Consider the following 53,109-nt stretch of genomic DNA (forward strand, 5'->3'; position numbering starts at 1 on the left):
CCGAAATATTCCATTTGGTCTGAACTCAGCAGGGGGTTGCGATCGACCCAGAAGGGCACTGGGTTAACGGCAACGCTGCCTTTTTGATAAGTCACCCCAGATATCTTGCCTTCTTGCCAGCCCACCTGGCTGACGGTCACACCGGTCAGCACCTGGCCGCCGTTGGCTTGGATAGCCTCAACCATGGGGTCGACCAGCGATCGCCCCATGTCTTGACGGGTACCGTTGAAGGCCAGCCCCTCAGGGTTGCCAAAGAAGTAGAAGTGAAAGAACTGCATCAGTTCCCCGGCGCTCAACACATCGGGAGAGTTGAGGCTTGACTTGGCGAAGGGCAAAAAGTAGAGGTCGTAGAGTCCGCGCGGGAAGTCGTTGCCCACCCACTCGGTTACCGACATTTGATCGAGGCGCTCGTAGGTTTGAGGATTACGGAAGCCGGTGATCTCGCGAAACACCTGGAGATGCTTGAGGTGGGTGAGGTTGATGCCCCACTCCAGCCGGTTGGAGGAGGAGATCGCCAGATCGACGATATTCCACGGAAACGCCGAATTGCTGGGGCGAAAGACTTCGGGGTCGTAGTGGTTTTTGTAAACCAATGAATAGTAGTCGAGGGACTTGAAATTCTGCTGAATGCTTAGCTCGTCAACCAGGCTAAACAGGTTGTAGTACTGCGGGAAAAAGCCGTGGAAGCCGTGCTCCATCATGAAGGAGTCGTCGCCTACCTGGATCGGCCAGCTGGCGATTTTGCCACCCAGCTGGGGCGATCGCTCTAGCAGCGTCACCGCTACGCCGCGCTGGCTGAGCTCGTAGGCGGCCGCCAGCCCTGCTAGGCCACCGCCAATCACCACCGCTGTAGTAGGCTTGCTGACCTGGGCGGGCAGTTCGAGGCGATCGCGCTGAAACACCGTGGGCTGGGGTTTGCTCAGGCGCGAATAGCTCAGTAGTGCTGCTATCCCCCCAACGCCAAACAGCTTGAGGACGTTGCGACGGGCCAGGGTTTGGGCAAACAGCCCCTCTAAGGATTGACTCATCTGAAGTTGTAGGCGTTGCTTGGGTCAAACTCGCTTGGGGGTGTTCCCCTAGGTGTGTGGAGAGCGACTTGGGCATTAACGGTAACACAGTCTCTCGGCCAGGAGAGGGGCATGTGGCGCTCCCGGTCAGAGGAGGCTGCAACCCGCGTGAAACCTGTTAAAGACTGTAGTATTAAGTTGCCTTTACAGTCTACTCATCCTGATGAAATACGCGCGAGAAACCCTGGCGGTTGCCCAGCGAATCTTAGTCGAGCTGTGGCGGCGACGGCGCAGTCTGGTTTTTTGGGCAATTTTCCCGGTTATTCTGCTAATTCTGAACAGTTTAATTTTGCAAGAGCGGTTGCAGATTACCTTGGCCGAGGCCTACACCCAGGCGGCTCCCTCGACCCTGGTGGGGGCGGCGCTGTTCTTTAGCGGGCTGGGGGGCAGCGTGGCTACGGTAGTCTCAGAGCGGGAGCAGAAGACGCTAAAGCGCCTGTTTTTGTCGCCCCTGAGCGGGGTGTCGTATTTTTTAGGCATTTGCCTAGCCTACGGGGTGATTGGGCTGGCTCAGGCGGCCTTGGTCTATGCGATCGCCCTCTCCCAGGGGGCCACCCTCGACGGCAACCCCTTCGCCAACCTGCTAATTGTGGTGCTTAGCATTGCCGCCTACGTGGGGGTGGGGTTTGTGTTGGGCACCCAGCTGGCCCGCCGCACCGAAGACGTCAACGCCCTAATTGCGGCTTTTGGCATTCCGCTGATGATTTTGGGGGGCACCTTTTTGCCCACGGCGTTTTTTCCGGATTCCCTGGCCCAGCTCACTCGGTACAACCCCATCTACCACATGATCGAAGCCCTCTCGGGGGTGGTAGTCGAGGGCAGTACTCTATCAGAGGTGGGTGAGCATGTGGAGTTTTTGGGGCTGTTTGCGATCGCCATGGTGGTCGCCGGCTGGCTGGCCTACCGTCGTATGGTGCAGGTTGAGCGTCAGCTCTAGGGGTTGCTAGGCGCACTCCGCTTCCCTGGCTGAAACGATACAGTGGTAAATATGCCTGCCCAGTCCTACAGTTGCCAAACGCATTGCGCCCCTTCGTGAGTTCCAATTATCCAGTTTTAGCGGTTACGCACCAGCCCACCTCAAACCCCGGTCGGGTGGGACAGGTGCTACAGGAGCTGGGATTTGATCTTGATATTCGCTGTCCGGCTGCCGGACAGCCATTGCCCACCACCCTAGAACACCACAGCGGTACGGTGGTATTTGGTGGCCCCATGAGCGCCAACGACGAGCATCTAGACTTTATTGGCCAAGAGCTCGACTGGATTGCCCTCGCCCTCGCCGCCGAAAAACCCTACCTGGGCATTTGCCTAGGAGCACAGCTGCTGGCTCGCGCCCTGGGTGCCTCCGTCACGCCCCACCCCACAGGCCAGCGCGAAATCGGCTACTACCCCATTCTGCCGACCCCAGCAGGCCAAGGGGTGTTTCCCGGTCCGCTGATAGTTTATCAGTGGCATCAGGAGGGGTTTACGCTGCCGGTGGGCAGCCAGCTGCTGGCCACTGGCACCACCTTTCCGCACCAGGCTTTTGGCTACGGCAAGCGGGCCTACGGGTTGCAGTTTCATCCCGAAATTACCCCTACTATGGTCAACCATTGGACGACCGAAGGAGCCGACCAGCTGTCTTACCCCGGTGCCCAGGGGCGGGCCTACCACCTGAGCCAGCATCGCCTCTACGGCGCCGCAGTGGAGCACTGGCTGCGGCAGTTTTTGGCGGACTGGTTGGGGATCACCACCCAGTCCGAGATTCCAGGGGGGCAGTACCGTCCTATTCATCGCAGCGCCCAAGGGATTGTCTAACGTTTACGGTTGTGGCCCACAAGCTATGGCCGCAACTGGCTAAATCGTTCCATTTTCAAGCAGGAGGACAGCGCAGGTGAATATTGGGGTAATTGGCACCGGGTTAATGGGGTCGCCCATGGCCCTCAGGCTGCTGTCGGCAGGCCACAAAGTTTGGGTCTACAACCGCACTCCAGAACGGCTCATACCTCTAGAGCTGGCGGGGGCAAAGGTCTGTGCCACGCCCCTAGCGCTAATTCAGAACGTGGAAGCCGTTATCTTTATGGTCACCAATGGGGAGGCAGTGCGATCGCTGCTTGAATCCATGGGTTTGGGCGATCGCGAAGCGTCCTCAGCGGAGAATCGCTCATCGCCCCTCGCCCACAAAGCCATCATTCAAATGGGCACCATTGCCCCTACCGAAAGTCAGCAGCTCGGCCAAATGGTGGCCCAAGCCGGGGGCACCTACCTGGAGGCCCCAGTCCTAGGCAGCATTTCCGAAGCTAAAAACGGCAAGCTGATCATCATGGCCGGAGCTGAAAACGAGGCTTATCAACGCTGGCAGCCTCTGCTGCAATGCCTGGGCACTACCCTCTACCATGTCGGCCCCGTGGGCAGCGCCGCCACCCTCAAGCTGACCATGAACCAGCTGATTGGCTCGCTCACCGCCGCCTTTGCCCAAAGCCTGGGGCTGGTGCAGTCGGCCGGTATCGATGTCGATACTTTCATGGCGGTGTTGCGCCAGAGCGCCCTCTACGCCCCCACCTTCGACAAAAAACTGCACCGCATGCAGACTCGGCAGTTTGCCGACCCCAACTTCCCGACTAAACATCTGCTAAAAGACATGGGGCTGTTTGTGTCCGCCGCTAAGGCTGCTGGACTCTCCCCCTTCCCTGCCGAAAGTGTGCGTCAGCTGGTCGAGCAGGCCGTGCAGGCCGGTTTTGACGACGATGACTACGCTGCCCTATTCAATATCGTCAGCCCCTTACCCAAACCGGAATAGGGTAGGTCTTCGAGGAAAACTCGGCCGTCTCTGTCCGAGGAACCTGGGTTCGAAACCAAGCGGTATGCCGCTGCGCGCTCCGTCGGGATGGTCTGCATCACCTCGAAATGCTATTGCAAATGTTCATTGGATTAGGACAGACTCGACGTAGGGGCATTGCAGCGCAATGCCCCTACCAGGGGATTGCGCCTGTCAAGGTGTCCTGACTAAATCAACTGCTGCAATATGCCTCTAGCCCGTCAAGCCTGAGTAGACAGCTCCAAATGCCAAGATTTAAGCCTAGCGGGCATTTTTTACTCTTCTATTTTCGTTCTTTTGCTAAATGCACCATTGCGCCATCCCGATTTTTGCTAAGGGCAGTGGCTGAGAGCCTAAGCACAGTAGCCATAGCTATGCTTAAAGCCAACTTCAGTAGGCAAACTTCCCTACGACGAGAGTTTGGTCAAAATTGTTCGGAAGTTTGACAAATGTTACAGGTTTCAACATTCCGTAAAGCTACATCCGAGTTTTTATGTTATTTTTGGGCATCTTTTATCACAGCCAACGGTGACAACTACTGAAGCGTTGCCTTGTGAAAATTAAGGATCGAGAGGTAATTATCTCTCAGTAACCCCACAATGGCGGTGAGTCTCTTCCATTGCGAGAGGGAGCACCTATCGGCGGCGATGTGATAAAAGTTCAGTTAATCCATCGTGAAATTGATGTTGCCACGGATGCATCCTTGTGTAAAATCGTGGGCAATATCTGCAAACCCTAGCCCCCCCTTGAGGAGGTGAGACTTATATGACGGTGAGCACTCAACCCAATCTCATTCGGTTTCTACAGGACGAATTAGCCATTTCGACGGCCTCAATTCAAGTCGCTTTAAAGCACAGCGAGCAAGACCCTGGCCCGTTACCCATGATTCTGTGGCAGTACGGCTTGATAACCCTAGAGCAACTAGAGCAGATCTATGACTGGATGGAAGCGGCATAAGCCAAAGGCACCCCTGCCTAAATGTTGAGAGGCGTAGCATTAGCTGCGCCTCTTGCCGTTTTTGGGGGCGCTTCTAGAAATTCACTCGAATACCAGGAGCTACAGGTCAGCTACAGCCACCTCCCATGCCAGCAGCAGGTCGGGCAGTGTCAGGCGATCGCCATCTGTCAAAAGAATTGCCTCATCCCCAGCTCGATACACCTCTACACACCGAGCTTCAGGATTAACGAGAATGCCCACCTACGTACCCAGGGCCAGAAAATCTTGGATTTTGCTCCGCAGATTCGTCAGTTTGTCCGTTGGCGATTTCACTTCGACCATCAAGTCGGGGGTAAGTTCCGCGAAGGACCGAGGGCTATGCTACCGCCGCCCAGCTTTGATGAATGAAACACTGGGACGCGGGTATCAGCGTTAGGCAGCATAGAACCAGTGCCTCGACCGAGTTGATGGGGTTCTAATTCGTGAGCCGTTAGCGTCATGGACTTAACCCTCACAGCACAGGTGTTGTTCGATCATGATCATCAGCCTAATTGCTCTAAAACGTCGCGGATTGCTAGAGCAGTAGCAGGGGCAAGGAGCACGCCATTGCGGTAGTGGCCGGTTGCCAGCCAAATATTGCTGTAGCCCGTCAAAGATTGGATAACTGGAGCAGCCTGGCCCTGGGGCCGGGGACGGAGGCCAGACCAGCGATGGGTAATCTTGCCTGCTGCTAGAGCTGGGCAGTAGGCTACTGCACTGGCTAATACCTCATCTAGCCGCTCGGCCTCAGGCTTGATGGTCAGGACTTCGTCTAATCCGGTATCGGGTGGAAACTCTACCGTGGCTCCAACCCAATAGTCGCCGTTGCCTAGAGGCACTAGGTGGATGTCGTTGCCGTTGACCACGGGCTGAAAGTCGAGATTGCCTAAGGGTTCTTCTAGGTGGAGACGGAGAGCTTGGCCCAGCACGGGACCAATGGAGGTTGGTTGGTGGAGAGTTTGCGTGAGAGGGAGAGTGCCTAAACCCGCTGAGAGAACGATCGCATCCGTTGCAAAGCTCTGACTCGGTGTATGCACAGCGGTACAGCGACGGTCTTCCTGGAGTGAAGCCTCCACCGCAGCCCCATCAAACCCCACCACGGGCTGGCCAAAGTGGAACTCAGCCCCGTTCGCCTGGGCACCGTCTACCAGCGCCAGCGTGAGATCGGTAGGATTGACCTGGAAATCTTGGGGCGAGTAGATGCCAGCGACGACTCCAGTGGTGTTGAGGTGGGGACAGCGATCGCTCACCTGCTCCGGTTCCCACAACTCCAGCTCATACCCCTGTTGGTGGCGAATTGCCTGAAGCGATCCCCACCGAGGCAAGTCCTCCGCCGCAAAACACAGGCTGAGAATGCCCTGGGTATTGTGCTGAATCGTTCGCCCTGTCAACGCTTCCAGTTCTGGAATTAGGGTGTGATAGCGCTTCAAGCTGCGCTCTCGCAGTTGCCAATTGCGGCCTTTCACCTTGTGGCTAATCACCGCCATGCCCACTCCCAGAGCGGCAGCGGTGGAACCCTGGGCTGGGGCCGTCTGATCGATCACCGTGACCTGAACCCCTTGGCAGAGGCTCAGCTCGTAGGCGATCGCGGCCCCTACAACGCCGCAGCCAATGATGGTGATGTGCTTCAAGGGAGGGTGAGCTGAGTCGGTCTATTGAAACGTCGGCACCAGACTCAGGAATGCGTCAAAGTCATCTAGAGCATTGCGATACTCTTGACCGGCAATCACCTGCTGGTTGTTAGCTGCGGCCTCGTCTAGGCGCTCTAGGTGAGTGTAAATCTCTTTGGCAAGAGACTGGGCTTGGGGTTTGTCTTTGGTTAGCAGTGTGCCCGCCAGCCGGTTGACCCGCGTCCGCATTTCGCCCATGGGGCCGTGGATGAAGCTCTGCACGTTTACCCAGTCTTTCTGTTGAATGTAGCCCTGAAGCTCGGGGAAGCGATCGCGCAGCTCGGCCACAGCAGGGGTATACAGCTCCACCTGCTGCAATAGCTCTGGGGTATAGGTCGTCGGTATCTTGGCCGCTGGGCCACCGCAGGCCACCAGACAGGAGGCCACTACCGCTAGCAAAATTCCCAAAAGAGGTCTGAAGCGTCCCATAGTTAACCTTTGCGCTCTCTACATCAGTCGTCTGTATTTTACGCCGCTATGGGCTTCTTACAAACCTATTAAACTCTGCCATGGGTGGGGTTTAATAGGTTCCTCGCCATACCGCGTCAGCCACTCGGCAGACATCATGCATCTCCGCCCCATCGTGGACACGGATGATATCAGCCCCACCAGCGATCGCCGCACAGCAAGCCGCCGCCGTGCCCCACACCCGCTGCTGGGGGTCGGGCTGGTCTAAAATCCAACCAATAAAGCTCTTGCGGGAGGGACCCACCAGCAGCGGCCGCCCCAGATCGCGGAACCGACTGAGCTGCCGCAGCAGTTCTAGGCTTTGGGCAGAGGTTTTGGCAAAGCCTAGACCAGGGTCAACGGCAATTTTGCTGGGTTTAACGCCAACGGCGATCGCCGCTTCGATCTGGTGCTGCAAAAACTCGTGAATCTCGCCCACCAGATCGTGGTAGTCGGTGCGCTGCTGCATGGTTATTGGAGTGCCCCGCAGGTGCATAATCATGATCGGAACACCTAGGTCAGCCACCGTCGAGAGCATGCCATTGTCGTAGGTGCCCGCTGAAATGTCGTTGACAATGTCGGCCCCAGCCTTGACTGCCGCTCGCGCCACCGACGACCGGGTAGTATCCACCGAGATAATCGCTTGGGCTAGGGTGTCGTCGTCATCGCGACGGATGGCCTCAATCACCGGAATCACCCGTTCCAGCTCTTCGGTACGGGAGATCGACTCGGCGCCAGGCCGGGTAGACTGACCGCCAATGTCGAGAATATCGGTGCCATGGTGCACCAGATGGCGCGCCTGAGCCACAGCTCGCTCAACGGTGTTAAACTGGCCGCCGTCGCTAAAACTGTCGGGGGTGACGTTGAGCACCCCCATCAGGTAGGTGCGGCTGCCCCAGGTCAAGGTGCGATCGCGAATTTTCCAGGGAGACGGCACCGTAAGCACAGACATGATAATTACTCAGCTAGACCTCTGCCTAGCTTAGACGAATTAGGGGGTTGGGCGTTGGGTTTTGGGTCAGGGGTATAGGGCTTGGCCTACACCCTATACCGTGCACCCTGAACCCTCTACAACACCTTCTCTAAGAACTGCTGGGCACGATCGCTCTTTGGGGCGCTAAAGAATACATCGGGCGGTGCGTCTTCCACCAGGTAGCCACCGTCGAGAAACAGCACCCGGTTAGCCACCTCGCGGGCAAAGCCCATCTCGTGGGTCACAATCGCCATGGTGATGCCCGTTCTAACCAGTGCCTTCATCACATCCAGCACTTCTTTAACCATTTCGGGGTCAAGGGCGCTGGTGGGCTCGTCAAACAGCATCACATCGGGCTCCATGGCCAGGGCGCGGGCGATCGCCACCCGCTGCTTTTGCCCACCCGACAGCCGCGAGGGATACTGGTCGGCCTTCTCCGAAAGGCCCACTTTGTCTAACAGATCCATGGCAATTTTGCTGGCGTCAGCCTTCGAGAGCCCCCGCACCTTCATCGGTGCGTAGGTGAGGTTGCCCATCACCGTTTTGTGGGGAAACAGGTTGAAGTGCTGAAACACCATGCCCACGTTCTGGCGCACCTTAAGAATGTCGCACTTAGGCGACGTGATGTCGACGCCACCGACAAAGATGTGTCCGGCTGTGGGCACCTCTAGTAGATTGATGCAGCGCAGCAGGGTCGACTTACCCGATCCTGAGGGGCCGATAATGGCTACCACTTCTCCACTGTCTACTTCGGTAGAAATATCCTTCAGCACCTCCAGCGGCCCAAAGGATTTAACCAAATGTTCGATTCTAATCACTGCGGCGCATCCTCCGCTCAAGAACGTTAGCAGCCTGGGTCAGCCCCATTACCATGACGTAATAAATTACCCCTACCACCAGCAGCGGCTCAAAGTAGAGGAAGGTTTGCCCCGCCACCACCTGGGCCCGCCGCATCAGGTCTAATACTCCAATGGTAGACACCAGGGCCGAATCTTTTAGTAGCGCAATGGTCTCATTCACCAGGGCGGGCAGAATGTTTTTAAAGGCCTGGGGCAAAATAATGTCGAGCATCATTGGCCTGTATGGCACCCCGAGAGACATGGAAGCCTCCCGCTGCCCTTTATCCACTGCCATAATGCCGGCCCGAATGGTCTCAGAACTGTAGGCCGCCGAGTTGAGCGAAAAGGTAAACACCCCCGCCTCGATCGGCGTAATCTTATAGCCAATTAGCTGGGGGGTGGCAAAGTACACCAGCGCCAGCTGCAAAATCAGCGGCGTACCCCGAAAAATTGAGGTGTAAAACTCCGCAAACCACCGCAGCGGCTTGATGTTGGAAATCTTGAGCAGCGATAGCAGAGTGCCTAGGGTAAACCCAAATAGGGCTGACAGCACCGTGAAGCGCAGGGTAACTAGAATGCCATTCAGGATGAAGGGCAGCGATGGAATAATTTGGCCGAAGTCTAAGTTCATAGGGTTAGGGTGATAGGGCTCAACTACTCAGCCCTGTCGCCAAACCACTTGACGATCAGCTCTTCCATCATGCCGCTCGACTCCATTTCGGCCAGCACTCGATCAAATTCGCTCACCAACTCAGAATCTTTGGGAAATGCGATCGCAGAACCCGCTGGCCCCTCTTCGGGAATTTCTACCGCTTCCAGGTCGGGGTTGTTGGCCAAAAAGCCCTCGGCCACGGTGTCTTCGATGATGGCGGCATCGATGCGGCCTGACTTGAGTTCTTGAACGATTTCGTTGATGCGGTTTAGGGGCGACAACTTCACGTTGGGCACGGTCTCTACCAGCTCGTTAGCTAGCTCCTCCTGAATGGAGCCCAGCTGCACACCCACGGTTTTGCCGCTTAGGTCTTCGGGAGACGCGATTCCACCCCCCGACTGAAACACGATAGTCTGCTTGGCGTCGTAGTAAATCTCAGAAAAATCGACGTTTTGCTTGCGCTCTTCGGTAGGGGTCATGCCCGCCATGACAAAGTCGGCCCGTCCCGCCTGTAACGCCGGAATCAGGCCGTTAAAGTCAATGTTGGTAATCTCCAGCTCATAGCCCAGCTCTTCAGCAATGTGACGGGCAATATCGACGTCAAAGCCGACGATTTCTTCAGCACCGCCAGCGGTTTCGACAAACTCGTAGGGAGGGTAATCAGCGGAGGTCGCCATGGTCAAAACGCCACTGCCCGCCTGGTCATCCCCAGCTGCCCCGTCGCCTCCAGCAGATTGGCCGCCCCCGCAAGCTGTAGTAAGACCCACAGTAGCCAGAGCAACAGCGGCAGTGGATGCCAAAAACCAGCGTCGTTTCATGGTCTTTCCTCACAAACTTCTCGGGGCGATGGGGCTGGGTTGCCCTGTTAGCAGCAACACTGTAGAACAGGGGTGCGATTTTTAACCAGCACCCGACGATGGATATCTATACAGCCCCAAAGTGAACTTAATATAGTCTGCAGAGAAAAAATCCCACTAGAAGTAGGAAAAACTACCGTTTTGCCAAGTCTTGCTCCTAGGGAGCGACATCCTTAGGCAAAAAATGATCGCCCAACTGGTTGGTTGACCACTGATATTCAACGTCGATTTTGACCTGTCTGCAGGTTTCTTCGAGCTGGCGCTGCTGCGACAGAGCCTTGCGCAGGGCAACGATCAACTCCTGCACCTGCACCCGAATCTGAGGATTTTGGTAGGCCACCGACATAGTTTGCTGCTCTAGCAGTCGTAGCAGCAGTTCGTAGTGAATATGTGAAGGGAGTGGGAGCGGTTTGCCTAGATTTGCCATTGCGGTGCCCCAGGGTGAGATCTGTTGATTAAACCAGGAAGTCGTTAAAGACTTCAGTATCTAGCCCGTGTTTTTTTCATAAAGCTGGTCAATGGCCAGCCCTGGGTCGGGTTGCCGAATCAGCGACTCGCCCACCAGCACAGCCCCCACTCCGGCCGCCGTTACCGCCTGCAGGTCGGCTGGGGTGTGAATGCCCGACTCGCTGACCACCAGGGCATTGCTAGCGGCAAGGGCCTCGTGCCGCGCCGCGATCAGCTCAGCGGTGGTCTCTAGGCGGGTGGTAAAGGTTTCTAGATCGCGGTTGTTAATGCCAATCAGCGCCAGATTTGGCACCGCCAGCACCCGATCCAACTCCTCCAGGGTGTGAACTTCAACCAGCACCGCCATCCCCAACGCTTTAGCAATCTGTGCAAAGTAAACCAGATCTTGGTCAGAGAGAATGGCGACAATCAGCAGCACCGCGTCGGCCCCCTTAGACCGCGCCAGATACATTTGGTAAGGGTAGATGATGAACTCTTTACACAGCAGTGGCAGGTCAACCACTTCCCGAATCTGGGTTAGGTAGTCAAAGTCTCCCTGAAAGAAGGTTTTGTCGGTGAGCACCGAAAGGCAGGTGGCCCCGTGAGCGGCGTAGGTTTGAGCGATCGCCACCGGGTCAAAGTCAGGCCGCATCACCCCCTGGCTGGGAGAGGCCTTTTTTACCTCAGCAATCAGCGCTGGAGTAGTGCGGCCGGCGCGCAGAGCGGCAACAAAGTCGCGGGGCGGGGGGGCATCGAGCACCTGCCGCTGTAAATCGGCTAGGGGTAGGCGCTCCCGCAGCTGAGCAACCTCTGTCTCCTTTTGCCAAACAATTTCTTCTAATATATTTCGCGGTTCAGCATCGTCCACTTTAATTTGATACTGCAAGTGTTTAACCGCAACAGCGGGGTTGGGAGGGCGGCGGCGAATCTTCATCTTTGGAATTTATATTGGCGATTTTGAACGTTAGGGTGGGCATTGCCCACCCCTGTTTGGGCTAATTACCAGTTTCTAAATTGTAGGGTGGACATCACCGCCGTCGCTTGAGCGCACCATCAAACCGTCAAGTCACTGCCCGGTCGATGGAGCTATTCTTGCCCCTAGGCCTACCCCCTAAAACTGGGGCAGGCGGTGGGCAATGCCCACCCTACGCATTTAGGCCGACACTACTACCGCCCGTTTAAAGGCTTCGTCGAGCACTTCCGAGAGGGTGGGGTGGGTGTGAACGCAGAACGACAGTTCAGTTACGGTCTGGCCGTTGGCGATCGCATTGGCTGCTTCCTGAATCAGATCCGCCGCGTGCATACCAATGATGTGGGCACCGAGAATTTCGCCGGTGTCTTTGCGGTAGATCACCTTGGCTAGCCCATCGCCCTCACCCTCGGCTAGAGCCTTAGAGTTGCCCTTAAAGTAGGTCTTCACGGTGTCGATGGCAAAGCCTTCGGCCTCGGCTAGGGTCTTAGCGGCGGGTTCCGTCAACCCCACAAAGCTGACCTCGGGGTGGGTAAAGGCCGCCGCCGGAATGCTGAGGTAGTTGATCTGGCGCGGTTCGCCGCAGATGGTTTCTACTGTGAGAATTCCCTGGGCTGAGGCGGCGTGGGCCAGCATCATTTTGCCGGTGGCGTCACCGATCGCCCACAGGTGGGGCACCGGCTGGCCATCCCGCAGCACTTGCAGATGGTCGTCCACCGGAATGAAGCCGCGGCGATCGGCCTCGACGCCGACCTTTTCTAAGCCCAAATCTTTGGTCGCCGGGATGCGCCCAGTGGCCACTAGGCAAGCGTCAACCTCCAAGGTTTCGACCACTTCGCGGGTTTCGCGATTGGCCAGCTCGATCACCACCGGGGTGCCAGGGATGACTTTCTGGGCAATCACTCCAGCGCGGGTTTCGATGTCGCGGGGGGCAATCAGCACCCGCTGGGCAATCTTGGCGATGTCGGGGTCGAAGGTGGGCATCAGCTGATCCAGCGCTTCGATGATGGTGACTTCGCAGCCTAGGGCAGTATAGACATCCGAAAACTCCAGGCCGATGTAGCCGCTGCCGATAATGGCGATCCAGTCGGGCAGCCAGTCGAGCTTCAGGGCTTCGTCGCTGGTGAAGACGGTTTTGCCGTCGGTCTCAATGCCGGGGGGCACAAAGGGCACCGAGCCGGGAGACAGAATGATGTCTTTGGCCGTCACAATTTTTTCGCCATCGGGGGTGGCGATCGCCGCTTTCTGCTCCCCCGCCAGCCGCGCCCAGCCCTTGATGATGTCAACTCCTAGCCGGGTGAGGCTGTTGGTCATGTCGCCCTGGATCTTGCTGACCAAGTTTTTGGCGTGGTCGGCGATGGCTTCGCGATCGTAGGTGACATTGCCGACCGAAATGCCTAGGGACTTGAGGTGGTGTTCGTTGCGCAGCTCTCGCACGCGGCCCGACGCTGCCAGCAGCGCCTTGGAGGGAATGCATCCTCGGTTTACGCAGGTGCCTCCCATCACATCAGCTTCAACAATAGCCGTCTTTAACCCCCGCTTCACCGCGTGCAGGGCGGCCCCGTGACCCCCTACCCCAGCGCCAATAATCAGCAGGTCGTAATCAAATGCGTCGCTCACAGCAGGCTCCTGAACAGGTAATCCAATAATCTAAACAGGGTTGATTCAAGCTAAGTCGTAGGAGGATTCTGCCCTTAGCCTAGCGGCAAATGTGGGCCAGAGACAGGGGTCGTAGAGTATGGATGCTACGACAAACAAAGTTTCTTTTCATTCTTGACCACCGAGAGCAATCAGACAAGCCGGGGAGGGTGATGGGGTAGATGGGTATTCAAGTGGTTGGGTGATCAAGCTTACTCTCCCACTTCCCTACTCTCCCACTCCCGCTGTCGCCGTGCCTCGTAGAGCAGCAGTGCCGCCGAAACCCCTACGTTGAGAGACTCTACGGCTCCGGCCATGGGGATGCGCACCTGCACTGTGGCCTGACGCTGAAGGTCGGCTGACAGCCCGGCCCCCTCATTGCCCAGCACAATCACCGTGGGTTTGGTGAAATCTACGGCCCAGTAGTCTGTGGTGGCGTAGGAGCTAGTGGCCACCAACTGCACCCCAGCCTGATTCCAGTTTGTCAACAAGGAATTCAAATCATCCACTACCGCCAGGGGCAGCCGAAACCACTGGCCCGCTGAAGCTCGCAGCACCCTGGGATGGTCGGGGGCCACGCTGTCGGCGCTCAACCACAGACCATCGACCCCAGCCGCTACCGCCGTGCGAATAACCGTGCCCAAATTGCCGGGATCTTGAAGGGTTTCTACCACTAGCCCAATACCTTCGAGCTCAGGTTTGGGCAGGTGCAGGAGTTGGGGTGCGATCGCCACTACCCCATCGGGATGCTGGGTCGTCGCCATGCCCTCTAAAACAGCGTCAGACACCGGCTCGACCCGCTCGGCCCGCTGCTCTAGTTCCAGCATTAAATCGGGGTGGGCTTGCTGCCAAGCAGGGGTGTAGCAGGCGATTTCAATCGGATAGTGGGTGGCGAGGGCTTCCTGAATTAGGTGGGTGCCCTCTAAAAGAAATTGGCCCTGCGATCGCCGCGCCTTGGCCTGGTGTAGCTTCCTAAAAAGTTTAACCAGGGGATTTTGCAGGCTCGTAAGCATGACGTAATCCCCTGGTTAATCGTTTGACTGTCGCCGTCGACTATGAGATGCGGAACCCGGGACTTGAACCCGGAAGTTATTGCTAACACTAGGACCTGAACCTAGCGCGTCTACCAATTCCGCCAGTTCCGCTGGCCGGGCGTTATTACCGCCGCGATTTGTAATCATGCACTGAGTTTGTGTCGAAGTCAAGCGTGTAAAAAAAGATTTCGCGATTTTAAGCGAATCAGCTATCCTGATGTGGCCAAGCCCGGCAAATAAGTCTTGACTACTGTGGCGAAATTGATGATTTCGAGTAGGATCTAGACGAAATTTGGGAAAAGGTGGAGTTATCAGTCGTGGAGGACACCGCTATCGTTACGTCCATTGGTTTACCTAACCCTGTAGCCGCTGCCGAAGCGGATGGTGCTGTCCTTGAAATTACCGGCGGTACTCCCCTAAGAGGCCAAGCCACCATCAGCGGAGCCAAAAATTCTGCCCTGGTGGTGATGGCCGGTACCCTGCTCTGCTCACAGCCCTGCCGCATTCGCAATATTCCTCACCTGATGGATATTGAGCGGATGGGGGAGGTGCTCACCGCCCTCGGGGTAGGCCTGAAGCGCGAAGACGATGCCCTGGTGGTAGACGCCACCACCATTGCCCATACCAAAGCGCCCTACGACGTGGTTAGCCGTCTGCGAGCTAGCTTCTTTGTCATCGGCCCGCTGCTGGCCCGCATGGGGGTAGCGCGCATTCCTCTGCCCGGCGGCTGCGCGATCGGAGCTCGCCCAGTGGAGCTGCACGTGCGCGGGCTTCAGGCTATGGGTGCCGATGTGCACATTGAGCACGGCACCGTGCACGCCTATGTACCCGGCAGCGGTGGACGCTTGCAAGGGGCCAAAATTTATCTCGACTACCCCAGCGTGGGAGCCACCGAAACCCTGATGATGGCGGCTACCCTGGCTGACGGCGAAACCATTATTGAAAACGCTGCCCAGGAGCCTGAAGTCACCGACTTGGCCAACTTCTGCCGAGCCATGGGGGCACGGATTCGTGGCGCGGGCACCAACACTATCACTATCGTTGGGGTGCCCAGCCTGCACAGCACTGACTATGGCATCATTCCCGATCGCATTGAGGCCGGCACCCTGCTGGTGGCCGGGGCCATCACCCGCTCTGAGATCAGCCTATACCCGGTAATTCCTGAGCATCTCACCGCCGTGATTGCCAAGCTCCAAGAAATTGGCGGGCAGGTCGTGGTCGATGGCCCCAGTCGCGTGCGCTACGTGCCCTCCCATACCATTGCCCCCACCGACATTCAAACCGGGCCGTTTCCGGGCTTTCCCACCGATATGCAGGCCCAGTTTATGGCCTTGATGGCGGTCTGCGAAGGCAGTAGCCTGATCACCGAAACGGTGTTTGAAAATCGCCTGCGCCACGTGGCCGAACTCAACCGCATGGGGGCTGATATTCGGCTCAATGGCAACTGCGCCATTATTAAGGGCGTTCATCAGCTCTCGGGGGCTCCGGTGCTGGCCACCGACCTGCGAGCTTCGGCTGCTCTAGTGCTGGCCGGTTTAGCGGCCAAGGGCACCACCACCATCCAGGGTCTGCACCACCTCGATCGCGGCTATGACGACCTCGAGGGTAAGCTCCGACTGCTGGGAGCCAACCTGCGTCGCTATAACGACGGCTCCGTTCCCGCTATTTAGCGCTAGGCGCTGACGGCGATCGCATAGGGGGCCAGGGTAGGAAGCTGCCCTGGCCCTTTGCTTTTAGGGCGATAGTTGGAGCGGCGATCGCACTCTTTTATACAGATCAGCCGCCCAACCGGCACCTTACACTAGCAACAGCAATCTTTTACCGGTTGACTCGTCTATGACCCTGGCTCGCCCTGCTACCGACTGGGATGCTATAGCCCAAGCTTTTGGGGCGATCGAAACGATTCGCGACCCCAACCAGCGCGAAAAACTCTCCAAGGACTACTACTATTTCAGCCCAGTGTTGCAAGGGCAGCTGGCCGACCTAGTAGCCGATTTGATCGTGCGTCCTACCAACGAGGCAGAAGTGCTGGCGGTGGCCAAGGTCTGTGTTGAGGCGCGGGTGCCCGTCACCGTGCGAGGGGCAGGCACCGGCAATTACGGCCAGTGCATTCCTTTAGAGGGCGGGGTAGTGCTCGACCTGAGCAAAATGAACGCGGTGAAGCGGGTCGAGCCAGGGGTGGCCTGGGTAGAGCCGGGGGCTAAACTCTCAGCGATCGACAAAGTCACCCGCGAAACCGGCTGGGAACTGCGGATGTATCCCTCTACCTACCGCACGGCAACCATTGGCGGGTTTATTGGCGGCGGCAGCGGCGGCATTGGGTCGATTAGCTATGGGCAATTACGCGATCGCGGCAACCTCAACGCCGTACGCGTGGTCACCTTTGACGATAATCCTCGCGTCATTGAGCTGCGGGGCGACGAGGTACAGAAGGTTAACCACGCCTACGGCACTAACGGCATTATCACCGAGCTAGAAATTCCCTTGGGGCCAGCCTACCCCTGGTCCGAGGTGATTGTGGCCTTCGACGACTTTATGACCGCTGCTCACTTTGGCCAAGCCTTGGGCGATGCTGACGGGCTGATCAAAAAGCTGATCAGCATTCACGCCTGGCCAATTCCCAGCTATTTTGCGTCTCTGAAACCCTACCTGCCCCAGGGCAAAGCGGCGGCGCTGCTGATGGTGGCCGAGCCTTCCTTGAAACTATTCGCGGAACTGGTGCAGGAATTTGGCGGCACCATCACCTACAGCAAATCGGCCCAGGAGGCCAGCAAAGGCGCACCTCTGGCGGAGTTCACCTGGAACCACACCACCCTCCACGCCCGCAGCGTTGACCCATCGCTTACCTATTTGCAAACCCTGTTTCCCTACGATCCCAAGTTGGAACGGGTGCAGCACTTCTATGAGCACTTTGGCGACGAGGTGATCATGCACCTGGAATACCTGCGCATGGGGGGCAACACGATTCCGGCGGCGCTGCAGATTGTGCGTTACTCGACCCCCGAGCGGCTGGCGGAAGTTATTCGCTACCACGAAGACAACGGGGCGCTGATCGCCAACCCCCACACCTACCTGCTTGAAGACGGCGGTATGAAAAAGGTAGATGCGGTGCAGGTGAACTTTAAAGCTGAGGTTGACCCCTACGGGCTGCTCAACCCCGGTAAAATGCGCGGCTGGCTAGAGCGAGGTAAGGCGTTGCCCCATGGTTCTTCCCCCGCATCCAACTAAACGTTTAGGGTTGTCTGCCGCCGCACAACTTTGCCGTTGGCTGTTTTTACCGACCTATTGCTTTCGAAAAATCGGTATTTTTTAAGTTCCCCTGGTCAAATTGAGCATTGGTTAAATTGGCCCCTCGAAACGAGGTGCCAATCAGCTGGCTGACCCCGTGGCCCACTGCCCGTAGCGAGCAGATGGCAAACCATACATAGACCAGCGACAAAGCGCCTAAGCAAACGCCCCAGATGTACTGTCTAGCGCTCAAATGGGCGATCGCCGCAGTCCATATTAAAAAGGAGAACCCATAGGCAGCAATTGCGCCCATGGCAGGAATGAAAACTCTCATGGGCTTCTTAGCCATCAAACTGAAGACGATCGCGAGGCTGGCTCCGGCAATTGCACCTGCGATCGCAGCCTTAAGATTTTGGTCAAAGTAGCTGCCAAGGTAGAAAAAGCCTGCCAATGCCGCCGAACAAACGCCAGATAGATACAGTCCTGCTCGACTAGCGCTGACATCCCGCCCGACTAAAGCGCGGCTCGCCGAACCAGTCCCTGCCACTCCTGCAAAGATGTGCAGCATGACGACAGACATCCAGGCCGATTGCTCTGGCGTCTGCCCCAAAGCGCCAAAAACCATTTGGCTCAGCCCATAGGCAAGCGCTAAAGCAAACGCTCCAGCCACCATAAGCGGTAAAAACACTTGGCGACGGGTTTGTCCTGTTCGAGCGCGCTCAAAATTAGCCCCCACTAGTTGGGCCTGGCCAAAGTCACAGCCTCGAATATCAGAACCTCTAAAATCAGCACCACTTAGGTTTCTGCCCCTAAAGGAGCGGTTGCGTAAATCCCGATTGCTAAAATCGAGGGAATCCAAACCACCCATACGCTATCTGTGCTGAAACGAGTAAGACGACAATGGCAGTTAATAGTCGCAACAGTGCTGCTGCTGCCTTTGATTTTATATGCACAGCTCTGTTTTCAGCGCCCCCCTCAAACGCTTGCTCAGCAAACCCTTTTCCCCGGAATTAGCTATCAGCGGAGCGTGCATTCTTCTCCTCGCCCCTACATCCTGCATCTCATTACCCTTGATTTGACAACCCCTGGCATCCGAGCCTTCACTACTGCGGGCAGGCCTACAGAAAATCGGGGCGAGACCACGGCACGGACAACGTCAGAATTCTTGCAGGAATTTAACCTGCAGCTGGCAATCAATGCCAATTACTTCTATCCGTTTCGTGAAAAGGCTCCTTGGGACTTCTATCCCCACAGGGGCGATCGCGTCAACGTGGTAGGCCAAGCTATTGCCGATGGCACTGCCTATGCTTCTGCTGAGGCAGATTGGCCAGCCCTCTGTATTTCCCCAGCTAATCGGGCCCAAATTTTGGAGACAGGCGAATGTCCTGTCGGTACTGCCCAGGCCGTTGCAGGCCGAGATCTGTTAATCCTTAATAACAACCCGGTTGCTCTTAGTGAGTCCGAGTCGGATCAGCCCTACTCTCGTACGGCAGTTGCTGTGAACAAGACGGGGGAGACGCTATGGTTGGCCATCGTCGATGGTAAGCAGCCTTTTTACAGTGAGGGCATTACCCTGGCAGAGCTAACCGAAGTCTTCAAGCAGCTTGAGGTTGACACGGCGCTCTGTTTAGATGGTGGGGGTTCATCCACCTTAGTCGTCAAAACCGGGTCAAGGCCAACGGTTCTAAATGCTCCTATTCATACCAAAATTCCAATGCGGGAGCGTCCGGTGGCTAACCATTTAGGGTTTTACGCTCAAACGTAATGTCTCTGCCCCAAACCCGCAGGAAATTTTAGCAGCGGTGCAATCAATCCTGTAGCCTCAATTCTGTTGCCATTTAAACGTCCTGTGCTCATAGAACGTCCATTTACCGATGAAGACCGAGTTGAGTCGCTGAAGGCCGCGGTGCTGGCCGGTGTTGCGGCGGGAATGGTTGCCGCTGGGCTGCTGTTGGCCCACCGAATGCCCGCTGTGGGATTTGGCACTGCCGTGGCATCCCTTAGGGCAGGACTTAGCGGCAGCACCTTTTGGATCAGTGCGGCGATCGCGGGTCTCTCCGGTGGCCTTTTCGGCATCACCTATCGCTACGCCGTGCGGCAGGACGACAACCCTCAGCTGAAAGCTGGGGTGGTGCTGGCCTTTAGCCTGGTGCGCGGGCTGGCCCTGGTGAATGTGGCGGCGGCGGTGAGTTTGCAGGGCTGGCCGTTTGCGGTAGCGATCGCAGAAAGCCTGCTGATATTCGCCGCCGCCGCCGTCAGCTTAGAGCTGGCGCGGCAGCAGAATTGGATAAAACCTGTGAAATGAGTCAGGAATTTTAGGAGTCCATGCCCAGAATTTTTTGAGCGAGGGCCTGGGCCTGGGGGCGACTGAGTTTGCCCTGAGCGGTCTTAGGTAGGTCGCTGACGAGAATCCACTGCTTGGGCAGTTTGTAAGCGGCCAACAGCGATCGCAGTTGCTCACGTAGATCCGGCAGTAGTTTTAGGGAATCCATCACCACCAGGGCACAGAGCCGCTGACCCCAGCGATCGCACGGCAACCCTACCACACAGGCATCGCTCACCCAGCCCGTCGCCAGCAGCACCGCCTCAATGTCTTCGGGGAACACATTCTCACCGCCGGTAATAATCTTGGTGCTGCTGCGGCCAACAATATATAGATAGCCTTCGTTATCGACATAGCCAATGTCATCGGTGACGAAGGGTACTCCCCCCGTAGGGTGGGCACTGCCCACCACTGAGGAACCTGGTTTGCTGAAACCATCCCGATATCCCAGGGCTAAGGATTTAGCCTGAATAATCACCCGTCCCGCTTGCCCCGATCGCTGAGGCTGGCCTTGGTCATTAAAAATAGTGAGATTGACGTGGGGCAGTGGTCTGCCGCTGCTGCGGTGCCCCGCCAAAAATTCCTCGGGTAGGAGGGTGGCGACCTGAGCAGCGGTTTCGGTCATGCCGTAGGTGAGGGCGACGGGAATTTGAGCGGCTTGGGCCTGATCGAGGAGCGATCGCCCCGCCGGAGCGCCCCCCAGCAACACCGCTCGAAAACTTCGCAGCCACGGAATGAATTCACTACCCAAAGCCAGCAATTCTTGTAGCTGAGTTGGCACCAGCGAGATGAACCCGCCGGGTTTCAGCAGCAACCGTTCTCCGCTTTTGAGTTGGCTGTAGGATTGCAGCGCCAGCTCGCCCCCCGAAGTAAGCACCCGCAGAGCCTGCATCAACCCGCTGACGTGGAACAGCGGCAGCACGCAGTAGGTATGCACGACCCCCACTCCAAAGTGAGCCTGAAACCCTTTAATAGAGACGTTTAAAGTCTTCCAGCTGTGCACCGCAAACTTGATCTGCCCAGACGAGCCGCCTGTGGGAATGAGAATTTGCCCCGGCTGACTTTCCACAACTTGGCAGGGATAGCCCCTGATTCCCGGCCAGATCGGGGCATCCCAGCGAGGGTTGACTAAGGCTTGTAGCTGATGACGCTCGCGATCGCCCCAGCGAGGGTTAGCCAACACCACGGTGCAACCCTCCGACCAAGCCGCCAGACAGGCCGCCAAGAACTGGATCGGATCAGGCTCGGCAAGCAAGATGCCGGGGCAGTGTGAGCCACAGGATTTTCTGTACTCAGCAAAAACAGGGATAAGTTTGCTTAAACGCTGCCAAAACTCTTGATTACTGGGGCCGATCAGCCAGTCGTCGTCCCACCGAGTTTCGAGCAGCGCGCTTAAAGTCTCTCCCATAGCTCGGCAGGGGTGAGGGTATCCCAGTTGTCGGCAAACCACCCCTGGGTACCAAAGCCCAGAGCTGGGGCCGGGGCTGGAGAACAACGGGCGGCGATCGCCAAGGCAGCCCGTCGTCCGATTGCGGTTTCAAAAGCAGTGGAAAAGACGAGACGGGGCTGATGCTGTTGGCAGAAGGCTTCTAGTTTCTGGGGCGAGCCAGCGATCGCTGGTTTGACCACAAACACCCCCCGCCAGCCTTGATCCCAACAATTCTCTAGCTGAACCACCGTAGCGACCGATTCATCGAGAGCGATCGCGGTTTGATATCGCTCCCCCAACGCTGTCATCACCGCTAGCTGATCGGGCGGCAGCGGCTGCTCTAAATATTCAATAGTAGCCAGTTGAGGATTGGTGTTGACGCGATCGCAGGCCACCAACCATTGCTTGGCTTGGGCCAAACTCAGTCCCCCATTGGCATCTAGCCGCAGCCGAGCGTCGAGAGGAAGGGCTTGTACCAGCTGATTTAACCAGTGAATTTCATCAGTGATGGGGTGCACGCTAATTTTCCACTTCAGGGTGCGATGGCCCTGGGCAAAGCGCTGGGGGGCGATTGCTAAAGCCCTCTCACCAGCGGGCAGGAGGCCGCAAATAGTTGTGCTCGTCGGTTCCTGCCAAACATCAGAATTTTCTGCTGCTAACTCTGCCATTGCAGATTCCAACCCAAACTGGGTAGCAGGCAAATCAGCGGGAATGGGCGGCGATCGCCACTCACCCCCCTGAGCCTGGCAAAACGCTAGCGACTCGGCCATCGATTCGCTGCCAAACCAAGGAATTGGGGTCACCTCGCCGTAACCCACGCGCCCCAAACCATCCTTAAGGCGAATTAACAGCCCCTCTCGCCACATCCAAGGGCCATGAGCCGTTTGCAATGGCTGAGCAAACCGCCGTCGGTAAGGGCGAACCGCTAGCTCAACCCCCATAGGCGCCTAGCCAAAACCCTAGGCTCAGTAGCACCCCGCTCCAAGAGTGAAAGCCAATGGCAAAAAACTTGGCGTTGAAGACCCGCTGGGGCTGGTCGTGGTAGCGGGTGACGTGGCGACTCAGCCGCCAGGCCGACAGCAGGCTACCAAACACCAGCGCCGTCCAGATGGGGAATAGCCCAAGCAATAGGCCAAGGGCGGCAATCGCAAACACAAGCCCACAGGTCCACGGAATCAGCGCCGCCCCTCGCTTCGTGCCCAGACGCACAATGGGCGATCGCTTGCCTGCCGCAATATCATCATCCACCTGGTGAAAGTGGGAGCAAAACAGCACCAGAGTCGTGGTCAGCCCCACCATTACCCCTGCCATTTGGCTGCCCCAAGACCAGCTCTGGGTTTGGCTATAGTAGGCCGCCCCCATCGCCAGGGGGCCAAAGCTAAAAAAGCACAGCACTTCCCCCAGCCCCTGGTAGCCCAAACGAAAGGGCGGTCCCTGGTACATGTAGCCCAGCCCGCAGCAGAGCAGGACGATCGCTAGCACGGTGGGGTCTTGCTGGGCCAGGGCGATCGCCACAATGCCAGCAATGCCTAAGCCCAAACACAGGTTTGCCAAGGCAAAAACCAGCCGCCGATTGCGCGTCAGGTTAACGACAGAATGCGCTTTATTAACATCAATGCCGGTCTCCGAGTCAAACACATCATTACTGAGGTTTTCCCAGGCCAAAATAAGCACCGCCGCCAGCAGAAATAGCGCAAAAATACCGCTGTCAAACTGGCCTGTTTCAGCGTAAGCGATCGCGCTGCCCACCACCATCGGCATGATGGCAACGCTATACATAGGGGGCTTTATAGCCGCTAGCCAGAGTTTGCGGTCAGCTTGGTTTACCGATTGGGTGGTCATAGCACTGTAATTCCTTCAGGCCTAGCATATCGCTAAGCTGGGCCATGGCCGAAGCCAGCTTTACAATCGCCACTTTTCTAACGCTGCTAAATATACGTAGGCACTAGTCTAAAAAGTTACGTGAAAATCCATAGCAAATTGTGAATTTAGCTTGTGCATATTAAAGCCACAGGCATCTGTCGCGTCGGGCGGGGTCTAGTGCATCTACTCTAAGGAGGCCCCAGCTATGTCCAGTCGCGGATTAAATCTGTGCACCCTATCCGGCAATGTCGCCGCCGACCCTCAGGTGCGTCACGTTGAGCGCAAAACCGGCGGCAGCGCCCAGGTAGCCGAAATGACTATCTACGTCGATCGCATCCCCAGCCGCAAAGATAACGACAGCTTTACCGTTGACATCAGCGTGTGGGAAGGCTCCCCCGCCTGGCGCAAGCTTACCCACGTGAAAAAGGGCTCGCTAATTATCGCCAGCGGTGCGATCGACGCCTCTCCCTACGTCAGCAAAACTGACTCCCAGGCGCGGGCCGGGCTTCAGCTCAAAGCTACCGACATCTTTCTGGATTCTTCTCCCAAAGTTGAAGAACCTAAACCAGAAAGCGAGTTTTAACTATTGAGTTATTCTGCTAGCCTTTGGCCAAGCGGCAACCCTCACGCCACAGGTTGCCTTCGCCAACGTCCCTAGCAGAACCAAGATCCACGGAGAGAGCGCCGTGGGTTGAGAGCGAGGATGCGGGTTTAACCGCATCCTTTTCTAATTTTGGGCTGTTAATTTTGAGCGATCGGTGGCTGAACCGTTGATAGCTGAGCGAAACCGTTCAGGCATTGTCTTTAGCAGCGAAGCCGTCTGTGGCCTGCTGCTGGCGGTAGCTGAGCAGCCAGCTCACCATCGTTGCCCGCCGCGTCAGTCGAGGCACTAGCTGGTCGATGCTATACCCCTTGAACCCCAATTCTTCCTTAAGCAGCTGCTTGTACTCCGGCGGAATCGACCGAGTTAGTTGCACCGTTGCTGGGCGACTCTCGATAAAGTTTGGCGGCTCTGGGTATTTCTCGGCCCAGGCTGGCGCCACCGCCGAGCTATCCCAGCCATTAGAAATTTCTTGGTAGCCCAGGCTGCGCCACACCAGACAGTTCACGGTGTCGTCGTCCAGCTCATCGTTGAGAATGGCCCACAGAGTATCGTCGGTTAATGGAGGCATAGAAAGTTATCCACCTGGCTAACTGCCACTGGGGTTGTGCCCACCCCTACCAATTTTAAGCCCTAGCCCAGCAGCCCTGAATTGCGCGCTGTGATTGGGATCCCGTCGCCTTGGCCTACTACTCACTGCCTTTTGCGCCCATCCACTTCTCTATCCCGTCACATCCTGGCCCCAAATCACACCTAATGATCACAACCATTGGTTAGTAACTGTGCTACCGATCGCCATGCCCTTAGCCTAGAGGACCTTACCATGCAACGCCCCCGTCGCCCCCATCACGTGCTCAGCCTCACCTTCAGCCTGATCAAGTATTTCCTATTTGGGCTAGCGGGCTGCACCATTGCTTACGTCATCGCCCTGGTGCTCGACTTATCCTTCGTAGCTGCGGCAATCGTGTTCTTTCTAGAACAGGTGTTGGCGCGATCGCTCGTTTTGCTGGGCTGCCTGTGGGCGATCGCCGTGATCCACGAGTCAGCCAGCTCCTAGCCCTGGCCGAATTCCCAACCTTTTCGCTATTGTAAAGGAGTATTAAGCAGACTGACTTCTTCGAGAGCTACCGCTGTGACGACTGCCCTGGCTATTCCCGACGTTAAAACCTGGCAATGGCAGGGGTTTTCCATTCGCTACCAACACATTGGCGGTATGGGTGCCCCGGTGCTGTGCATCCACGGGTTTGGGGCGTCAAGCGATCACTGGCGTAAAAATCTGCCGGCCTATGGCGAAAATTTTCAGGCCTATGCGATCGATCTAATTGGTTTTGGCTTTTCTGACAAACCCACTCCCGGCCAACCTCTGCCCTACACCTTCGAGACCTGGGGCCAGCAAATTCTGGACTTTTGCCGTGAGGTGATTGGTCAACCTGCTTACTTGGTGGCCAACTCCATCGGCTGCATTGTGGCTCTCCAGGCCGCTGTAGATGGGTCTGAGTGGGTCAAGGGCATAGTGATGCTCAACTGCTCTATCCGCCTACTGCACGAGCGGCGGCGGGCCGAAATTTCTTGGCACCAGCGCCTTAGCACTCCCGTAGTGCAGCAGCTGCTGGGCTATTCCCAGGTGGGTCGCTTCTTTTTCTCCCGCATTGCCCAGCGCAAGGTGATTCGCAATTTGCTGGGTCAGGCCTATCACCGCCCTGAGGCTATTACCGACGAGCTGGTTGAGGCCATTCTTGGCCCCGCCCTCACCGAGGGGGCTGCCGACGTGTTTCTGGCCTTTGTGCGCTACTCCCAAGGCCCGCTGCCCGAAGATTTGCTGCCCCAGCTTCAGTGCCCGGTATGGATTATCTGGGGCCAGGACGATCCCTGGGAGCCGGTGGCTATGGGTCGCGGCTTGGCAAACTATCCAACAGTTCAATCGATGGAAGAACTCCCGGGTGTGGGCCACTGCCCCCAGGACGAAGCCCCCGAGCTAGTCAATCCGTTAGTGCTAGGCTGGTTGAGCCAGGCTGAATTGCCCGCTGAGAGAAAAAATTCCTAAGTACTCTGCCTAGGGATGCGGGAAACATTTCGCCACTTTAGACAGGTCGGATTTGCCCGATCGCGCTGTTACTAATCTTGAAATAGTCCTGGGTCTGAGGCCAATCTTGGTGCTCAGCGTTGTCTCATTTCTAAAGTGTCTCTAAAGGTTGGCCATCGATCGCAGTCTGCCTTCTTACCATGGAGAAAGCCTGTAGACACAACACTAGGGGATTGTCGCCCTCGCTAGACGCCACAGCCCTATCCCACCGAAAGGAATCCTACGATGGCCGACTACCAACCCGCCGACTCCGCCTTTGCCCTCGATCGCGATTGCACCACCCTCTCTCGCCATGTGCTTGAGCAGCTCCACAGCTTTGGCCCCGAGGCCCAAGACCTCAGCGCCCTAATGAACCGCATTGCCTTGGCCGGTAAGATTATTGCCCGCCACCTGAGCCGCGCCGGGCTGATGGCGACGGCCCTGGGCTTTACGGGCGACACCAACATTCAGGGCGAAGCCGTTAAGAAGATGGATATCTACGCCAACGACGTGTTTATCTCGGTCTTCAAGCAGAGTGGTCTGGTTTGCCGCCTCGCTTCCGAAGAGATGGAGCAGCCCTACTACATTCCCGAAAACTGCCCGATTGGCCGCTATACCCTGCTCTATGACCCCATCGACGGGTCGTCCAACGTCGACATCAACCTCAATGTGGGCTCTATTTTTTCGATTCGCCGCCAGCAGGGCGACGACCTCGACCACAGCGGCTCCGATTTGCTGCAAGACGGTCGCCAACAGCTGGCAGCCGGCTATATTCTCTACGGCCCCAGCACCGTGCTGGTGTATTCCATTGGCCATGGGGTGCATGCCTTTGTGCTCGACCCCAGCCTGGGCGAATTTATCTTGGCCACTGAAAACATTCAGGTGCCAGCCCACGGCCCCACCTACAGCGTCAACGAGGGCAACTTTTGGCAGTGGGAAGAGGCCATTCGCGACTTTACCCGCTACGTGCACCGTCATGACGGCTACTCCGCCCGCTACACCGGGGCCCTGGTGGCCGACTTCCACCGCATTTTGACCCAGGGGGGCGTGTTCCTCTACCCTGGCACCACCAAAAAGCCCGAGGGCAAGCTGCGGCTGCTCTACGAGACGGCTCCCCTAGCCTTTTTGATTGAGCAAGCCGGTGGCCGGGCCAGCACTGGTACCACAGACATTATGGGGGTGGTACCCGGTGAAATTCACCAGCGCACGCCCTTTGTGGTGGGCAGCCGCGACGACGTGGCCTTGGTGGAGTCCTTCATTCAAGACCACAGCCGCCGCCAAAGCACCCTGCTGGCCAATTAAATCTGGAGCAGGGGACGGCTCACCTAGGCATTGGCGTTCGTGAAGCGTTCCGAAGGAAACCCTCTCTGGATGAGAATCGCCCCAGCCCGTTAAACCCCATTTAAACTGGTTAGGTAAAGCTAAACCGGTAGCCTGGGCTACGGCCTAAACCGCAGATTGGTTTTATTTAATACCTTTCCCTAGGGGTTAGTTAAGACCGTCTATAGTCTCACTAGATTTGTAAAATCTGCTGTCAATATAGATTTCGATTTCTGTTATTTGTAGGTGGCTGCCGCGATTGCCAATTCAGCCATTATCAGCCTTGTCAGTGCGTCGTTACTAACGTTTACTCCCCACGCTTATGGTGTCCTTACTTGAAAATCCCCTGCGCAGTGGTCTCCAACAAGACCGGATTCCTGAGCCGCAGATTTTGGTCATCTTTGGGGCCTCGGGCGACCTCACCCAGCGCAAAATTGTGCCCGCCATCTATCAGATGCGGCGCGAGCGGCGGCTGCCCCCCGAGCTGACGATCGTAGGTGTCGCCCGCCGCGAGTGGAGCCACGAATTCTTTCGCGAGCACCTGCGCGAAGGGGTCGAAGAATTTGGCAACGGCCTCGGCTTTGAGACCATTTGGAATGACTTTGCCCGGGGGCTGTTTTACTGCCCCGGCGACATTGACGACCCTGAGTTTTACCAGTCTCTCAAAAAATTCTTGGCGGAGCTCGACCAGCAGCGGGGCACCCAGGGCAATCGGGTGTTCTACCTCTCGGTGGCGCCACGCTTTTTTGGCGAAGCGACCGAGCAACTGGGCGCAGCGGGCATGCTCGAAGACCCCGATAAGCAGCGACTAATTATCGAAAAGCCCTTTGGCAAAGACCTTTCCTCGGCGCGGGTGCTCAACCGGGTGGTGCAGAGCGTGTGCAACGAGCGTCAGATCTACCGCATTGACCACTACTTGGGCAAAGAAACCGTTCAAAACCTGATGGTGTTTCGCTTTGCCAACGCCATCTTTGAACCGCTGTGGAACCGGCAGTTTGTCGACCACGTGCAGATTACCGTGGCCGAAACCGTGGGCCTAGAGGGCCGGGCGGGCTACTACGAAACCGCCGGGGCGCTGCGCGACATGGTGCAAAACCACCTGATGCAGCTGTTTTGCCTCACCGCCATGGAGCCTCCCAACTCCCTCGACGCCGACAGCATCCGCAACGAGAAGACCAAGGTGCTTCAGGCTACCCGCCTCAGCGACATTGATGACATCAGCCAGGCGGCTGTGCGCGGCCAGTATTCAGGCGGCTGGATGAAGGGCCAAGCGGTGCCGGGCTACCGCGAAGAGGAGGGCGCCAGCCCCCAATCGACGGTGCAGACCTTTAGCGCTATTAAGCTAGAGATCGACAACTGGCGCTGGAAAGGGGTGCCTTTCTACATGCGCACCGGCAAGCGCATGCCTAAGAAGGTCAGCGAAATTTCCATCCACTTTAAGGAAGTGCCCCACCTAATGTTTCAGTCGGCCGCCCAGCAGATGAACCACAACGTGCTGGCTCTGCGGATTCAGCCTGACGAGGGCATCTCCATGCGGTTTGAGGTGAAAACCCCCGGTAACTCCCTGCGGACGCGATCGGTGGATATGGATTTCCGCTACGATGCCGCTTTTGGCCAAGCCAATACCGACGCCTACGCGCGCCTGATCGTTGACTGCATGCTAGCCGACCAAACTCTGTTCACCCGCGGCGACGAGGTCGAGGCCTCGTGGCGGCTGCTGACCCCCCTGCTCGAAGCCTGGGATGCCCCCGCTGATCCGAAAGCAATCCCGATGTATGAGGCGGGCACCTGGGGACCGGTTGAGGCCGAGTTTTTGCTGAACAAAGACGGGCGGCGCTGGCGACGGCTGTAGACGGCGATCGCCCCTAGCTGAGCCTAATTTCTCCAAGTCTTGTACATCACTGCCCCCTTATTCACCGCACTATGACTACCACTCCTGTCGTTGCCCTTCAAAAGCCTAAAGACATTTCCCTCGACGAGATCGAGTCAGAGCTGCACAAGATCTGGCACCAGCAAGATACTGGGGCTGCTACCCCGATGGCCACCCGGGCCACCACCTTCACTATGGTGATCTATGAGCCTGAAGAGGTGCAGCAGATCTTGGCGGCCCTGGGGCATTACACGGGCTATATCGACGGTAACCACGGCCCCCAAACCCGTGATGCTATTCGTCATGCCCAGATCGCCTACGACCTGCGGGTGACCGGCCGCGTTGACCCCCCCACCCTGGCTCGAGTGCGCCAAGAATACGCCCAGCTTTCGGCGGCCCAAAAGCTTTACCCCAACCTTGATCAGCGGGGGTTTAGCCTCAGCGAGTCGATTTCGGCCCACAACCCCTGCCGCATCATTAGCCTCTGCCCCACCTTTGGGGAAGATACGGGGGTAACGGCTCAGGTGTCGGTATATTGCCCAGTACAAAAGAAAAGCACGGGCAACCTGATTTGCTGCGAGTACATCAACCTGCGGGGTACCAAGGCTGCCCTAGAGCGGGTGAGCGATCTGGTGGCGTCGCTGACCCTGCCAGAGCTGCCTAAGTTTGTCTGGTGGAAGGCCACTCCCAGCCCAGAGCAGTTAATTTTTCAGAACCTAGCTCGGGAAAGCAACTGCATTATTGTTGACTCCAGCTACTTTAGCGATGCCGAGGCCGAGCTGCACAAGATGCAGGAGCTGATTGAGTCGGGCACCTACATTGCCGATCTCAACTGGCACCGGCTGGCCCCCTGGCAAGAGTTGACCGCCGCTGCCTTTGATCCCCCCGAGCGGCGTGAATCGCTGCTTGATGTAGACCGCATCAGCATCGACTATGAGCAGGGCAACGCGGCGCAGGCGCTGCTCTACCTGGGCTGGTTTGCCAGCCGTCTGGGCTGGCATCCCATCGGCTATGTCGAAGAAGGTGGCATCTACAACATCAAAAAGATTCACTTTAAAGGGCCTAACGACCTGGCCATTGAGGCTGAGCTGGCGGGCATTCCGGTAGCCGACTTGGGAGAAGTCATTGGCGACCTCACCGGGCTGCGGCTGTTATCCACCGATAAGAATGCCAACTGCTGCACTATTTTGTGTTCTGAGACCTCGGGCTGTATGCGCATGGAGGCCGGTGGCGGTGCCCAAGCTTGTCAGGTGGAGCAGGTGACCGCCCTGTCTGACCAAAAGGCTGACTTTATGCTGGGCCAGCAGCTTCAGCGCTGGGGAGAGGACGTACTCTACGAGGAAAGCTTGGCGATGGTGGCGAAGATCATGCATCTGCTTTAGGCCTCCGATACAGGTTTCTGAGCCATTTTTGGCCCACGCTAGTCGAAAGGACAGAGACTCTGTAAATCCTCTACAGTGGCAAGCAGTGTCTATTCTGTTGTTGATGCCACCCCAAGCTGCTGTAGAAACGCTTACCGTCGGTCAAACCCAGCTGCTGCTCCTGCCGGAGCGGGCGGTTTATGTCGAGACGCTGGGGGCGCTGCTGGTGTCAGATGTGCATTTGGGCAAGGCAGAAACGTTTCAGCATTACGGGCTGCCCGTGCCTAGCCAGGTCAACCATGGCACCCTTGGGCGACTTGAGGCCCTGTGCGCTCAGCACAGGCCCGGCTCACTGTGGATTTTGGGCGACCTCTTCCACGGGCGTGTGGGCATGGACGATGAGGTGATTGATGCCTGGCTGAAGTTTTTGCACCGCACCCAGGTGAGTGCCCATCTCATTCTCGGCAACCACGATCGCCCCTTGGAAGACACCCTGACCCAGCTCTCAGTGGAATGCTTTGTGGAAGCAGTGGAGGTCGGGGGCGTCCTGTTTAGCCACGAGCCCGATCTGGACCCAAACCGGCTGAATATCTGCGGGCACATTCACCCCTGTTTTCGCTTAAGCATGGGGTGCGATCGCCTGCGCTTACCTTGCTTTCATTGGCAGGCCCGGCAGAACCGGCTGACACTGCCCTCCTTTGGCGAGTTTACCGGCGGCTATGACATTGCTCTGGCGGCGGGGGAGATGGCCTACGTGGTAGCGGAGGGGGCGGTAGTGGGTTTTGGTAGGTGATAGGAGTAGGGGGTTAGGGAGTTAGGGGTAAGGATTGTTGCAGAATCGGAACTCTCACAGCTAAACGTCAACCGCTCTGGGGGCAGGCGCTATGCTATATCTCTGGATTTCCTGGAGGGAGTGGTTATGGCCTGGGGCAAGCGGTGGATGACGTGGGGACTCTGCGGCGTGCTGAGTTTGACGGTGGCTGGCTGTTGGTGGCGCGATAATGATGCGGCGGTCGAGGTGCTTCCCATTGATGAGGAGCCGTCGGTGGTGAGCGACCCTGCCGCTTCGACCCCGAGCACTACCCCCGCCCCCCGTCCTACGCCCAACCCGCCGGAACCTGGGGTGGGTGGAATAGGGACAGCGATGAACCCACCCCAGGCAGCGCAGCTGATCGCGGATCAGCCTGAGGCGCAGATCAATCTGCGATCGCAGCCTTCCGCCGACTCCACGGCCAAGGGCTACGGCCTGGTGGGCGATCCGGTAGAACTGCTGCGATCGACTGAGGGCAGCGACGGCACCTGGTACTTCGTCAAATTTGACAAGTCTGGGGCCGAGGGCTGGATTCGCGGCGATTTTATCAACACTGCCGGACGAGCTACTCCTCTATCCCAGCAGGCTGACGAGAGCAACACCTGCGAGGGCGTGATGGAAGGTATGGCCTTTACTGCCTTTTACGACGCCAGCGGCTTTCACTTAGTGCGCTTCGTCAACCTAGAAACTAAAAACACCTTCGATGCTACCCTTAGCCGTCAGGGCAGCAGCAACGACGGACAGCCCCTATACCAGGGCAGCGCCAGTCCGCCAGCGGGCGGCAGTTATCCTGTGGCGCTGACCGATTTCTCGGGGGGCAACCCCCGCAGCGGTTCTCAGGTGAGTCTAAATTACACAGGGATTGAAGGGAGCGCGACCTGTGAGTAGGGCGTGGGGGTTGGGGAAGTAACTGGGATAAAACCATTACTCCATCACTTCTTACCCATCACTCCTCACCGCGATTTAATTGAATAAACCCATCCCAGGGAGAAGTGCGCTGATAAGATTGGAGCGCAGAGCTGCCACCCAACTCACCCTGGAGCCATGGGACTGTTAGTGCATTGGCAATGGCTGATAGATCGCTGCGATCGCCCCCAAGCAACCTTCCGACTGCTTCCCTTACCCCCAGGTTAAATGACTTCTGAATCTTTACCTGCCGCCGTTGCGATCGTGCACGAGTGGCTCGTCAGTCGGGCAGGGTCAGAAAAAGTCGTCGAGCAAATGCTGGCGGTGTGCCCTCGGGCGGATGTCTTTAGCTTGGTGCAGTTCTTAGAACCCGAGGCGGTGTCTCTAATTCCACCAGGGACTCGGGTTGAGACCTCCTTTCTGCAAAAACTGCCCGGGGCGCGACGGCACTTTCGTCAATATTTGCCGCTGATGCCCCTGGCGGTGGAGCAGTTTGACCTCTCAGACTATGACCTGGTGCTTTCCAGTAACCACGCTGTGGCCAAAGGAGTGCTCACTCGCCCCCACCAACTCCACGTCAGCTACGTACACACCCCCATTCGCTACGCGTGGGATTTACAGCACCAGTACCTCCAGCAGGCGGGGCTCACCCGAGGTGCCAAAAGCGCCCTCACTCGCCTGATTTTGCACTACCTGCGCCTGTGGGACCTCGCCGCCGCCCACCGAGTAGATTGCTTTGTGGCCAACTCTCGCTACGTGGCCCGCCGCATTTGGAAAACCTATCGCCGCCCCGCCACGGTGATCTACCCGCCGGTGGCGGTCGATCGCTTCTGCTGGCAGCAGCCCCGCGACGATTTCTATCTCACGGTGTCGCGCTGTGTACCTTACAAACGGGTCGATCTCACCGTGGAGGCTTTTAACCGCCTTGGGCTACCGCTGGTAGTAATTGGCGACGGGCCGGCTTTGGCGGAGCTGCAGCGATCGGCCAAACCCAATATCACCTTTTTGCGGAATTCTGTGGACGCGGTGGTGTCAGATCATATGGCGCGTTGTCGAGGGTTTATTTTTCCAGCGGAAGAAGACTTTGGCATCACTGTAGTCGAAGCCCAAGCGGCGGGGGCACCGGTAATTGCCTACGGCCAGGGCGGCTGTGTCGAAACCGTACAGCCGGGGAAAACTGGACTACTGTTTAGCCAGCAAACCGTAGATCATTTGGTGCAGGCCGTGCAGCATTTTGCTCAGCACGGAGTCGAGTTTGGGGCTGAAGCCATTCGCCATCATGCCGAAACTTTTTCCGAGTCAAGATTTCGCCAGGAATTAACCACATATTTGGCACATAAATGGCTGAAATTTGAGCAGGGCAATGAATTAGAGTAGTGTCGGTGTTTTAGGAGTGTTGGGGAAATTTATGTTTCCTCTCGAGCGCACGGTTCATCCAGTAATGCTGTCCTTGAGGATGTCAACCCGCTCCTTGCCGATGGTTGCCCTCCTCAGTCTGTCTGATTTACTAGCTCTGGCCCTAGCTGGCTGCGCTGGGGTTTATTTGCGACTGGCTTTCGATGGGCAGTATTCGCCCAGTCTTTACGGGCAGCTATGGCCAATTTTGGGCGTGTTTCTGCTGGCCTACGCTGTGGCTGGGCTCTACCCAGCAGTAGGCCTGAGCCCCGTCGACGAGCTGCGGCGTATTTGTCTGTCCACCACCTTTACTTATCTAGTGCTGGGGGCGGGGCTCTTTTTAACCCGTGAAGGCGAGACTTACTCGCGCGGAGTGTTTTTGCTGGCTTGGCTGCTGGCGTTGCTGACGGTGCTGACCGGGCGTCTGCTGGTAAAGCATTTATTTGCTCGTTACCCCTGGTGGGGGTATCAAGTTCTGATCTTGGGTGGTGGGCGTACCGGCGAGCTGGTAATTCAAACCCTGAAGAATCAGCCCGCTTTTGGCCTGAAACCCGTAGCCGTACTGGATGACAGTCGGGTGCATGAGGGCAGTTTGTGTGGGGTTCCCATTGTCGGGCCGCTGTCGGCCGCACCGCATTTGGCCCTCCGTCACGATATCCACTACGCCATTGTGGCGATGCCTGGAATGCAGCGAGAAAAGCTGCTGCGGGTGCTGGAGCTGTATGGCCGCACTTTCCCTCACCTATTGATGATTCCTGACCTATTTGGGGTCGCTAGCCTGTGGGTCAGTTCTAAAGACCTGGGCGGTATTTTGGGTCTAGAAATTCGGCAGCAGCTGCTGCTACCGGGGCCTCGCCTGCTCAAAACCCTTCTAGATTTGGTGCTGACCCTGGTGGTAGGGCTCTGCCTGCTGCCGATACTGGTGGTGATTGCGGTTTTAGTCAAGCTCGATTCGCCGGGGCCGGTGTTTTATGGTCAGCCCCGGCTGGGGCAAAACAATACAACTTTTGTTGCCTGGAAATTTCGCTCCATGGTGCCCAATGCTGGGCTGGTATTGGAACGCTACCTGACCGAAAACCCGCTTCTGCAGGAGCAGTGGGAGCGCGACCATAAGCTGCGCTACGACCCACGCATTACCCGCGTGGGTCGTTTTCTGCGCCGCACTAGCTTAGATGAGCTGCCCCAGCTGTGGAATGTGCTGCGAGGAGAGATGAGCCTAGTAGGGCCACGACCTATTGTTAAAGAAGAGATCGTTCGCTACGCCGACAAGTACAGCCTCTACACTAAAGTGCTGCCGGGCCTGACGGGGCTGTGGCAGGTGTCAGGGCGCAACAATGTGTCCTACGACGAGCGGGTCAACCTGGATGCCTACTACGTGAGAAACTGGTCGGTCTGGCTAGACATCTATATTTTGCTGAGAACAGTGTGGGTAGTTGTAATTGGCGATGGAGCCTACTAGGGTGAAAGGGTTTGGGTTTGGTAGCCCAGCCTCGGAGCGGTTGGTTTTGGCCAGTTTGGTGGCGTTGCCCTACATCGTCTATGGGGCGATCGCGGGGTTAGTCTGGTTTTTGCTGGTGAGCCTGTACCAGGGCTGGCGAGCGATTGGGCGATTGCTTTACACCCAGGGCTGGCTGTGGCTGGCTCTAGGGCTTGGGGTCAGCGTGGCGCTCTCTCAAGCCCCTGGAGAGTCGGCCCTGCAGGCGCTTAATTTTGTACCATTCTTCGTGCTCTACGGGGCGATCGCCATCGCCGTGCCCCAGTTTCGACAGCCCTGGGCAACCCTGCACAACTGGGCCGTGGCGCTGCTGGTGGCGACTATACCCGTTAACCTGACGGCGATCGCTGAGTTTTACCTGCGATCGCCCGCCGGTCTGGCTCGCTGGGGTAGCCACTCTGGCCTGACCTGGCTCTACCAGCAAACCGACTACGGCCAGCGCGCCAGCGCGATGTTTGGCCACCCCAACGCCCTGGCCAACTATATGGTGATTGTGTTTGGTCTGGGGCTAGGGCTCTGTGCTTACTACCTCAATCGCCCTGAGCTAAAAGCTAAAAGCGTTTGGATTTGCGCTGCCACCGCCTTAGTGCTAGTGGGCATTTACTGCTCGGGCTCTCGCAATGGGTTGCTGATCGCAGGCATTCAGCTGCTGCTGTTTGGCGGTTTGCTGCGGCCCTACCGCTATATTTTTTGGGCAGGGCTAGGGGCGATCGCGCTACTCACCGCCAGCGCCTTGATCTGGGGCGTAGGGGGACGCAGCCTGCCTGAGGCCTTTGCCACCGTTTCGCTCCGCTTTAGCGTCTGGCGCTTAGCCCTCGACATGATCCCACACCACCCCTGGTTTGGCACAGGTCTAGGCACCTTTAAGCAGCTCTATGACCCGGCCGACTTTCCGGTGGCCGGTGACTTTTTACCTCACGCCCACAACCTGTGGCTAATGCTCGCTGCCGAGGCCGGCATTCCAGTCGCTTTGGGGTTTACGGGAATAGTGGGATGGGTCTTGGGGCGTAGCACTTTTACTCTGGTTGCGGTTCCACTATCCCCCGATGCCATGGCCCTTTTGGCGGGCTACCTTACCGGTTTTGGCGGCACTGCTGCGTTTGCCATCTTTGACTTGGCCTTTTACGATGGCCGCATCAATATTTTGGGATGGCTACTGTTGGGCTGCGTTCAGGCCATGGCGTACCTAACGTTGAGCGCTAAATCAGCTTCACCAGCCGGAGACCAAGGTACAGCCCAATAGCCGTACCCACCATGACCGACAAAAACAGCACATAGGCGACTACACCACCCATAACTTCTCTCTCCACAACGGTTACGACTCTATATTGAACCACGGCAGGGGGAGCGTGGGGCAGTGGGGGAGTAGGGGAGTGAGGGAGTAATTGAGACAATCCATTACCCCGTCACTCCGTCGCTCCATCACCCCGTAACCCCTAGGCGCTAAAGTTTTAAAGCACCTCCTTCCTCTGACTATCCCTATGAAATCCGTCATCCCCGTCCCCCTGCCAAGTCAGCCCTACGATGTGGTGGTGGCCGCTGGGGGTATGGACCATTTGGGTACCTGGCTGGGGGGCGGGGATTCGCCACTGGTGAAGCCGGGGCAAAAGCTCCTGCTAGTGTCGAATCCGGCGATTTTTAAGCGGTACGGCGATCGCGCCCTCGCCTCCCTCACCCAGGCGGGCTACGCGGTCGAAACCTGTCTGCTGCCCGCTGGGGAACGCTATAAAACCCCTAGCTCTCTACAAAAAATCTACGACGCGGCCCTTGACTTTCACCTAGAGCGTAAGTCGGCAATGGTCGCCCTGGGGGGCGGTGTGGTGGGCGATATGACGGGTTTTGCCGCCGCCACCTGGCTGCGGGGGGTGAACGTGGTGCAGGTGCCCACCTCGCTGCTGGCCATGGTAGACGCCTCCATTGGTGGCAAAACCGGCGTTAACCATCCCCGAGGCAAGAACTTGATTGGGGCGTTTCATCAGCCGCGCCTGGTGCTGATTGACCCTACGGTGCTGAAAACCCTGCCCGTACGAGAATTTCGGGCAGGCATGGCGGAGGTAATCAAGTACGGCGTGATTTGGGATCGAGACCTATTTGAAACGCTGGAGGCCGCCCCTCGCCTCGATCAGTACCGCTATTTGGGGGATGAGCTGCTGCACACCATTCTGACGCGATCGTGCCAGGCCAAGGCTGATGTAGTCTCCCAAGACGAAAAAGAGGCGGGGCTGCGGGCAATTCTCAACTATGGACACACCATTGGCCATGCGGTGGAGAGCTTGATGAACTATCGCGGGGTCAATCACGGAGAGGCGGTAGCGATCGGCATGGTGGCGGTCGGTAAGATCGCCACCGCCCTCGACTACTGGACCACCGCTGAGGAAACGCGACAGCTGAAACTGATTGAAGAAACGGGGCTACCCACCCAGATTCCGGCCCAGCTGGCCTCCGAAGACATTCTCTCGCTGCTGCAGGGCGACAAGAAAGTGAAGGATGGCCAGGTTCGCTTTGTCATGCCAAACGGCTTAGGTGCGGCTAAGGTGACAGGTGACATTACCCGCAAGCAAATTTTGGCAGCTCTAGAAAGCTAGTAGTGCCGAGGCACATGGCCATTGTCTGTCCTCGACAGTTAGAGCCTGTTGGTAGATACAGACTTCGGTAAAATGAGACATTATCTGTCACCAACCTGCAATGCAAACCCAAGACCGTCCAATCTCTGTTCCTGCTTCTGGTCTGGCTTACCCCAGCCGAAGCGCTAGCGTGAGCCGCACCACCGGGGAAACCGATGTGCAGGTGAGCCTCAATTTGGACGGCACCGGGCAGTGTGAGGCGAAGACAGGCATTCCCTTTCTCGACCATATGCTGCACCAGATTTCGTCCCACGGGCTGATTGATCTAGAGGTGCGGGCCACAGGCGATATTGAGATCGACGACCACCACACCAATGAGGATGTGGGCATTACCTTAGGGATGGCGCTGCACCAGGCCCTGGGCGATCGCAAGGGCATCACCCGCTTTGGCCACTTTGTCGCGCCGCTCGACGAATCGCTGGTGCAGGTAGCGCTGGATTTCTCGGGTCGGCCTCACCTCAGCTATGGGCTGGAAATTCCGACCCAGCGGGTGGGCACTTATGACACTCAGCTGGTACGCGAGTTTTTTGTGGCGGTGGTCAACCATAGCCAAATGACCCTGCACATTCGCCAGCTTGACGGCATCAACTCGCACCATATTATTGAGGCCACATTCAAGGCCTTTGCGCGGGCCATGCGCATGGCTACCGAGGTAGACCCCCGCCGAGCGCACCTGATTCCCAGTTCTAAAGGGGTGATTTAGGCAAATTATTTATCCTCCCTAAGCAGACTATTGCCAGCCATAAGACCCGCATCTTGGTAGAGCGTAAACATTTAAGAAGCCGTCTAGACTATGCCTTCAACCCTATGAAAGGACAAGTACGATGGCTAAAGGCAATTCAGATTTGGGTGAGCAGGCCCTGAGCAAAGCATTCGAGGTAGGGCTGTCTACCCAACTTGATGCCGCAGACGACCTAGATGCCGAGATACGCACCAACCCGATCGCACTGATGCAGGGAGAGCTAGAGTCGGCCAATATTGAAGGGCGCGGTCTAGTGATCAAAAACGAGCTGCGGACCGAGCAGCTTTCGGTCAAAACCGATGGTATCTCCATTGACCCCCTCAAGGCGGCTTTTGGCAATATTGAGCTAACTCGCCCCACCAATGCCAGCGCTGCGGTTGAGCTGACAGAGGTCGATATTGAGCGGGCCTGCAATTCTGACTATATTCAGCAAAAACTGAAGTCTTTGGATGTCACCTTAGATGGTCGTCCGGTGCGGCTTAGCGCTGAGCAGATTGACTTTTCTCTGCCGGGGAATGGTCAGGTGGCGATCGCTGCTAGCGTCGTGCTAGATGAAACCGGCGAGCGGCAGCAGGTGGCCTTTCGCGCTACCCCAGCCATGGGGCCTCAGGGGCACGAGGTGGTGCTGAACGATGTTCAAATTGAGCCAGAAAACACCTCAGAACCTCTGACTCAGAGCCTGCTGGCGGCCGCCAAAGACTTGCTCGACCTGCACAATTTTACCCTCAGCGGCATGACGCTCCAGCTGCAAAGCTTGGACGTTCAGCAAGGGAAGATCGCCCTACAGATGCAGGCCTATATAGAGAAATTCCCTGGGGGAAAATAGCATAGGCGATTTTGCTGGGTGGACTCGCAGCAGGGACGTACTGCTTTACTAAAGCGTCCGTCCCTGCGATCGCTTACGTACAGCCAATCTTCCTAAGTCGGTTAGCCTCAGCGTCTGGAGCTAGCCCGCGCTAGCTCCAGACGCTGAGGCCACAAACTGGGTCGGAATCAGCATCGCAATTTTCGCGCAAGCCTCCGCATCCGACAGTGCATCGTGGTGGTTGAGGGGAATGCCCAGGTAGTCGCACACGTTGGGCAGCTTGGTGGGGCGAAGGTTCCAGGCTTGGCGGGCCAGCTTGACCGTACAGACAAAGTCGGGCACCGGGGGCAAAATACCGTAGGCCTTGCAGCAGGCGTAGAGCACGCTGCGATCGAAGGACGCATTGTGGGCCACAAAGAAGTCGGCCCCTGTCAACATCGCCGCGATGTCGGGCCACAGCTCGGCAAAATCGGGTTCATTGGCCACCTGCCGCCAGGTAATGCCATGGATGTGGGTGAACTCAAACAGCCGCCGCGGAGGCCGAATCAGGTAGTGAACCTTATCTACCACCTGCCCCTGCTCAACTCGAACTAAGCCAATAGCGCAGGCGCTGTCGCGGTAGCGATCGGCGGTTTCAAAATCGAGGGCTACAAAGGTCGTCATGGCAAAATCTTACAGGCATGGCGGCGCGATCGCAGCCCAATACCGCTAACCCAGGTCTAGCTTGCCTCAATCGTTTAGCCGCGTGGGTACCTTAAGAGTATTGAACTGCCGATAGTATAGCGGTGACCATTGTGCTTAAACCCAAAGTTAATGCTTGGCAGTAACGGGGGCAGTGACTTTGGCTCAGGGCTACGGCTTATTAGGGACAGGTAAAACCATGCGTGGACTCTCTTTAGTCGGGCTATTGGTAGGGCTTGGGGTAGTAGGGATGCTAATGTTTCATCAGAACAAGCCCGCTGAGACTAGCGAGACCCCGCTTCCCACAGAAAATATTGAGAAGGCCAACGAAGCTGCTGACGTTGTAGAGCAACAGGCGGAGCAGCTTCAGCAAGATCTGCAAAAGCTGCCCTAGTTGCTACCCCAAGCACCGCTCAGCGGTAGAAATAGCAAAATTGTCCTAGGCGGCCTCGGCGCGCCTAGGACAATTTTGGCCGCTGTGATCTGCTGTGATCTACTGGGGCAGCTCCTTTTCGATGTCATTGCGGCCACCAATGTAATGCTCGTACCACTGCATCAATGGAGTCGAGGTGACGCCGTGCAGTGTTACCGAAATGGTGACTGTAATGATCGTTAGCCAGGCAATCATCTCGCCGGCTTCGTCCTGTAAACCCTGACCCAGACAGTAGGTGAGATAGTACAGCGAGCCCACGCCGCGAATGCCAAACCACCCAAACAGCAAGCGCGTGGCCGGGTGAACTGGAGAGCCAATGGTGCTCACCCAGGCTCCTAGGGGGCGAATCACAAGGATCAGCAAGCCCGCTATGATGAGGCCCGGAACCGCAAACTTTAGCATGGGCTCAACGCGCAGCAGTGACCCCAGCAGCAAAATAGTGCCAATTTCGGTTAGCTTTTCGAGCCGTTCCATAAACTTGAGGCGGGAGAGCGATCGCTCATCGCTTAAGCGATGGTGGTACATAGCCACTCCAGCGACAAAAACGGCTAAAAAGCCGTAGCCGTGAACTAGTTCGGCCACTGAATAGGCGAGCAAGATAGTGCTGAGGCCAACAAAATCTTCCATTACCTCATCGACACTATTTCTTTTGGCGAGATGCCGCTCTAGCCAGCAGATCCCCTTAGCCATCCCAATACCAACCAGCAGGCCAGCAGCGATCGCCCAGATCAGATCGACGGCTACCCAGCGCCCAAACCAGCTCTGCCAGTTGTCGTCTTTTAGCCAGTGCAGCCCAAAGTAGACAAAGGGAAAGGCCAGCGCATCGTTAAGGCCGCCCTCGGAGGTTAGTCCAAAGCGCAGCTCGTCCTGGTCTTGGGGGTTAGCGAGCTGCACTTCAGAGGCCAAAACTGGGTCGGTGGGAGCCAAAATTCCCCCTAGCAATATGCCTACGCCCCATTCCAGCTTGAGAAAAAAGTGGCCGATGGCGGCGATCGCAAAGATCGAAATCGGCATCAAAAAGCCGATCAGCCGAATCGTTGAATTCCACGCCCAGGTCTTTAGCGGCCGATTCATTTTCAAGCCGCAGCTAAAGAGAGAAATCAACACTACAAACTCGGTCAGCCGCTCTAAAAGGGCGGCGTCGGGTCGCGTTTGCACCAGGTTAACGCCGTAGGGACTTAAACCAATCCCCACAATTAGATAAATCAGCGCGTAGGACAGGGGCAATCGGCCAATCCAGCCCGAACCCAAAGTTACTGTAAGCAGCAACAACCCTATAACCAGTAGATCGAGAATGTAAATATCCACAGGTTGTCAAGGCCAAGGTATAAACTGCCCTTCCACTCTAGGAGCTAGACTCGAGGGCTAAGTGCAACCTGCGGTAGATTTTCCCCTTGCTTGGGCTTGAACCATTTAAGTTGGTAAGCAGACGGATGCGCTAAACCCACAAGCACGAGGGTGAAAATGAATCAGACCCAACCTTCAATGATTGTTGTTGTAGGCGCGTCTGCTGGGGGCATGCAGGCCTTGACGAAGCTGACCGCGCAGCTACCAAAAGATTTCCCGGCTGCTGTCTTCGTGGTCAACCACATGAGTGCAGACATCAAGGGAGACGTGCTAGTCAGAGCCCTGAGTGAGAGTGGTGGGCTAACCTGCGAACAGGCTCACAACGAGCAACCCTTCCAAAGTGGTCACATCTATTTGGCACCCCCCGATCAACATATTTTGCTCGTGGAAGGAAAAATTTTGGTCACCAAGGGGGCACGCGAAAACCGCTACCGACCGGCCATTGACCCCTTGTTTCGTTCCGCCGCAGTGGCCTATGGCAATCGCGTCATCGGCATTGTTCTGACTGGCTACCTGGATGATGGCACCAGCGGCATGATGGCCATCAAACGATGCGGCGGCGTCTGCATCGCTCAAGATCCGCTGGATGCCTCCTATCCAGACATGCCCCAGTCGGTGATCACCAATGTAGGAGCTGACTACTGCTTGCCCATTGCTGAAATGGGAACGCTGCTGTCGGAACTGGTGCGCCGAAACCTACCCAATCGCCAGCAGCCGCCCAAAGACATCGTGATCGAGGCGGAAATTGCCCAGCGCGTTTTAAGTGATTTGCCTTCGGTCGAGGCGCTGGGCGAGCAGGTGCCGTTCAACTGTCCCGACTGTGGTGGGGTGCTGTGGCAAATGGCGGAAGGCGATCTTCTCAGGTATCGCTGTCATACAGGCCACGCGTTTACCTCGGCGGTGCTGCTAGCCCAGCAAACGGCCAAGATTGAAGAAACGCTGTGGGTGGCTCTGCGGATGTTTGAAGAGCGTCAGAACTTGATTGCCACCATGGGTCAGAAGCAGGGCAATTCTTCTTCAATCTTGCAGCGGGTGCAAGATTCTCAAATTCACATTGAGCGGATTCGCGCCATGTTAAAAGCGACCCACGAAGGCGATCGCGATGGATAAGACGAAATAGCTCCCATGCTTTTAGGTTGGACTTCAGGCGAGCTGCTGTAAAAGTGCTAGGCTTTGCGCCCAAAGCAATCTCCATAGCCGTTACGGAGGCCGTTATTAAGCAAGAATGTGTCTAGTCGCTGCCGCCCCAGGTCCAGCGAGGATTGCCATCCCGCAGACCCTTAAACAGAATGACCGTGGTAAACCCGTTGGGGTCGCGCATCCCCGTCATGTCGAGAATGGCCTTGACCTGACCGTTGATCAGCTGAATGCGGATGTAGGAGTTGCCCTCGTAGGCGGCGTCATCGACGCTGACCATGCCGCCCGAGGCTTGACAATTGCGGTATTCGGGCTTGAGGGTGCCCACCCAAGTGGCGCTAAACTGATCTGACTGGGACAGTCTAATGTCGGTGGCAATGTCGCGCAGCTTGACCATGCCCTCGGTCGAAAAGCTACCCTCAGCGTAGGGGCGTAGGGTTTCGTGGGCCGTCAGCCCCTCAGGACAGCGGGCCTGTGGGCTACTGAGCAGGGGCAGTACGCTCAGGTCGATTGTGTTGGCCAAGGCCGCCGTGCCGCTCAGCAGACAGATCGGCAGGCTGCCCAACAGCGCCCCGGCTAGATTTAGTTTCATTCTCGGTCTCTCCTTGGTTAACATCGGCTCGATCGCTGAGCTGCTATCCCCAGCTACAGTGGTTAGGGCGGCGATTCCTGACGGGCGATCGCCCAGAATGGTAAGACCCCAGACCAATGTGGCATGATGATCCTCTGCGCCTCACTGGGACTTTGCCCCATTATTTCGTATGCTACGCCTCAGCCAAATTAAACTGCCCCTCGACCACCCCGAAGCCGCCCTTGAGGAGGCGATTCTCAAAAAGCTGCACCTGCCAGCGGCGGATTTGACCAGCTTCACCATCTTCAAACGCAGCTATGACGCCCGCAAGAAGGGCAACATCGCCCTGGTCTACATCGTCGATGTGGAGACGCCGCAGGAAAAGGCCCTGCTCAAGCGGTTTAAGAAAGATGCCACGGTGACCGTGACGCCCGATCTGACCTATCGCCCGGTGACCCAAGCTCCCGAGGGATTTCAGAATCGCCCGATCGTGATTGGCATGGGACCCTGCGGCATGTTTGCGGGGCTGATGCTGGCGCAAATGGGGTTTCGGCCCATTATTCTCGAACGGGGCAAGTCGGTGCGCGATCGCAGCGTCGACACCTTTGGCTTTTGGCTCAAAAAGACCCTCAACCCCGAGTCAAACGCGCAGTTTGGCGAAGGCGGCGCGGGCACATTCTCCGATGGCAAGCTCTACAGCCAGGTGAGCGACCCCCACCACTACGGCCGCAAGGTGCTCACCGAGCTGGTAAATGCCGGCGCTTCTCCCGAAATTCTCTATATCAATAAGCCCCACATCGGCACCTACCGCCTAGTCAAAATCGTGCAGAATATGCGCGCCATGATTGAGTCTCTGGGCGGCGAGATTCGCTTTCAGACCCGCGTCGCCGACATTGACATCGACCAGGGCCAGGTGCGCGGCGTGCGGCTCGACAATGGCGACTACCTAGCCAGCGACCACGTGGTGTTGGCCGTGGGCCACAGCGCCCGCGACACCTTTCACATGCTCTACGAGCGGGGGGTTTACATTGAGGCCAAGCCCTTTTCCATCGGCTTTCGTATCGAGCACCCCCAGTCGCTGATCGATCACTGCCGGTTGGGCGACCAGGCTGGCCACCCCCGCCTGGGCTCCGCCGACTATAAGCTGGTGCACCACTGCGAAAATGGGCGATCGGTCTACAGCTTTTGCATGTGCCCCGGCGGCAAGGTGGTGGCGGCAGCGTCAGAACCGGGCCGCCTGGTGACCAACGGAATGAGCGAATACGCGCGGGATGAGTCGAACGCCAACAGCGCGATCGTGGTGGGTATCACCCCCGAGGTTGACTACCCCGAGGGGCCGCTGGCGGGCATTGTGCTCCAGCGCCGCCTGGAGGAATTTGCCTTTGAGCTGGGCGGCGGCACCTACGAAGCTCCCGGCCAGCTGGTGGGGGATTTTTTGGCCAACCGGCCCTCGACCGCCTTTGGCGAGGTGCAGCCGTCCTACAAGCCGGGGGTGAAGCTGGGGGATTTGAGCAGCAGCTTGCCGGAGTATGCGATCGCCGCTATCCGTGAGGCCATCCCGGCCTTCGACCACAAAATCCACGGGTTCGCCATGGATGACGCCGTGCTCACCGGCATTGAGACCCGCACCTCATCGCCCATTCGCATCAAGCGCAATGAGCAGTTCCAAAGTCTCAACACTGCTGGGCTCTACCCCGCTGGCGAAGGAGCTGGCTATGCCGGGGGCATTTTATCCGCCGGTATCGACGGCATTCGGGTGGCGGAGGCCGTCGCCTTGAGTTTGGTGAAGGGGCAATCCCCTCAGTAGGGGCACACGACGCGCTCCCTTAACTCATCCTCTTGGGGCCGATCGCCGGGCGGGCAGTCTGCGCCGTGAGGGCTTGTTCTCTGGCTCTAGCGAATCGGGGTGCTGGGCCTCCAGCAAAAACACCCGCCGCCCGTCGGTAATGCGGTAGAGCGTGGTGCAGGTACACGTATGGCCCTCAGCTTTGAGCTGGGCGGCTCGTAGGTCGCAGGCAGCTTGGGCTTGCTCAACTTCTTCCCAGTCGGTTTCGAGAAAAATTTCTTGAATTAAACTCATACAGCTAAAGAATGAAGAGTAAAGAACGAAAAAAAGAAGTGTTTGACGCGCTCGAATGATGGCGTTTTAATCCCTCCAGCAGACACTTCACTGCCTGGAGCAGAGATTTGAGAGGACTTTTGAAAAGCTCTATTTCTAGTAGCGAAAGTGAAGCTTTCACTTCATTTCCCTCAAGAAAGGGGCTTTTACCTCCCTCTTAAAAAGGGCAGGAGGATCAGTAGATGCCCAAAGCTACAGCAAGGCGCTTGAAAAGCGCCCTCTAGTACCTTTGATTAAAGAATACTAAATTTGTACCTACAAATGCTGTAATTGCGCTACCGCCGGGTTTTAGCAGGGGCAGCGGCTCTAGATTCGATCAGAAATTCAGGGATATCCCACAGAGCCTCGGCATCGAGACAGTACTGTTCGCACACCAAGCTGAGGCGACTGCCCGCGCTAGCCATAGCGTTGACCGAGTGAGTCAGATCGCCCTGGAAGTGTAGCAGCAGGCCGGTTTGGGGCCGAATCTGGGCCACCCGCTGCCGCCCTCGCTGCAACACCAGTTCGCCGCTGGTCAGGTCGGCGGGCACCTGCACGTAGAGCACGCTGACCTGCTCGGGGGGCTCGATGGTTTTGCAGTACGATCGCAGCGATCGGTCAATATGGGGATCAACTCGCGACCCCTGTTTCAACATCAGCGAATTCAAATAAAAGGCGTTGCAGTTGGGCAGCAGCGCCTGGTCAAGGTAGGGCTTAAAAAAGGGAAACTGGCGATCGACCTCGGCCCGGCCTTCTGCTTTGAACACAACAGAAAAGCCTTTAGTGGCGACAAAGTCGCGGTTGAGGTTGTTGGTCGCAAAGTAGCGGCACGACTGAATCGCCCCCCGCAAGTTGTGCAGGTAGGCAGCAGAAAAGGCGTTGGGCTGACTGCGGTAGTAGGTCATAGCGGGCAATCGACGTGGTTTAAGGCAGGTTCAGTAGATCGAAAGCCTCCACAGCCCTCTCCCCCAGCCCCTCTCCCAGGGAGGAGAGGGGAGCCGGAACCAGACTTCAAAGTCCCTCTCCTAGCTTGGGAAAGGGATTTAGGGTGTAGCTTGCTTCCCGCAGGGTGGGTTGGATTACGGCAAGAAAGCATGTTTGTAATCTACTGAGATTCGAGAACTAGAATCTCACAGGTGTTCGGCAAAGGTGGCAGTGTCGCCATTCGCGGTGAAAGAGACCACGGTGTAGGGGTCAACGCGATCGCCCGTTTCCATCCCCGGCGAGCCCACTGGCATCCCCGGCGCGGCAATTCCCAGAATCGCGGGGCGCTCGCTCAGCAACCGCTGCACATCCGATGCGGGCACATGGCCCTCAATAACGTAGCCCTCAACTAGGGCCGTATGACAGGAGGCCAGCGCCTCTGGCACACCGTACTGATCCTTGATCGCATCCATGTCGTCTGTCACTACATCCTCCACGGCAAACCCGGCGGCTTGCATGTGGTCAACCCAGTGGCCGCAGCAGTTGCAGGTGGGACTGCGGTAGACCGTCAGCTCCGTCGCCGCTTGAGCTGGGGCGGTCAACGGACCAAAGAGGGCGATCGCAACCACCATCCCCACAGCCATTAGTCTGGCAATCAACCCACGACGATTCATTTAGCAATTTCCCCAGGGTAACGATTTAGTTTGCCTTACCTTAAGGATACTGAAATCCAGGGCTTGACTAGGCTGATTGTGACAAGCTCTAACAAGCGAGGGTTGGAGGTTCAAGGTTCAGGGTATAGGGTACAGGGTCGGCCTTGAACCTTAGACCCTGTACCCTCTTGGCTTTTCGGGTTGCCTCAAGCCGACAACCAGGTTTGTCGCAGATGGGCGATCGCCAGCTCCTTGTGCTTGGCTTCCACCTCAATCCAGGGAGCCTGACGAAAGGAACTGGGCATGGCGGTGATCAAGTCGCTGTGGCGAGGGTCGTGGAGAGCGCTACACCCGTTAGAAATGTGCACCAGCTGCCAAGCCGGGTCGGGCCAGGTGGTGCGAGCTGCCGTCAGCATCTGCTCAACGCTGGGATGGTCGTAGCTATCGAGGCGTTCGTGAATTAAGTGGTGGTGGGCGTCAAACACCATGGGAATCTGCGTCGCTCGACAAATGTCTAGGATGGCGGCGGCGCTGTAGGTGTGCTCGTCGTTCTCTAGGGTGAGGCGAGAGCGAATCGGCGTCGGCAGCTCGCGGATTACCTCGATGAGGCGATCGCCGCGATCGCCCTTGCCACCGTGGATATTCATCAACGCCCAGGGGGATTGCGGTAGGCCCATCAGGTCGAACCAGCGGGCGTGGGCTGTCAGGATGGTAATGCTGTTTTCGATCACTGTGGGGTTGTCGGAGTTGAGCACCACAAACTGATCGGGGTGCAGCACCAGGCGAATGTTGGCGGCCTGAGCGCGATCGCCCAGCTGCCGCAGACCTTCGGCAAACTCCTCTAAAATTCTTGTACCCAGGGGGGTATCCGAAAACGGAAAAATGTTTGATATCAGGCGATAGAGCTGAATCTGGTTGGCCTGGCAAAACGCGATCGCCAGGTTGAGCCGTCTCAGGTTCTCGCTGTAGAGCGATCGCACTGCCTGCTCCTGCGCCTCTTCATCTAGCTGCAACAGCCGCTTGCGGGTCATGGTCTTAAAGCGCACCTCGGGCGAGGTCGTGATGCAGACCAGCCCGAGATTTGGAACATCGAGGGTGGCTTGAGCGGGGGTTTGAGAAGGCATGGGGCTGAGTGCGCTGGAACTGCGCTTGCGGGTGTGGGCAAGAGAGAATTGATCAGCTTTTTTACTATGACAAGCAGATTGAGCGGAGCAATCCTCTAGCAGGCATGGATTTCCCCACCCTTTGAGGGGTATCTTCCGACGGCAGAAACCCGCCCTGTCAGGGGCGGCAGTTACCCCAGTCAACTGGTTTCCTCTGTCGCGTCGACTCGTTACGGTAAAAGCAGATGCGCAAGCACTGTAGACATCACCCGCTAAGGATTTCTGCACTTTGACCTCAACTCCCATCGCCCCCCCAGCAACCCGCGACGAGCAGCGACTGGCCCCTCAGATTCACCTAGAGCGACTGCTCAACATTCAGGAGATTTATCACGAGCCCGATGCTTTTCAGTACGCTCGCGGTCAAGAGATTTTGGCCCAGCATCCCAACGCCTCGCTGATTGAGGTGCCGTCTCATTGGAACATTCCCGACCTGCACGGCAACGAAGGCTCGGTGGATGACTGGACCCGCATCAAGCGCACCGTGCTAGTGCTGGGCGTGAAGAAGTCTCTTCAGGCCCGTCCCAACAGCCGCTCTTCAGATTTTGTTGCTCCCTCCCACGCCAATGGCTGCGCCATGGCCTGCTCCTACTGCTATGTGGCCCGACGCAAAGGTTTCGCTAACCCGATTACCGTCTTCGTCAATATCGAGCGAGTGTTGGGCTACCTAGAGCGCCATGCTAAGCGCCAGGGCCACAAGCTAGAACCCAACCAGGTTGACCCTCAGTTTTGGGTCTACGAGATTGGCGAGAACAGCGACTGCTCGGTCGATGCAGCCATCTGCGACAACGTGAAGGATATCATCACCCTGTTTCGCCGCATTCCCAACGGCAAGGCAACCTTTGCCACCAAGTGCGTCAATCGACAGCTGTTGAGCTACGACCCTCAGGGCAAGACCCGGATTCGGTTTAGCCTCATGCCTGCCGCCAAGGCTCAAATTATCGATGTGCGAACGTCACCCATTCCCGACCGCATCAACGCTATTAACGACTTTGTCGAAGCTGGGTATGAGGTGCACCTCAACTTTGCGCCTGTTGTTTACTACGAGGGCTGGCTCGACGACTACACCGATCTCTTTCGCCAACTCGACGACACCCTCAGCGATCGCGCCAAGCAGCAGCTCCAGTGCGAGGTGATCTTTCTAACCCATAACGATCGCCTTCACGATGTCAACATGGGCTGGCATCCTAAGGGCGAAGACCTACTGTGGCAACCCGGCCTGCAAGAGACTAAGTTTTCGCAGACTGGCGGCAAGAACGTGCGTTACAAGCGAGGGCTGAAGGGTAGTCTCGTCGAGCAGTTTCAGGAGCTACTGCACCAGGAGATGCCCTACTGCACCGTCCGTTACGCCTTTTAGGGAACTGAGGCGACATAGCTTGCCACGACGCCAAACACGGGTGCGGCGTCGTGGTTGCATTCTTTGAATCTTCTCAAGGCATAAGGTTCCGTTTACGTAAGCGACGCCTAACGTTCCCAATCAACCCGCTCCAAATGCTCAACAAGTTACCTCTCAACCCCAAAGGGGTCAGGTGCCTTCTAGTCCATGACATATAACCGTCATGGATTAGTAAGGCACCTGACCCCTGATGCAGAAATTGATGAGCTATTACCTGGGGTGAGGGGCAGCCAACACAAGCAGACTGCATGGCATTCTGGTGGCAGTCCTGTGGTGAGGTGGCACGATGCAGCAGATCCTAAAACGGCTGGCCCAAACCTGGATGCAGCACATCCATCCGCGGCTGGTGTCGTTTATCGCTGCTGTTGGGCTGCTCTGGCTAGGGACTTGCCTGCTGATTCTGCTGGGGCTAGCTAACCTGGCCGAAGAAGTGCTAGAGCGAGAAGCCTTCTTCTTTGACGAGTCGGTTTTGCTGTGGATAAATCAATTTGCCACACCGACCCTAGACCGGGTGATGCTGATGTTTACGCGCTTAGGCGACCCCAGCACGGTAGTGCCTTTGACCTGCATAGGGTTTAGCGGGCTTTGGTTGCGACACCACCGGTCGGTTGCGATCGCCTTCGCCATTAACTGCGTAGGCGGGGCAGTGTTGAGCACCGGGTTGAAACTGCTGTTTAGCAAGGATCGGCCTGCGCTTTGGCCCCAGATCATTACTGAGACCACCTACAGCTTTCCCAGTGGCCACGCTCTGGGGTCGATGGTGCTTTACGGCTTTTCGGCCTACCTGCTAGCGAGGCGCTTTCCTAAGCAAAAACTAATAATTTACGCAGGAGCAGTCGTTTTAATTGGCGGCATCGGCCTGAGTCGGCTTTACCTAGGGGTGCACTGGCCAACGGATGTGCTGGCGGGCTACGGCATTGGCTTTCTGTGGATTAGCGGGTGCATTGCCCTTCTACGCTTCAAGCTCTCGACGCCACCCTGGTTGAACTGAAGTTTGTCGCGACTAAAGGGGATTCCCTGCCAAAGATGTTTGCAATGGCAGGGGATTGATCAGAGTTTGCCTAGCCTCCAACGCGCGAGGGGGTGAGCTGGGGCTGGGCCACAGGCTCTCCCTCAAGCAGCAGGTTGCGAATCAGCCGAGCCAGGCCGCGCTGAGCCAGTTTTGCTACCACCTGCTGACCCATCGCCTGGGTCTCAGGCTTGAACAACAGCGTCGGAATCCGGGTCGCTACCTGGGCGGCATCAAAGCCGGGGGTGTCTTTGAGAATGTCGAGAATGCGACGCAGGTTGTCGAGGTCATTGGGGGCAGCGGCGGCCGCAGTCGGCAGATCCTTCTTGAGGCCAAATCGGCGCTGCACGGCGGTGGTCAAGTTTTGTACTGTGCTTTGGCCAAAGTTGTCGAGGCTATTGACCAGTTCGCCGACAATGCGATCGCGCAAGAATGAGCCCCGGTCTGAGAACAAAAACTCCAGCGTCTGGTCGATCAGCCGATCCATGTCATATTCATCGCTGCTGCGGGCGTTGCGCAGCAGGTTTTCCAGCCGGTTCCAGCGAAAGCTGCCATCCTTAAACAGCAGGTCTTGTAGAGAGGCCCGTAGCTCTGGCGATTGGTCGGTGAGCAGCCGCTTGGCCACATAGGGGTAGGCCTTGCTCAGCACCTTAAAGTCAGGGTCAACGTTGATGGCGATGCCCTCTAGGGTCACCAGCGATCGAATGATCAGCGCGTAGTAGGCCGGCACCCGAAACGGGTACTCGTACATCAGCGCCGAAAATTCGTCGGTGATGCTCTTAAAGTTCAGCTCGGCGACGCTGGCCCCCAGGGCGTTGCTAAACACGTTGGCCAGGGCCGGAATAATCGGCGTCAGGTCGGTGTCGGGGGTGAGAAACTCCAGCTTGACGTAGTCGTTGGCCAGCCCCTCGAAGTCGCGGTTGACCATGTGCACCACCGCCTCAATCAGGCCGTAGCGCTGGTAGGGCTTGACCTCGCTCATCATGCCAAAGTCGAGGTAGGCCAGCTTGCCGTCCGCCATGGCCAGCAGGTTGCCGGGGTGGGGATCGGCGTGAAAGAAGCCGTGCTCTAGCAGCTGCCGTAGCGAGCACTGCACCCCTACATCAATTAAGTGGGTGGCGTCGATGCCTAGACTGTCTAGCTTATCGACGTTGGTGAGCTTGGTGCCCTCAATCCACTCCATGGTTAGCACCCGGCGGGCGGTGTACTGGGGGTAGATGTGGGGTACGTAGATATCGGGAATGTGGTTGTAGAGGCTGGCAAAGCGTTGGGCGTTTTCACCCTCGTGGGTGTAGTCCATTTCCTCGAAGATGCGCTCGCCAAATTCATCTAGGATGGCCACCAGGTCGCTGCGAATCTGGCTGATGCGGTTAGTGGCAAAGCGGGCCAGCCCACGCAGAATGTGCAGGTCGAGGGCAATGTTGCGAGCCAGGCCGGGGCGCTGCACCTTGATGGCTACGTCTTCGCCGCTGTGCAGTTTGCCTTTGTAGACTTGGCCTAGGGATGCCGCTGCGATCGGGTTTTCAGAAATTTCGGCGTAGATCTGGCTGGGGGGTGCGCCCAACTCTTCTTGAATAAAGCGGTAGGCGGTGACGTTGGGAAAGGGTGGAATCTGGTCTTGCAGCTTAGTCAGCTCTTCGAGGAAGAGCGGCGGCACCAGGTCGGGCCGGGTGGAGAGGGCCTGGCCGATTTTGATGTATGCGGGGCCGAGGTTGGTGAGCATGGTGCGCAGCTGAGCTGCCCGCTTAATCTCGTTTTCGGCGCTGCGACCGGCGCGAGCATCGAGCCAGAGCTGGGCAAAGAAGCTAATCAGCGGCAAGAAAATGCCGACAAACCGCGCCCAAACTTGAAAGGGGCGGCGGCGGTAGTGTTTGGCGATCGCCGCTGGGTCATAGCCAAACGACTCAAAGGGGTCTTGGGCTTTGGTGGCTAGGGTGCGAGGCCGGGGCGCAGCCAGGACGGGCTCAGGTATGGCAACCACGGTCGGCTCGGTCATCACCTCTCCGGTTACCGTAATGGCTTCAGCGTCGATGATATCGACAGACTCACCGTAGTGCTGAGCCGAATCCTGGGTGGTATTTAAAGCCATAGCGCGCTCAGAGAGAGGATTGAAAACCGAGGGATTGATAGTCGGGGAGGCTGAGGCGATCGCCTAAATCGCTCCCGTTAACTATTGTAACGGCTTAGTCTCCGAATCCTCGGTGGTGACCTCCCTACTTCCTCCGATCGGCTTGTGTCAATGGGGGGAGCTTGTGGGCCCTCACCCACGGATGGCCGGTTTTGCAGTTTGCCCCCTCTTCGAGAAGAGCAAGCTCTACATCCCCCAACCCCTTCTCCCGTTTTGGGAGAAGGGGGCCAGATTCAAAGTCCCTCTCCCGATCTGGGGGAAGGATTTAGCGATTATCTTAATTGTCAACCACTTGTAGCTGGTGTGGCCGTCTGAGGGGGTTCTGTATCCTTCGGGTTTCGCCAAGATTGGCCTTGGGTGACCAGCGCATTGAG

General features: G+C 57.2%; 54 protein-coding genes and 1 tRNA gene (1 of these 55 running past the window's edge). 27 read left to right on the forward strand and 28 right to left on the reverse strand.

The features are described from left to right. Nucleotides 1-1,028, reverse strand: the 5' portion of a protein-coding gene (locus NC979_RS22210) for an FAD-dependent oxidoreductase (protein ID WP_190516158.1). 928 nt of this gene lie to the left of the window's left edge; the window shows 1,028 of its 1,956 coding nt (coding positions 1-1,028); its start codon is at nt 1,026-1,028; its stop codon lies beyond the left edge, outside the window. Nucleotides 1,029-1,230: 202 nt separating this feature from the next. Here NC979_RS22210 and NC979_RS22215 point away from each other — a divergent pair, with 202 nt between their 5' ends. From NC979_RS22215 to NC979_RS22230, 4 genes are all read left to right on the forward strand, one after another. Beyond that, nucleotides 1,231-2,004 carry an ABC transporter permease gene (locus NC979_RS22215; RefSeq protein WP_190516160.1) on the forward strand — a complete coding sequence of 258 codons (774 nt, stop codon included), beginning with the start codon at nt 1,231-1,233 and terminating at the stop codon, nt 2,002-2,004. Nucleotides 2,005-2,099: 95 nt separating this feature from the next. Further along, nucleotides 2,100-2,861, forward strand: coding sequence for a glutamine amidotransferase-related protein (locus NC979_RS22220; RefSeq protein ID WP_347403895.1), 762 nt, complete (start codon nt 2,100-2,102; stop codon nt 2,859-2,861). A gap of 76 nt (nt 2,862-2,937) precedes the next feature. After that, nucleotides 2,938-3,843, forward strand: a complete 906-nt coding sequence (locus NC979_RS22225; RefSeq protein WP_190516162.1) for an NAD(P)-binding domain-containing protein — start codon at nt 2,938-2,940, stop codon at nt 3,841-3,843. Nucleotides 3,844-4,626: 783 nt separating this feature from the next. Further along, nucleotides 4,627-4,818 carry a DUF2949 domain-containing protein gene (locus NC979_RS22230; RefSeq protein WP_190516164.1) on the forward strand — a complete coding sequence of 64 codons (192 nt, stop codon included), beginning with the start codon at nt 4,627-4,629 and terminating at the stop codon, nt 4,816-4,818. Nucleotides 4,819-4,917: 99 nt separating this feature from the next. Here the strand turns inward: NC979_RS22230 and NC979_RS22235 are convergent, their stop codons facing one another. From NC979_RS22235 to NC979_RS22290, 12 genes are all read right to left on the reverse strand, one after another. After that, on the reverse strand, nt 4,918-5,058 hold the full coding sequence (locus NC979_RS22235; protein WP_199308692.1) for a hypothetical protein: 141 nt from the start codon (nt 5,056-5,058) through the stop codon (nt 4,918-4,920). A 281-nt stretch (nt 5,059-5,339) separates the two neighbouring features. Beyond that, a complete protein-coding gene (locus tag NC979_RS22240) occupies nt 5,340-6,467 on the reverse strand; it encodes an NAD(P)/FAD-dependent oxidoreductase (RefSeq protein ID WP_190516167.1) in 1,128 nt (375 codons plus the stop codon). Between the two features lie 21 nt (nt 6,468-6,488). Then, the gene (gene psbQ / locus NC979_RS22245) at nt 6,489-6,935 is read right to left on the reverse strand and encodes a photosystem II protein PsbQ (RefSeq protein WP_242023892.1); all 447 of its coding nucleotides are present in this window, start codon (nt 6,933-6,935) and stop codon (nt 6,489-6,491) included. 91 nt (nt 6,936-7,026) lie between these two features. Then, complete coding sequence (gene folP / locus NC979_RS22250) at nt 7,027-7,905, reverse strand: dihydropteroate synthase (protein ID WP_190516169.1); 879 nt, start codon at nt 7,903-7,905, stop codon at nt 7,027-7,029. A gap of 116 nt (nt 7,906-8,021) precedes the next feature. Then, on the reverse strand, nt 8,022-8,744 hold the full coding sequence (locus tag NC979_RS22255) for an ATP-binding cassette domain-containing protein (RefSeq protein WP_190516171.1): 723 nt from the start codon (nt 8,742-8,744) through the stop codon (nt 8,022-8,024). After that, nucleotides 8,737-9,396: an amino acid ABC transporter permease gene (locus tag NC979_RS22260; RefSeq protein ID WP_190516174.1), complete on the reverse strand. Its 660-nt coding sequence runs from the start codon at nt 9,394-9,396 to the stop codon at nt 8,737-8,739. Before NC979_RS22260 ends, NC979_RS22255 begins: the two co-directional genes overlap by 8 nt. 23 nt (nt 9,397-9,419) lie before the next feature. Further along, nucleotides 9,420-10,235, reverse strand: a complete 816-nt coding sequence (locus NC979_RS22265; RefSeq protein WP_190516176.1) for a transporter substrate-binding domain-containing protein — start codon at nt 10,233-10,235, stop codon at nt 9,420-9,422. A 196-nt stretch (nt 10,236-10,431) separates the two neighbouring features. Next, entirely contained in the window at nt 10,432-10,701 is a 270-nt protein-coding gene (locus NC979_RS22270; protein ID WP_190516179.1) for a DUF5340 domain-containing protein, read from the reverse strand. 60 nt (nt 10,702-10,761) lie between these two features. Further along, nucleotides 10,762-11,655: an indole-3-glycerol phosphate synthase TrpC gene (gene trpC / locus NC979_RS22275; RefSeq protein ID WP_190516181.1), complete on the reverse strand. Its 894-nt coding sequence runs from the start codon at nt 11,653-11,655 to the stop codon at nt 10,762-10,764. A 219-nt stretch (nt 11,656-11,874) separates the two neighbouring features. Next, on the reverse strand, nt 11,875-13,311 hold the full coding sequence (lpdA, locus tag NC979_RS22280) for a dihydrolipoyl dehydrogenase (protein WP_190516183.1): 1,437 nt from the start codon (nt 13,309-13,311) through the stop codon (nt 11,875-11,877). 230 nt (nt 13,312-13,541) lie between these two features. Next, the gene (locus NC979_RS22285) at nt 13,542-14,342 is read right to left on the reverse strand and encodes a TrmH family RNA methyltransferase (protein ID WP_190516186.1); all 801 of its coding nucleotides are present in this window, start codon (nt 14,340-14,342) and stop codon (nt 13,542-13,544) included. 48 nt (nt 14,343-14,390) lie between these two features. Next, nucleotides 14,391-14,474 (reverse strand) — tRNA-Leu (locus NC979_RS22290). 206 nt (nt 14,475-14,680) lie between these two features. On the opposite strand from NC979_RS22290, the gene murA reads away from it, so the two are divergent. Further along, nucleotides 14,681-16,033 (forward strand): UDP-N-acetylglucosamine 1-carboxyvinyltransferase, encoded by a 1,353-nt coding sequence (gene murA, locus NC979_RS22295; RefSeq protein WP_347403896.1) that lies wholly within the window; start codon nt 14,681-14,683, stop codon nt 16,031-16,033. A gap of 2 nt (nt 16,034-16,035) precedes the next feature. Here the strand turns inward: murA and NC979_RS22300 are convergent, their stop codons facing one another. Continuing rightward, the gene (locus tag NC979_RS22300) at nt 16,036-16,158 is read right to left on the reverse strand and encodes a hypothetical protein (RefSeq protein ID WP_255524791.1); all 123 of its coding nucleotides are present in this window, start codon (nt 16,156-16,158) and stop codon (nt 16,036-16,038) included. Nucleotides 16,159-16,199: 41 nt separating this feature from the next. Here NC979_RS22300 and NC979_RS22305 point away from each other — a divergent pair, with 41 nt between their 5' ends. Continuing rightward, the gene (locus tag NC979_RS22305) at nt 16,200-17,591 is read left to right on the forward strand and encodes an FAD-binding oxidoreductase (protein WP_190516188.1); all 1,392 of its coding nucleotides are present in this window, start codon (nt 16,200-16,202) and stop codon (nt 17,589-17,591) included. 46 nt (nt 17,592-17,637) lie between these two features. Here NC979_RS22305 and NC979_RS22310 read toward each other — a convergent pair whose 3' ends face one another. Beyond that, the gene (locus tag NC979_RS22310) at nt 17,638-18,459 is read right to left on the reverse strand and encodes a pentapeptide repeat-containing protein (protein WP_190516191.1); all 822 of its coding nucleotides are present in this window, start codon (nt 18,457-18,459) and stop codon (nt 17,638-17,640) included. A 159-nt stretch (nt 18,460-18,618) separates the two neighbouring features. Between NC979_RS22310 and NC979_RS22315 the strand changes: the two genes are divergently transcribed. Continuing rightward, nucleotides 18,619-19,356 carry a phosphodiester glycosidase family protein gene (locus tag NC979_RS22315; protein ID WP_347403897.1) on the forward strand — a complete coding sequence of 246 codons (738 nt, stop codon included), beginning with the start codon at nt 18,619-18,621 and terminating at the stop codon, nt 19,354-19,356. Between the two features lie 84 nt (nt 19,357-19,440). Next, nucleotides 19,441-19,896: a hypothetical protein gene (locus tag NC979_RS22320; protein ID WP_347403898.1), complete on the forward strand. Its 456-nt coding sequence runs from the start codon at nt 19,441-19,443 to the stop codon at nt 19,894-19,896. Between the two features lie 10 nt (nt 19,897-19,906). On the opposite strand, the gene NC979_RS22325 is transcribed toward NC979_RS22320, so the two are convergent. From NC979_RS22325 to menA, 3 genes are read right to left on the reverse strand one after another with little or no spacing between them, the layout of a single operon-like run. Continuing rightward, a complete protein-coding gene (locus NC979_RS22325) occupies nt 19,907-21,322 on the reverse strand; it encodes an AMP-binding protein (protein WP_190516196.1) in 1,416 nt (471 codons plus the stop codon). Beyond that, complete coding sequence (locus tag NC979_RS22330; protein WP_190516198.1) at nt 21,307-22,284, reverse strand: o-succinylbenzoate synthase; 978 nt, start codon at nt 22,282-22,284, stop codon at nt 21,307-21,309. Before NC979_RS22330 ends, NC979_RS22325 begins: the two co-directional genes overlap by 16 nt. Then, nucleotides 22,274-23,185, reverse strand: a complete 912-nt coding sequence (gene menA / locus NC979_RS22335; RefSeq protein WP_190516200.1) for a 2-carboxy-1,4-naphthoquinone phytyltransferase — start codon at nt 23,183-23,185, stop codon at nt 22,274-22,276. The genes NC979_RS22330 and menA overlap by 11 nt, the downstream gene beginning before the upstream one ends. 226 nt (nt 23,186-23,411) lie before the next feature. On the opposite strand from menA, the gene NC979_RS22340 reads away from it, so the two are divergent. Continuing rightward, on the forward strand, nt 23,412-23,789 hold the full coding sequence (locus tag NC979_RS22340) for a single-stranded DNA-binding protein (RefSeq protein WP_190516203.1): 378 nt from the start codon (nt 23,412-23,414) through the stop codon (nt 23,787-23,789). 208 nt (nt 23,790-23,997) lie between these two features. On the opposite strand, the gene NC979_RS22345 is transcribed toward NC979_RS22340, so the two are convergent. After that, the gene (locus NC979_RS22345; RefSeq protein WP_190516205.1) at nt 23,998-24,378 is read right to left on the reverse strand and encodes a DUF1823 family protein; all 381 of its coding nucleotides are present in this window, start codon (nt 24,376-24,378) and stop codon (nt 23,998-24,000) included. A gap of 252 nt (nt 24,379-24,630) precedes the next feature. Between NC979_RS22345 and NC979_RS22350 the strand changes: the two genes are divergently transcribed. The 10 genes from NC979_RS22350 to NC979_RS22395 all read left to right on the forward strand — a co-directional run bounded on the left by NC979_RS22350 (nt 24,631) and on the right by NC979_RS22395 (nt 36,270). After that, a complete protein-coding gene (locus NC979_RS22350; RefSeq protein ID WP_190516207.1) occupies nt 24,631-24,864 on the forward strand; it encodes a hypothetical protein in 234 nt (77 codons plus the stop codon). A 75-nt stretch (nt 24,865-24,939) separates the two neighbouring features. Continuing rightward, nucleotides 24,940-25,851 (forward strand): alpha/beta fold hydrolase, encoded by a 912-nt coding sequence (locus NC979_RS22355; protein WP_190516209.1) that lies wholly within the window; start codon nt 24,940-24,942, stop codon nt 25,849-25,851. A gap of 264 nt (nt 25,852-26,115) precedes the next feature. Then, a complete protein-coding gene (fbp, locus tag NC979_RS22360; RefSeq protein ID WP_190516211.1) occupies nt 26,116-27,171 on the forward strand; it encodes a class 1 fructose-bisphosphatase in 1,056 nt (351 codons plus the stop codon). Between the two features lie 340 nt (nt 27,172-27,511). Then, complete coding sequence (gene zwf, locus NC979_RS22365) at nt 27,512-29,041, forward strand: glucose-6-phosphate dehydrogenase (protein WP_190516213.1); 1,530 nt, start codon at nt 27,512-27,514, stop codon at nt 29,039-29,041. A 71-nt stretch (nt 29,042-29,112) separates the two neighbouring features. Beyond that, a complete protein-coding gene (opcA, locus tag NC979_RS22370) occupies nt 29,113-30,441 on the forward strand; it encodes a glucose-6-phosphate dehydrogenase assembly protein OpcA (RefSeq protein WP_190516215.1) in 1,329 nt (442 codons plus the stop codon). Between the two features lie 85 nt (nt 30,442-30,526). Next, a complete protein-coding gene (gene pdeM, locus NC979_RS22375) occupies nt 30,527-31,213 on the forward strand; it encodes a ligase-associated DNA damage response endonuclease PdeM (RefSeq protein ID WP_190516218.1) in 687 nt (228 codons plus the stop codon). A 126-nt stretch (nt 31,214-31,339) separates the two neighbouring features. Beyond that, nucleotides 31,340-32,119 (forward strand): SH3 domain-containing protein, encoded by a 780-nt coding sequence (locus NC979_RS22380; protein WP_242023894.1) that lies wholly within the window; start codon nt 31,340-31,342, stop codon nt 32,117-32,119. Between the two features lie 246 nt (nt 32,120-32,365). Then, nucleotides 32,366-33,514, forward strand: coding sequence for a glycosyltransferase family 4 protein (locus NC979_RS22385; protein ID WP_190516220.1), 1,149 nt, complete (start codon nt 32,366-32,368; stop codon nt 33,512-33,514). Between the two features lie 100 nt (nt 33,515-33,614). Next, nucleotides 33,615-34,991, forward strand: a complete 1,377-nt coding sequence (gene wbaP, locus NC979_RS22390) for an undecaprenyl-phosphate galactose phosphotransferase WbaP (protein WP_242023895.1) — start codon at nt 33,615-33,617, stop codon at nt 34,989-34,991. After that, nucleotides 34,978-36,270 (forward strand): O-antigen ligase family protein, encoded by a 1,293-nt coding sequence (locus tag NC979_RS22395; protein WP_190516225.1) that lies wholly within the window; start codon nt 34,978-34,980, stop codon nt 36,268-36,270. Before wbaP ends, NC979_RS22395 begins: the two co-directional genes overlap by 14 nt. On the opposite strand, the gene petL is transcribed toward NC979_RS22395, so the two are convergent. Then, a complete protein-coding gene (gene petL, locus NC979_RS22400) occupies nt 36,227-36,322 on the reverse strand; it encodes a cytochrome b6-f complex subunit PetL (RefSeq protein WP_073607686.1) in 96 nt (31 codons plus the stop codon). The two genes, NC979_RS22395 and petL, sit on opposite strands and share 44 nt — an antisense overlap. A gap of 186 nt (nt 36,323-36,508) precedes the next feature. Between petL and aroB the strand changes: the two genes are divergently transcribed. The 3 genes from aroB to NC979_RS22415 all read left to right on the forward strand — a co-directional run bounded on the left by aroB (nt 36,509) and on the right by NC979_RS22415 (nt 39,219). Then, on the forward strand, nt 36,509-37,612 hold the full coding sequence (gene aroB / locus NC979_RS22405) for a 3-dehydroquinate synthase (RefSeq protein ID WP_190516227.1): 1,104 nt from the start codon (nt 36,509-36,511) through the stop codon (nt 37,610-37,612). A gap of 100 nt (nt 37,613-37,712) precedes the next feature. Further along, a complete protein-coding gene (gene hisB / locus NC979_RS22410) occupies nt 37,713-38,354 on the forward strand; it encodes an imidazoleglycerol-phosphate dehydratase HisB (RefSeq protein WP_190516230.1) in 642 nt (213 codons plus the stop codon). Nucleotides 38,355-38,475: 121 nt separating this feature from the next. Then, nucleotides 38,476-39,219: an LmeA family phospholipid-binding protein gene (locus NC979_RS22415; RefSeq protein ID WP_190516232.1), complete on the forward strand. Its 744-nt coding sequence runs from the start codon at nt 38,476-38,478 to the stop codon at nt 39,217-39,219. 120 nt (nt 39,220-39,339) lie between these two features. Here the strand turns inward: NC979_RS22415 and NC979_RS22420 are convergent, their stop codons facing one another. Continuing rightward, the gene (locus tag NC979_RS22420; protein WP_190516234.1) at nt 39,340-39,861 is read right to left on the reverse strand and encodes a 3'-5' exonuclease; all 522 of its coding nucleotides are present in this window, start codon (nt 39,859-39,861) and stop codon (nt 39,340-39,342) included. Between the two features lie 217 nt (nt 39,862-40,078). On the opposite strand from NC979_RS22420, the gene NC979_RS22425 reads away from it, so the two are divergent. Beyond that, entirely contained in the window at nt 40,079-40,273 is a 195-nt protein-coding gene (locus NC979_RS22425) for a hypothetical protein (protein WP_190516236.1), read from the forward strand. A 99-nt stretch (nt 40,274-40,372) separates the two neighbouring features. On the opposite strand, the gene NC979_RS22430 is transcribed toward NC979_RS22425, so the two are convergent. Continuing rightward, complete coding sequence (locus NC979_RS22430) at nt 40,373-41,620, reverse strand: cation:proton antiporter domain-containing protein (RefSeq protein WP_190516238.1); 1,248 nt, start codon at nt 41,618-41,620, stop codon at nt 40,373-40,375. 156 nt (nt 41,621-41,776) lie between these two features. Here NC979_RS22430 and NC979_RS22435 point away from each other — a divergent pair, with 156 nt between their 5' ends. Beyond that, nucleotides 41,777-42,769, forward strand: coding sequence for a chemotaxis protein CheB (locus tag NC979_RS22435; RefSeq protein WP_190516240.1), 993 nt, complete (start codon nt 41,777-41,779; stop codon nt 42,767-42,769). A gap of 121 nt (nt 42,770-42,890) precedes the next feature. On the opposite strand, the gene NC979_RS22440 is transcribed toward NC979_RS22435, so the two are convergent. Further along, complete coding sequence (locus NC979_RS22440; RefSeq protein WP_190516243.1) at nt 42,891-43,388, reverse strand: hypothetical protein; 498 nt, start codon at nt 43,386-43,388, stop codon at nt 42,891-42,893. Between the two features lie 169 nt (nt 43,389-43,557). Between NC979_RS22440 and NC979_RS22445 the strand changes: the two genes are divergently transcribed. Then, nucleotides 43,558-45,174 (forward strand): NAD(P)/FAD-dependent oxidoreductase, encoded by a 1,617-nt coding sequence (locus NC979_RS22445; protein WP_190516245.1) that lies wholly within the window; start codon nt 43,558-43,560, stop codon nt 45,172-45,174. A gap of 24 nt (nt 45,175-45,198) precedes the next feature. On the opposite strand, the gene NC979_RS22450 is transcribed toward NC979_RS22445, so the two are convergent. From NC979_RS22450 to uvsE, 4 genes are all read right to left on the reverse strand, one after another. Next, on the reverse strand, nt 45,199-45,447 hold the full coding sequence (locus NC979_RS22450) for a hypothetical protein (protein ID WP_190516248.1): 249 nt from the start codon (nt 45,445-45,447) through the stop codon (nt 45,199-45,201). 314 nt (nt 45,448-45,761) lie between these two features. After that, nucleotides 45,762-46,370: a 2OG-Fe(II) oxygenase gene (locus NC979_RS22455; protein ID WP_190516250.1), complete on the reverse strand. Its 609-nt coding sequence runs from the start codon at nt 46,368-46,370 to the stop codon at nt 45,762-45,764. Nucleotides 46,371-46,595: 225 nt separating this feature from the next. Then, nucleotides 46,596-47,063 (reverse strand): DUF411 domain-containing protein, encoded by a 468-nt coding sequence (locus tag NC979_RS22460; protein WP_190516253.1) that lies wholly within the window; start codon nt 47,061-47,063, stop codon nt 46,596-46,598. Between the two features lie 185 nt (nt 47,064-47,248). After that, nucleotides 47,249-48,166, reverse strand: a complete 918-nt coding sequence (gene uvsE, locus NC979_RS22465; RefSeq protein WP_190516255.1) for a UV DNA damage repair endonuclease UvsE — start codon at nt 48,164-48,166, stop codon at nt 47,249-47,251. A gap of 268 nt (nt 48,167-48,434) precedes the next feature. Here uvsE and NC979_RS22470 point away from each other — a divergent pair, with 268 nt between their 5' ends. Continuing rightward, nucleotides 48,435-49,559 (forward strand): spore photoproduct lyase family protein, encoded by a 1,125-nt coding sequence (locus NC979_RS22470; RefSeq protein WP_242023896.1) that lies wholly within the window; start codon nt 48,435-48,437, stop codon nt 49,557-49,559. 325 nt (nt 49,560-49,884) lie between these two features. Then, nucleotides 49,885-50,589 carry a phosphatase PAP2 family protein gene (locus tag NC979_RS22475; RefSeq protein ID WP_242023897.1) on the forward strand — a complete coding sequence of 235 codons (705 nt, stop codon included), beginning with the start codon at nt 49,885-49,887 and terminating at the stop codon, nt 50,587-50,589. A 70-nt stretch (nt 50,590-50,659) separates the two neighbouring features. Here NC979_RS22475 and NC979_RS22480 read toward each other — a convergent pair whose 3' ends face one another. Beyond that, nucleotides 50,660-52,696, reverse strand: a complete 2,037-nt coding sequence (locus tag NC979_RS22480) for an ABC1 kinase family protein (protein ID WP_190516257.1) — start codon at nt 52,694-52,696, stop codon at nt 50,660-50,662. Nucleotides 52,697-53,109: the final 413 nt, after the last annotated feature.

The organism is Leptolyngbya subtilissima AS-A7 (genome assembly GCF_039962255.1).
Classification (GTDB): domain Bacteria; phylum Cyanobacteriota; class Cyanobacteriia; order Phormidesmidales; family Phormidesmidaceae; genus Nodosilinea.

Coding starts and splice junctions, on each gene's coding strand:
- NC979_RS22215 (WP_190516160.1), top strand. CDS start 1,231: ATGAAATACGCGCGAGAAACCCTGGCGGTTGCCCAGCGAATCTTAGTC.
- NC979_RS22230 (WP_190516164.1), top strand. CDS start 4,627: ATGACGGTGAGCACTCAACCCAATCTCATTCGGTTTCTACAGGACGAA.
- psbQ (WP_242023892.1), bottom strand. CDS start 6,935: ATGGGACGCTTCAGACCTCTTTTGGGAATTTTGCTAGCGGTAGTGGCC.
- folP (WP_190516169.1), bottom strand. CDS start 7,905: ATGTCTGTGCTTACGGTGCCGTCTCCCTGGAAAATTCGCGATCGCACC.
- NC979_RS22260 (WP_190516174.1), bottom strand. CDS start 9,396: ATGAACTTAGACTTCGGCCAAATTATTCCATCGCTGCCCTTCATCCTG.
- NC979_RS22265 (WP_190516176.1), bottom strand. CDS start 10,235: ATGAAACGACGCTGGTTTTTGGCATCCACTGCCGCTGTTGCTCTGGCT.
- NC979_RS22270 (WP_190516179.1), bottom strand. CDS start 10,701: ATGGCAAATCTAGGCAAACCGCTCCCACTCCCTTCACATATTCACTAC.
- trpC (WP_190516181.1), bottom strand. CDS start 11,655: ATGAAGATTCGCCGCCGCCCTCCCAACCCCGCTGTTGCGGTTAAACAC.
- NC979_RS22285 (WP_190516186.1), bottom strand. CDS start 14,342: ATGCTTACGAGCCTGCAAAATCCCCTGGTTAAACTTTTTAGGAAGCTA.
- NC979_RS22305 (WP_190516188.1), top strand. CDS start 16,200: ATGACCCTGGCTCGCCCTGCTACCGACTGGGATGCTATAGCCCAAGCT.
- NC979_RS22310 (WP_190516191.1), bottom strand. CDS start 18,459: ATGGGTGGTTTGGATTCCCTCGATTTTAGCAATCGGGATTTACGCAAC.
- NC979_RS22325 (WP_190516196.1), bottom strand. CDS start 21,322: ATGGGAGAGACTTTAAGCGCGCTGCTCGAAACTCGGTGGGACGACGAC.
- NC979_RS22330 (WP_190516198.1), bottom strand. CDS start 22,284: ATGGGGGTTGAGCTAGCGGTTCGCCCTTACCGACGGCGGTTTGCTCAG.
- menA (WP_190516200.1), bottom strand. CDS start 23,185: ATGACCACCCAATCGGTAAACCAAGCTGACCGCAAACTCTGGCTAGCG.
- NC979_RS22340 (WP_190516203.1), top strand. CDS start 23,412: ATGTCCAGTCGCGGATTAAATCTGTGCACCCTATCCGGCAATGTCGCC.
- NC979_RS22345 (WP_190516205.1), bottom strand. CDS start 24,378: ATGCCTCCATTAACCGACGATACTCTGTGGGCCATTCTCAACGATGAG.
- NC979_RS22350 (WP_190516207.1), top strand. CDS start 24,631: ATGCAACGCCCCCGTCGCCCCCATCACGTGCTCAGCCTCACCTTCAGC.
- fbp (WP_190516211.1), top strand. CDS start 26,116: ATGGCCGACTACCAACCCGCCGACTCCGCCTTTGCCCTCGATCGCGAT.
- zwf (WP_190516213.1), top strand. CDS start 27,512: ATGGTGTCCTTACTTGAAAATCCCCTGCGCAGTGGTCTCCAACAAGAC.
- opcA (WP_190516215.1), top strand. CDS start 29,113: ATGACTACCACTCCTGTCGTTGCCCTTCAAAAGCCTAAAGACATTTCC.
- NC979_RS22380 (WP_242023894.1), top strand. CDS start 31,340: ATGGCCTGGGGCAAGCGGTGGATGACGTGGGGACTCTGCGGCGTGCTG.
- NC979_RS22385 (WP_190516220.1), top strand. CDS start 32,366: ATGACTTCTGAATCTTTACCTGCCGCCGTTGCGATCGTGCACGAGTGG.
- wbaP (WP_242023895.1), top strand. CDS start 33,615: ATGGTTGCCCTCCTCAGTCTGTCTGATTTACTAGCTCTGGCCCTAGCT.
- NC979_RS22395 (WP_190516225.1), top strand. CDS start 34,978: ATGGAGCCTACTAGGGTGAAAGGGTTTGGGTTTGGTAGCCCAGCCTCG.
- petL (WP_073607686.1), bottom strand. CDS start 36,322: ATGGGTGGTGTAGTCGCCTATGTGCTGTTTTTGTCGGTCATGGTGGGT.
- aroB (WP_190516227.1), top strand. CDS start 36,509: ATGAAATCCGTCATCCCCGTCCCCCTGCCAAGTCAGCCCTACGATGTG.
- hisB (WP_190516230.1), top strand. CDS start 37,713: ATGCAAACCCAAGACCGTCCAATCTCTGTTCCTGCTTCTGGTCTGGCT.
- NC979_RS22415 (WP_190516232.1), top strand. CDS start 38,476: ATGGCTAAAGGCAATTCAGATTTGGGTGAGCAGGCCCTGAGCAAAGCA.
- NC979_RS22420 (WP_190516234.1), bottom strand. CDS start 39,861: ATGACGACCTTTGTAGCCCTCGATTTTGAAACCGCCGATCGCTACCGC.
- NC979_RS22425 (WP_190516236.1), top strand. CDS start 40,079: ATGCGTGGACTCTCTTTAGTCGGGCTATTGGTAGGGCTTGGGGTAGTA.
- NC979_RS22435 (WP_190516240.1), top strand. CDS start 41,777: ATGAATCAGACCCAACCTTCAATGATTGTTGTTGTAGGCGCGTCTGCT.
- NC979_RS22440 (WP_190516243.1), bottom strand. CDS start 43,388: ATGAAACTAAATCTAGCCGGGGCGCTGTTGGGCAGCCTGCCGATCTGT.
- NC979_RS22445 (WP_190516245.1), top strand. CDS start 43,558: ATGCTACGCCTCAGCCAAATTAAACTGCCCCTCGACCACCCCGAAGCC.
- NC979_RS22450 (WP_190516248.1), bottom strand. CDS start 45,447: ATGAGTTTAATTCAAGAAATTTTTCTCGAAACCGACTGGGAAGAAGTT.
- NC979_RS22455 (WP_190516250.1), bottom strand. CDS start 46,370: ATGACCTACTACCGCAGTCAGCCCAACGCCTTTTCTGCTGCCTACCTG.
- NC979_RS22460 (WP_190516253.1), bottom strand. CDS start 47,063: ATGAATCGTCGTGGGTTGATTGCCAGACTAATGGCTGTGGGGATGGTG.
- uvsE (WP_190516255.1), bottom strand. CDS start 48,166: ATGCCTTCTCAAACCCCCGCTCAAGCCACCCTCGATGTTCCAAATCTC.
- NC979_RS22475 (WP_242023897.1), top strand. CDS start 49,885: ATGCAGCAGATCCTAAAACGGCTGGCCCAAACCTGGATGCAGCACATC.
- NC979_RS22480 (WP_190516257.1), bottom strand. CDS start 52,696: ATGGCTTTAAATACCACCCAGGATTCGGCTCAGCACTACGGTGAGTCT.